The organism is Acidobacteriota bacterium, assembly GCA_016716435.1.
GTDB lineage: Bacteria > Acidobacteriota > Blastocatellia > Pyrinomonadales > Pyrinomonadaceae > OLB17.
Genome location: JADJWI010000001.1, coordinates 57,672 through 114,212, shown reverse-complemented (window position 1 = coordinate 114,212; position 56,541 = coordinate 57,672). Strand labels below are relative to the sequence as shown.

Annotated in this window: 52 protein-coding genes, 13 tRNA genes and 1 pseudogene (2 of these 66 running past the window's edge); 25 read left to right on the top strand and 41 right to left on the bottom strand. The window is 54.5% G+C overall.

Annotated features, from left to right (window positions below; translation table 11 throughout):
• On the top strand, window positions 1-20 hold the end of the coding sequence (locus tag IPM21_00660; protein ID MBK9162427.1) for a carboxypeptidase regulatory-like domain-containing protein. It extends 886 nt beyond the left edge of the window; the window shows 20 of its 906 coding nt (coding positions 887-906); the start codon falls outside the window, past its left edge; its stop codon occupies window positions 18-20.
• 77 nt (window positions 21-97) lie between these two features.
• Here the strand turns inward: IPM21_00660 and IPM21_00655 are convergent, their stop codons facing one another.
• From IPM21_00655 to IPM21_00645, 3 genes are all read right to left on the bottom strand, one after another.
• Window positions 98-574, bottom strand: a complete 477-nt coding sequence (locus IPM21_00655; GenBank protein ID MBK9162426.1) for a fasciclin domain-containing protein — start codon at window positions 572-574, stop codon at window positions 98-100.
• Between the two features lie 434 nt (window positions 575-1,008).
• Window positions 1,009-2,682, bottom strand: a complete 1,674-nt coding sequence (locus tag IPM21_00650) for a methylmalonyl-CoA mutase family protein (GenBank protein MBK9162425.1) — start codon at window positions 2,680-2,682, stop codon at window positions 1,009-1,011.
• 57 nt (window positions 2,683-2,739) lie between these two features.
• Complete coding sequence (locus IPM21_00645) at window positions 2,740-4,047, bottom strand: MFS transporter (protein MBK9162424.1); 1,308 nt, start codon at window positions 4,045-4,047, stop codon at window positions 2,740-2,742.
• 128 nt (window positions 4,048-4,175) lie between these two features.
• Between IPM21_00645 and IPM21_00640 the strand changes: the two genes are divergently transcribed.
• The gene (locus tag IPM21_00640; protein ID MBK9162423.1) at window positions 4,176-4,661 is read left to right on the top strand and encodes a hypothetical protein; all 486 of its coding nucleotides are present in this window, start codon (window positions 4,176-4,178) and stop codon (window positions 4,659-4,661) included.
• On the opposite strand, the gene IPM21_00635 is transcribed toward IPM21_00640, so the two are convergent.
• The gene (locus IPM21_00635) at window positions 4,658-6,013 is read right to left on the bottom strand and encodes a sigma-54-dependent Fis family transcriptional regulator (GenBank protein ID MBK9162422.1); all 1,356 of its coding nucleotides are present in this window, start codon (window positions 6,011-6,013) and stop codon (window positions 4,658-4,660) included. The two genes, IPM21_00640 and IPM21_00635, sit on opposite strands and share 4 nt — an antisense overlap.
• A 103-nt stretch (window positions 6,014-6,116) precedes the next feature.
• Here IPM21_00635 and IPM21_00630 point away from each other — a divergent pair.
• The 3 genes and pseudogenes from IPM21_00630 to IPM21_00620 all read left to right on the top strand — a co-directional run bounded on the left by IPM21_00630 (window position 6,117) and on the right by IPM21_00620 (window position 11,548).
• Window positions 6,117-7,535: pseudogene (locus tag IPM21_00630) on the top strand (putative DNA binding domain-containing protein).
• 514 nt (window positions 7,536-8,049) lie between these two features.
• Entirely contained in the window at window positions 8,050-8,730 is a 681-nt protein-coding gene (locus IPM21_00625) for a hypothetical protein (GenBank protein MBK9162421.1), read from the top strand.
• A gap of 322 nt (window positions 8,731-9,052) precedes the next feature.
• Window positions 9,053-11,548 carry an LPS-assembly protein LptD gene (locus IPM21_00620; GenBank protein MBK9162420.1) on the top strand — a complete coding sequence of 832 codons (2,496 nt, stop codon included), beginning with the start codon at window positions 9,053-9,055 and terminating at the stop codon, window positions 11,546-11,548.
• Window position 11,549: 1 nt separating this feature from the next.
• Here the strand turns inward: IPM21_00620 and IPM21_00615 are convergent, their stop codons facing one another.
• The 3 genes from IPM21_00615 to IPM21_00605 form a co-directional block, all read right to left on the bottom strand.
• Window positions 11,550-13,052 (bottom strand): fused MFS/spermidine synthase, encoded by a 1,503-nt coding sequence (locus IPM21_00615; protein ID MBK9162419.1) that lies wholly within the window; start codon window positions 13,050-13,052, stop codon window positions 11,550-11,552.
• A gap of 84 nt (window positions 13,053-13,136) precedes the next feature.
• The gene (locus tag IPM21_00610; protein ID MBK9162418.1) at window positions 13,137-14,105 is read right to left on the bottom strand and encodes a branched-chain amino acid transaminase; all 969 of its coding nucleotides are present in this window, start codon (window positions 14,103-14,105) and stop codon (window positions 13,137-13,139) included.
• Window positions 14,106-14,375: 270 nt separating this feature from the next.
• On the bottom strand, window positions 14,376-17,039 hold the full coding sequence (locus tag IPM21_00605; GenBank protein MBK9162417.1) for a PD40 domain-containing protein: 2,664 nt from the start codon (window positions 17,037-17,039) through the stop codon (window positions 14,376-14,378).
• Window positions 17,040-17,279: 240 nt separating this feature from the next.
• Between IPM21_00605 and lpxB the strand changes: the two genes are divergently transcribed.
• A complete protein-coding gene (lpxB, locus tag IPM21_00600) occupies window positions 17,280-18,446 on the top strand; it encodes a lipid-A-disaccharide synthase (protein MBK9162416.1) in 1,167 nt (388 codons plus the stop codon).
• Here the strand turns inward: lpxB and IPM21_00595 are convergent, their stop codons facing one another.
• The 10 genes from IPM21_00595 to pdhA form a co-directional block, all read right to left on the bottom strand.
• The gene (locus IPM21_00595; GenBank protein ID MBK9162415.1) at window positions 18,447-19,346 is read right to left on the bottom strand and encodes a tetratricopeptide repeat protein; all 900 of its coding nucleotides are present in this window, start codon (window positions 19,344-19,346) and stop codon (window positions 18,447-18,449) included.
• Window positions 19,343-20,374, bottom strand: a complete 1,032-nt coding sequence (gene lpxD / locus IPM21_00590; GenBank protein MBK9162414.1) for a UDP-3-O-(3-hydroxymyristoyl)glucosamine N-acyltransferase — start codon at window positions 20,372-20,374, stop codon at window positions 19,343-19,345. The genes IPM21_00595 and lpxD overlap by 4 nt, the downstream gene beginning before the upstream one ends.
• A gap of 32 nt (window positions 20,375-20,406) precedes the next feature.
• On the bottom strand, window positions 20,407-20,685 hold the full coding sequence (locus IPM21_00585) for a hypothetical protein (protein MBK9162413.1): 279 nt from the start codon (window positions 20,683-20,685) through the stop codon (window positions 20,407-20,409).
• A 74-nt stretch (window positions 20,686-20,759) separates the two neighbouring features.
• Window positions 20,760-21,680, bottom strand: coding sequence for a DMT family transporter (locus IPM21_00580; GenBank protein MBK9162412.1), 921 nt, complete (start codon window positions 21,678-21,680; stop codon window positions 20,760-20,762).
• 106 nt (window positions 21,681-21,786) lie between these two features.
• The gene (locus tag IPM21_00575; GenBank protein ID MBK9162411.1) at window positions 21,787-23,094 is read right to left on the bottom strand and encodes a pyruvate dehydrogenase complex dihydrolipoamide acetyltransferase; all 1,308 of its coding nucleotides are present in this window, start codon (window positions 23,092-23,094) and stop codon (window positions 21,787-21,789) included.
• A gap of 16 nt (window positions 23,095-23,110) precedes the next feature.
• A complete protein-coding gene (locus IPM21_00570) occupies window positions 23,111-23,494 on the bottom strand; it encodes a hypothetical protein (GenBank protein ID MBK9162410.1) in 384 nt (127 codons plus the stop codon).
• 32 nt (window positions 23,495-23,526) lie between these two features.
• Window positions 23,527-24,510: a pyruvate dehydrogenase complex E1 component subunit beta gene (locus tag IPM21_00565; GenBank protein ID MBK9162409.1), complete on the bottom strand. Its 984-nt coding sequence runs from the start codon at window positions 24,508-24,510 to the stop codon at window positions 23,527-23,529.
• An 86-nt stretch (window positions 24,511-24,596) separates the two neighbouring features.
• Complete coding sequence (locus tag IPM21_00560; GenBank protein ID MBK9162408.1) at window positions 24,597-24,803, bottom strand: type II toxin-antitoxin system Phd/YefM family antitoxin; 207 nt, start codon at window positions 24,801-24,803, stop codon at window positions 24,597-24,599.
• A 4-nt stretch (window positions 24,804-24,807) separates the two neighbouring features.
• A complete protein-coding gene (locus IPM21_00555) occupies window positions 24,808-25,053 on the bottom strand; it encodes a type II toxin-antitoxin system RelE/ParE family toxin (GenBank protein ID MBK9162407.1) in 246 nt (81 codons plus the stop codon).
• A gap of 9 nt (window positions 25,054-25,062) precedes the next feature.
• Window positions 25,063-25,992: a pyruvate dehydrogenase (acetyl-transferring) E1 component subunit alpha gene (gene pdhA / locus IPM21_00550; protein ID MBK9162406.1), complete on the bottom strand. Its 930-nt coding sequence runs from the start codon at window positions 25,990-25,992 to the stop codon at window positions 25,063-25,065.
• 335 nt (window positions 25,993-26,327) lie between these two features.
• Here pdhA and IPM21_00545 point away from each other — a divergent pair, with 335 nt between their 5' ends.
• Window positions 26,328-28,247 carry a thioredoxin family protein gene (locus IPM21_00545; protein ID MBK9162405.1) on the top strand — a complete coding sequence of 640 codons (1,920 nt, stop codon included), beginning with the start codon at window positions 26,328-26,330 and terminating at the stop codon, window positions 28,245-28,247.
• 27 nt (window positions 28,248-28,274) lie between these two features.
• Complete coding sequence (locus tag IPM21_00540) at window positions 28,275-28,850, top strand: cysteine dioxygenase family protein (GenBank protein ID MBK9162404.1); 576 nt, start codon at window positions 28,275-28,277, stop codon at window positions 28,848-28,850.
• A 1,102-nt stretch (window positions 28,851-29,952) separates the two neighbouring features.
• Here the strand turns inward: IPM21_00540 and IPM21_00535 are convergent.
• From IPM21_00535 to IPM21_00525, 3 genes are all read right to left on the bottom strand, one after another.
• Window positions 29,953-31,353, bottom strand: a complete 1,401-nt coding sequence (locus IPM21_00535) for a cysteine--tRNA ligase (protein ID MBK9162403.1) — start codon at window positions 31,351-31,353, stop codon at window positions 29,953-29,955.
• Between the two features lie 64 nt (window positions 31,354-31,417).
• Entirely contained in the window at window positions 31,418-32,563 is a 1,146-nt protein-coding gene (locus IPM21_00530) for a PD40 domain-containing protein (GenBank protein MBK9162402.1), read from the bottom strand.
• The gene (locus IPM21_00525) at window positions 32,469-34,277 is read right to left on the bottom strand and encodes a serine/threonine-protein kinase (protein ID MBK9162401.1); all 1,809 of its coding nucleotides are present in this window, start codon (window positions 34,275-34,277) and stop codon (window positions 32,469-32,471) included. The genes IPM21_00530 and IPM21_00525 overlap by 95 nt, the downstream gene beginning before the upstream one ends.
• 162 nt (window positions 34,278-34,439) lie before the next feature.
• Here IPM21_00525 and IPM21_00520 point away from each other — a divergent pair, with 162 nt between their 5' ends.
• On the top strand, window positions 34,440-34,778 hold the full coding sequence (locus IPM21_00520) for a hypothetical protein (protein ID MBK9162400.1): 339 nt from the start codon (window positions 34,440-34,442) through the stop codon (window positions 34,776-34,778).
• Window positions 34,779-34,789: 11 nt separating this feature from the next.
• Here IPM21_00520 and IPM21_00515 read toward each other — a convergent pair whose 3' ends face one another.
• A complete protein-coding gene (locus tag IPM21_00515) occupies window positions 34,790-35,356 on the bottom strand; it encodes a sigma-70 family RNA polymerase sigma factor (GenBank protein ID MBK9162399.1) in 567 nt (188 codons plus the stop codon).
• Between the two features lie 199 nt (window positions 35,357-35,555).
• Between IPM21_00515 and IPM21_00510 the strand changes: the two genes are divergently transcribed.
• Complete coding sequence (locus IPM21_00510) at window positions 35,556-36,038, top strand: hypothetical protein (GenBank protein ID MBK9162398.1); 483 nt, start codon at window positions 35,556-35,558, stop codon at window positions 36,036-36,038.
• 21 nt (window positions 36,039-36,059) lie between these two features.
• Entirely contained in the window at window positions 36,060-36,482 is a 423-nt protein-coding gene (locus IPM21_00505) for a hemin receptor (protein MBK9162397.1), read from the top strand.
• A gap of 14 nt (window positions 36,483-36,496) precedes the next feature.
• Here IPM21_00505 and IPM21_00500 read toward each other — a convergent pair whose 3' ends face one another.
• The 3 genes from IPM21_00500 to IPM21_00490 form a co-directional block, all read right to left on the bottom strand.
• On the bottom strand, window positions 36,497-36,973 hold the full coding sequence (locus IPM21_00500) for a hypothetical protein (GenBank protein ID MBK9162396.1): 477 nt from the start codon (window positions 36,971-36,973) through the stop codon (window positions 36,497-36,499).
• Window positions 36,974-37,104: 131 nt separating this feature from the next.
• A tRNA-Met gene (locus IPM21_00495) sits at window positions 37,105-37,181 on the bottom strand.
• Between the two features lie 63 nt (window positions 37,182-37,244).
• Window positions 37,245-37,802, bottom strand: coding sequence for an HNH endonuclease (locus tag IPM21_00490; GenBank protein ID MBK9162395.1), 558 nt, complete (start codon window positions 37,800-37,802; stop codon window positions 37,245-37,247).
• A gap of 473 nt (window positions 37,803-38,275) precedes the next feature.
• Here IPM21_00490 and IPM21_00485 point away from each other — a divergent pair, with 473 nt between their 5' ends.
• From IPM21_00485 to IPM21_00470, 4 genes are all read left to right on the top strand, one after another.
• Window positions 38,276-39,919, top strand: coding sequence for a hypothetical protein (locus IPM21_00485; protein ID MBK9162394.1), 1,644 nt, complete (start codon window positions 38,276-38,278; stop codon window positions 39,917-39,919).
• A 98-nt stretch (window positions 39,920-40,017) separates the two neighbouring features.
• Entirely contained in the window at window positions 40,018-40,428 is a 411-nt protein-coding gene (locus tag IPM21_00480; GenBank protein MBK9162393.1) for a hypothetical protein, read from the top strand.
• A 130-nt stretch (window positions 40,429-40,558) separates the two neighbouring features.
• Window positions 40,559-40,918, top strand: coding sequence for a hypothetical protein (locus IPM21_00475; protein MBK9162392.1), 360 nt, complete (start codon window positions 40,559-40,561; stop codon window positions 40,916-40,918).
• Between the two features lie 25 nt (window positions 40,919-40,943).
• A complete protein-coding gene (locus IPM21_00470; protein MBK9162391.1) occupies window positions 40,944-41,498 on the top strand; it encodes a hypothetical protein in 555 nt (184 codons plus the stop codon).
• Between the two features lie 677 nt (window positions 41,499-42,175).
• Here IPM21_00470 and IPM21_00465 read toward each other — a convergent pair.
• A complete protein-coding gene (locus tag IPM21_00465) occupies window positions 42,176-43,429 on the bottom strand; it encodes an RtcB family protein (protein ID MBK9162390.1) in 1,254 nt (417 codons plus the stop codon).
• A 122-nt stretch (window positions 43,430-43,551) separates the two neighbouring features.
• On the opposite strand from IPM21_00465, the gene IPM21_00460 reads away from it, so the two are divergent.
• A complete protein-coding gene (locus tag IPM21_00460; GenBank protein MBK9162389.1) occupies window positions 43,552-44,199 on the top strand; it encodes a hypothetical protein in 648 nt (215 codons plus the stop codon).
• Window positions 44,200-44,243: 44 nt separating this feature from the next.
• On the opposite strand, the gene IPM21_00455 is transcribed toward IPM21_00460, so the two are convergent.
• The 6 genes from IPM21_00455 to IPM21_00430 all read right to left on the bottom strand — a co-directional run bounded on the left by IPM21_00455 (window position 44,244) and on the right by IPM21_00430 (window position 45,457).
• Window positions 44,244-44,320, bottom strand: a tRNA-Asn gene (locus IPM21_00455).
• A 7-nt stretch (window positions 44,321-44,327) separates the two neighbouring features.
• Window positions 44,328-44,402: transfer RNA gene (locus tag IPM21_00450), tRNA-Ile, on the bottom strand.
• 4 nt (window positions 44,403-44,406) lie between these two features.
• A tRNA-Lys gene (locus tag IPM21_00445) sits at window positions 44,407-44,483 on the bottom strand.
• Window positions 44,484-44,716: 233 nt separating this feature from the next.
• Window positions 44,717-45,061 (bottom strand): hypothetical protein, encoded by a 345-nt coding sequence (locus IPM21_00440; protein MBK9162388.1) that lies wholly within the window; start codon window positions 45,059-45,061, stop codon window positions 44,717-44,719.
• A gap of 235 nt (window positions 45,062-45,296) precedes the next feature.
• Window positions 45,297-45,372 (bottom strand) — tRNA-Asp (locus IPM21_00435).
• A gap of 9 nt (window positions 45,373-45,381) precedes the next feature.
• Window positions 45,382-45,457: transfer RNA gene (locus IPM21_00430), tRNA-His, on the bottom strand.
• 366 nt (window positions 45,458-45,823) lie between these two features.
• Between IPM21_00430 and IPM21_00425 the strand changes: the two genes are divergently transcribed.
• Window positions 45,824-46,075: a hypothetical protein gene (locus IPM21_00425; protein ID MBK9162387.1), complete on the top strand. Its 252-nt coding sequence runs from the start codon at window positions 45,824-45,826 to the stop codon at window positions 46,073-46,075.
• A 4-nt stretch (window positions 46,076-46,079) separates the two neighbouring features.
• On the opposite strand, the gene IPM21_00420 is transcribed toward IPM21_00425, so the two are convergent.
• The 7 genes from IPM21_00420 to thiL all read right to left on the bottom strand — a co-directional run bounded on the left by IPM21_00420 (window position 46,080) and on the right by thiL (window position 48,331).
• A tRNA-Cys gene (locus IPM21_00420) sits at window positions 46,080-46,156 on the bottom strand.
• Window positions 46,157-46,364: 208 nt separating this feature from the next.
• Window positions 46,365-46,441: transfer RNA gene (locus tag IPM21_00415), tRNA-Leu, on the bottom strand.
• A gap of 8 nt (window positions 46,442-46,449) precedes the next feature.
• Window positions 46,450-46,527 (bottom strand) — tRNA-Pro (locus IPM21_00410).
• An 80-nt stretch (window positions 46,528-46,607) separates the two neighbouring features.
• A tRNA-Gln gene (locus IPM21_00405) sits at window positions 46,608-46,682 on the bottom strand.
• A gap of 9 nt (window positions 46,683-46,691) precedes the next feature.
• A tRNA-Tyr gene (locus tag IPM21_00400) sits at window positions 46,692-46,779 on the bottom strand.
• 9 nt (window positions 46,780-46,788) lie between these two features.
• Window positions 46,789-46,866: transfer RNA gene (locus IPM21_00395), tRNA-Arg, on the bottom strand.
• A gap of 514 nt (window positions 46,867-47,380) precedes the next feature.
• Window positions 47,381-48,331 (bottom strand): thiamine-phosphate kinase, encoded by a 951-nt coding sequence (thiL, locus tag IPM21_00390; protein ID MBK9162386.1) that lies wholly within the window; start codon window positions 48,329-48,331, stop codon window positions 47,381-47,383.
• 86 nt (window positions 48,332-48,417) lie between these two features.
• On the opposite strand from thiL, the gene IPM21_00385 reads away from it, so the two are divergent.
• The 8 genes from IPM21_00385 to IPM21_00350 all read left to right on the top strand — a co-directional run bounded on the left by IPM21_00385 (window position 48,418) and on the right by IPM21_00350 (window position 53,258).
• On the top strand, window positions 48,418-48,933 hold the full coding sequence (locus IPM21_00385; protein MBK9162385.1) for a MerR family transcriptional regulator: 516 nt from the start codon (window positions 48,418-48,420) through the stop codon (window positions 48,931-48,933).
• Between the two features lie 65 nt (window positions 48,934-48,998).
• Window positions 48,999-49,075, top strand: a tRNA-Pro gene (locus IPM21_00380).
• A gap of 372 nt (window positions 49,076-49,447) precedes the next feature.
• Complete coding sequence (locus tag IPM21_00375; GenBank protein ID MBK9162384.1) at window positions 49,448-50,515, top strand: site-specific integrase; 1,068 nt, start codon at window positions 49,448-49,450, stop codon at window positions 50,513-50,515.
• A 374-nt stretch (window positions 50,516-50,889) separates the two neighbouring features.
• The gene (locus IPM21_00370) at window positions 50,890-51,408 is read left to right on the top strand and encodes a sigma-70 family RNA polymerase sigma factor (protein ID MBK9162383.1); all 519 of its coding nucleotides are present in this window, start codon (window positions 50,890-50,892) and stop codon (window positions 51,406-51,408) included.
• Complete coding sequence (locus IPM21_00365) at window positions 51,405-51,626, top strand: hypothetical protein (GenBank protein MBK9162382.1); 222 nt, start codon at window positions 51,405-51,407, stop codon at window positions 51,624-51,626. The genes IPM21_00370 and IPM21_00365 overlap by 4 nt, the downstream gene beginning before the upstream one ends.
• 14 nt (window positions 51,627-51,640) lie before the next feature.
• Window positions 51,641-52,054 (top strand): hypothetical protein, encoded by a 414-nt coding sequence (locus tag IPM21_00360; protein ID MBK9162381.1) that lies wholly within the window; start codon window positions 51,641-51,643, stop codon window positions 52,052-52,054.
• Window positions 52,055-52,072: 18 nt separating this feature from the next.
• A complete protein-coding gene (locus IPM21_00355; protein MBK9162380.1) occupies window positions 52,073-52,723 on the top strand; it encodes a methyltransferase domain-containing protein in 651 nt (216 codons plus the stop codon).
• A gap of 145 nt (window positions 52,724-52,868) precedes the next feature.
• Complete coding sequence (locus IPM21_00350) at window positions 52,869-53,258, top strand: VOC family protein (protein ID MBK9162379.1); 390 nt, start codon at window positions 52,869-52,871, stop codon at window positions 53,256-53,258.
• A gap of 107 nt (window positions 53,259-53,365) precedes the next feature.
• Here the strand turns inward: IPM21_00350 and IPM21_00345 are convergent, their stop codons facing one another.
• The 3 genes from IPM21_00345 to IPM21_00335 form a co-directional block, all read right to left on the bottom strand.
• Window positions 53,366-54,007 carry a molybdenum cofactor guanylyltransferase gene (locus IPM21_00345; protein ID MBK9162378.1) on the bottom strand — a complete coding sequence of 214 codons (642 nt, stop codon included), beginning with the start codon at window positions 54,005-54,007 and terminating at the stop codon, window positions 53,366-53,368.
• A 102-nt stretch (window positions 54,008-54,109) separates the two neighbouring features.
• Window positions 54,110-55,453, bottom strand: a complete 1,344-nt coding sequence (locus IPM21_00340; protein MBK9162377.1) for a NarK/NasA family nitrate transporter — start codon at window positions 55,451-55,453, stop codon at window positions 54,110-54,112.
• Between the two features lie 11 nt (window positions 55,454-55,464).
• Window positions 55,465-56,541: the 3' portion of an MFS transporter gene (locus IPM21_00335; GenBank protein MBK9162376.1), read on the bottom strand. 411 nt of this gene lie beyond the right edge of the window; the window shows 1,077 of its 1,488 coding nt (coding positions 412-1,488); its start codon lies off the right edge, out of view; the stop codon is at window positions 55,465-55,467.

Genomic DNA, 56,541 nt, shown 5'->3' with positions numbered 1-56,541 from the left:
TTGTTTCGAGCACGCCCTAGCGAATCGTCGTGCAAATAAAAAAAGCCGCGGAGGAAGACAGCTCTCTGCGGCTTTTCTTTTTGGCTCAAATCGTGAGTTACGACTTGGGCATCAGGACTGTATCAACAACGTGGATCACGCCATTCGACTGCATTACGTCGGCGATCGTCACGGTCGATTTGCCGCCATTTTCGTCGGTCAAGATCACCTTCGCTCCGTCAAGCGATGCAGTCAATGTGCCGCCTGCGACGGTCTTGAACGTCGCCTTACCATTGCCTGCCTCGATCGCCTTTGCAATTGACGCTGCATCCTGCTTGCCTGCCACAACGTGATAGGTCAGGATCCCGGCAAGTGCTTTCTTGCTTTCCGGCTTGAGCAATCCGTCAAGGGTCGCCTTCGGAACCTTGTCGAAAGCAGCGTTGGTCGGCGCAAAAACGGTGAACGGGCCGGTGCCCTTCAGCGTTGTTACCAGGTCGGCCGCTTTGACCGCGGCAACCAAGGTCGTGTGGTCCTTCGATTCGACCGCGTTATCAACGATGTCTCGCGTGGCCAGCATAGGTGCTCCGCCAACCATCGGATTTGAGCTGGTCGCGGTGTTAGTGTTCGACGGGGCAGCCGAGTTCGTCGTATTTGCTGCCACGGCGGTGTTGGTACGGTTCGCTGCCGTGTTTGATGTGGTGTTCGTCGCCCCACCTCCGCAACCCGAAAGAACCGCCGCGGTGGCGACAAAAGCTGTCAATGATAATGTAAGTTTCATAAGCGTCTCCAGAAATAAATTGCTCCTTTCGGCTACATACTTTTCGAGCGTTGAGAGAAACTCAACGTTCGCATGCGGTCAAAAGGTGGTCTGAGGACGCTTTCGGCTCAATTCGGGTTTCGGATTCAAATATGCCTAGACGGTGAGGTTCTTGAATTCTTGTATTTGTTTTTGATCAGCTATTAGCTGTTAGCGATTAGCTGTAAGCTTTTGGTCTTGCTGACAGCTAATCGCTAACGGCTGAAAAAAAACTAAAACGCAGGTTCTTCATAAATGCCATACACGTCTCTCAGTGCGACGCATATCTCTTCGACGGTTGCGTAGGCGGCGACGGCTTCGATGATAGCGGGCATTGTGTTTTCGTTTTCACGGGCGGCGAGTTTTAGGCGGTCGAGCGACGTTGCAACGGCTCCGTTGTCGCGGGTCGATTTTACGTGGGCGAGACGTTCGAGCTGGTGGTCGCGGACGGCTTCGTCGATCTGGAGGATGTTGTACCTGCCGGCCTCTTCCTCCATCGTGTATTTATTCACACCGACGATCACCTGCTCTTTTCGCTCGACCGCTTTCTGATATTGATACGCCGATTCCTGGATCTCACGCTGCGGGAAACCGGCCTCGACCGCCTCGACCATGCCGCCGAAGCCATCGATCTTCTCGAAATAATCGAAGCAGCCTTCGATCATTTTTTCGGTCAGCGATTCGACGTAATAGCTCCCAGCAAGCGGATCGACCGTGTTCACAACGCCGGTCTCTTCGGCGATGATCTGCTGGGTGCGAAGTGCGATCAGGGCTGCCTCGTCCGAGGGCAGAGCAAGAGCCTCGTCAAATGAATCCGTGTGGAGCGACTGCGTACCGCCGAGAACGCCGGCTAGCGCCTGTATCGCGACGCGGGCGATGTTGTTGAGCGGCTGCTGGACGGTGAGCGAAACGCCTGCCGTTTGCGTGTGGAAACGCATCTGCATCGTCCTCGGGTTTTTAGCGCCGAAGCGTTCCTTCATCGTCCGTGCCCAAACGACACGGGCGGCACGGTACTTGGCGATCTCCTCAAAAAAGTCGTTGTGAGCATTAAAGAAAAAGGACAGACGCGGGACGAAATCGTCGACATCCATGCCGCGATCCACGCCGTACTGCACATACTCGACGCCATCACGGAGCGTGAAGGCAAGTTCCTGCAACGCCGTCGCCCCGGCCTCGCGGATGTGGTAGCCGGAGATGGAGATCGGGTTGTATTTCGGGACGTGTTTTACCGTGTATTCAAACGTGTCGATGACGAGCTTCATCGCCGGTTTGATCGGGTAGATCCATTCTTTCTGGGCGATGTATTCTTTGAGAATGTCGTTCTGCAGCGTGCCGGAGATCTTGTTGAAATCGGCCTTTTGCTTTTCGGCGACCACCAGATACATCGCGAGAAAGATCGGAGCCGGGGCGTTGATCGTCTGCGAGACGGTGACCTCGTCGAGCGGAATGCCGTCAAAAAGCACCTCGAAATCCGCGAGGCTCGAGACAGCGACTCCGCACTTGCCGACCTCGCCTTCTGAGAGGGGCGAATCTGCGTCGAGGCCCATCAATGCGGGCAGGTCGTAGGCGACCGAAAGGCCGGTCTGGCCATGTTCCATCAGGTACTTGAACCGGGCGTTGGTGTTCTCCGGCGACGAGAAGCCAGCGAACTGGCGCATCGTCCAGAGCCGGCCGCGATAGCCGGTCGGGTGAATGCCGCGTTTGTACGGATACTCGCCGGGAAAGCCGACGTCGATGCCGTCGCTCTCGGCCTCGGTGTAGAGCCGCTCGACCGGTTCGAGCGAAACGCCCTCAAACGACGCCTTACGCTCCGGCGACTTATCTAGCACCTTCGCGAGTGTTTCCTCTTCCCAACGCTGCTTCTCCGCCTCGGCGGCCGTCTTCGCTTCCTTTATCTCAGTTGCCATAGCTTATAGATGTATAAAGGGAGATTTTAGCATAGGGAAGTGGGGAGTGATGAGTGGTCACTGACTGATCCGGGTTCTTGCTCGGGCGGCGAGAAACATTATTACGGCGAGGGCGATGCAGAGGACGGGGATGATCATCATTGCGGATTGGAGGCCGGCTCCGCGGAATGGCTCGAGTGTTGCCGCCGTGAGGTCGGTTGCGCCGGCGGCGAGGGCTGCGTTTCGGGTAAAGTGGTCGCTCATCGCCCCGACCACGTAAGGGCCGAGGGCACCGCCGAGCAGGTACATCGCCATGAAATAAACCGCCATCGCCGTTCCGCGAAGTTCACGCGGAGTGATGTCCGCGATGGTCGCGTAGGTGACCGAATAGTAGAAATACATCAGGGCAAAAGCCGAGCCCATCGCGAGGAGAAATAGCGTCGTATTGCCGGCCTCGGCCATAATCGCCGTGTAGAAAAGAGGGACCGAGAGCAGCGTCGCGGCGGCGACGACGATCAGCCCGCCATTTAAGCGCCAGCGTTTTGCGAGGTCGCCGGCGATGCCTCCGAGGATCAAGCCGGGAAGCGTGAAAATGCCGTTGACGAGCATCGCGATGATGTTCGCGTCGCGGATGTCGAGATCGTGGAAACGCATCAGGTACGGCGTCATGAAGGAGCTCAAGGCGTAGAGGCTGAAGTTGTGGACCGCGCCGGAAAGTATCAGCCAGAACATAGTCTGCGACGAGATTACGCGGCGGAATGGCTCCCACGAAAGACCGGTCGTCGAGGCGACGGTCGGTGCGTCGCTGCGGAGCGGTTCGCGAATGAAGAGGGCAGCGACGGCCAGCAGAAGTCCCGGAAATCCGGCGACGAAAAATGCCGTCCGCCAGCCGTATTCCTGCGCGACCCAGCCGCTAACGGCAAAGCTCAGTGCGATGCCGATAGGCAGCCCAAGCATAAAAATGCTCATTGCACGGGCTCGCTTGTCCTCGGGGAAAAGATCGCTGATCAATGACGTCGCCGCCGGTGCACACGAGGCCTCACCGACGCCGACTCCGAGCCTGAGAAGGAAAATCTGGGTGAAGTTTCGTGCAAAGCCGGAGGCGAACGTAAGCAGGCTCCAAACAAACACGCCCGCCGCCAAGATGCGTTTCCGCGGGACGCGGTCGGCGAGCCGGCCGAAAGGAATGCCGACAAATGCATAGAGCAGCGTAAACGCCGTGCTCAGCAGGCCGAGCGATGTGTCGCTAAGTTCAAATTCCCTGCGGATCGGTTCGCCGACGGCGCCGATGATCAGCCGGTCAAAGAAATTGACCGTGTTGATAAGAAAAAGGATCAGCAATGCGTACCACGCACCGCGGACGGGAAATCGCTTTTCGTTATTCATTCGAACGCTTGCCGAGCCGCCTGGCAATTCTCACTCCGTTGCAAACCGCAGCCGGCGGGAATAGAATCTTTTGCGTGTTAAGGACTTTTTCAAATCAGATTGTAGCACTCGCGATTATTTTTTCTATTGTGCCGCTGGCCGGATGCGTGGGCGGCGAAGAGGCGGCAAACAACTCGGCACCGGTCTCGCCGCGAGAGGTCAATGAAAAGAACACGCCGCAGGTCAATGAAAAGGCCGAAGAGCTCGGCATGCTGATAAAGCTTCCGTTCGTGCCGGTCGAGGTTGCGTGGGTCGAGCAGCCCGTGGTCGCCGAGCCCGGCCGCTCGCCGGGGCCGAACGACAAGAAGCTTCGTGCAGTCATCCTTTATGAAAAGGAAGATGCCGACACGCTCGTTGCCGAAGCCGCAAAGCTCGGCGAGCCGACGGCCGTTGAGATCGATGCCGATACGTGGTTTCCCGCGGAGCTTGTCTCGCAGAGCGAATTGAACGAGGGCCAGAAAATAATGGGGAAAGCGTACCCGGCCGATATGCTCTTTCAGGCTCCGTATCTTGCCGGAACGCTGGTACGGATCGATGAGACGAATTACTTCGTCGTCGAGATGTTCACGCGTTAGGTTTCGTAGCGTTTGAGTTTTCTGTAAAGCGTCGAGAGGTCTATCCCGAGTGCCGCAGCCGCGGCCGTTTTATCCTGCCCGAGAGAGTCCAGAGTTTGGAGAATGTATTCTCGCTCGACATCTTCGAGCGACCTGATGCCGCCGCTTCCCGATCCGCTGAAATTCTTCGAGACGGCGGGCGGGAGATCGGCGAGCGTGATCTCCGCGTCGCTGAGAATGAACGCCCGCTCGATCACATTCTCGAGCTCGCGGATGTTTCCCGGCCAGGCGTATTCCGTGAGTGCGTTGATCGCTTCGTCGGTTACGGCCTTTCGCGGGCTGTTCTGTTTGGCGGCGGCCTTTGCGGCGAGATGTTTTGCGAGTGCGGGTATATCCTCGCGGCGTTCGCGGAGCGGCGGGACGACGATCTCGATGACGTTGAGCCGATAGAACAGGTCCTCGCGGAAGCGGCCTTCGCGGACCTCGGACTCGAGGTCCTTGTGCGTGGCGGCGATGATGCGGGCATCGAAGCCGACGGCCTCCGCGGCGCCGACCGGCGTCACCTCGTGTTCCTGCACCGCACGCAGCAGTTTTACCTGCAGAGCGGCGGTCGTCTCGCCGATCTCATCGAGAAAAACGGTGCCGCCCTCGGCCGAGCGAAAGAAGCCCTTCTTATCGCCGACCGCACCGGTGAACGCCCCGCGGACGTGGCCGAAGAGTTCGCTTTCGAGCAGGGAATCGGGCAATGCGCCGCAGTTGACGGCGAGGAACGGCCGGTCGGAGCGGCGGCTGTTGAAATGCAACGCCCGGGCGATGAGTTCCTTTCCGGTGCCGCTTTCGCCGCGGATGAGCACGGTCGAATTGGTATCGGCGACCTTCTGCACCATCTCAAGCACGCCGGCGAACGCCGGCCCGCTGCCGATCATTTCCGAGAAATTGTACTCGCGGTAAAGCTCGCGGCGGAGCGCCCGGTTTTGGCGAAAGAGCTCGTCCTGGGCGAGGGCGTTGCGGATGGTCTTGAGGATGTCGTCGTTGAGAAAGGGCTTGGTGATGTAGTCGTAAGCGCCTTTGCGGAGTGCGGCGATGGCCGAATCGACCGACGAGAAAGCCGTCATCACAACGACGAGCGCGTGCTCGTCGATGGCCTTGATGTGGTCGAGCATCGTCAGGCCGTCCATCCCGGCCATCTTGATGTCCGTCACCGTCACGGCGATCTCGTTCTCGGCAAAAACACGCAGCCCCGCCTCGGCCGAATCCGCCGTAAAGACGCTGTAACCCTCCGCCTCCAGCAAACGGCGAAGGATATTCCGCATCAGCTCCTCATCCTCAACAACCAGTATCGCCCGCTTCCCCATCACCCCTAGATTCTGCAACCATTCCCCCAAATAAACAAAGCCCGCCATGCTTAGCCACGGAAAAATGTCCAAAGCCCGCTTGGTTGTTATGTTAAAGGGCTAATCGGTGTAAAATTTGGGAATGGCAATCGATGTGATCAAAATTACAGGAGAGCAACGTGACAGGATCGTCAACATGCAGGAGGATCACTACGTTGATTTAAAGGCAATTGAAATCGCGCCTGGGAAATTAACCCGCTCATTATCTGCATTTGCGAACGCAGACGGCGGCGAGCTCTTCATCGGAATTGACGAGGATCGTAAATCGGGGTATCGGGCTTGGCGTGGATTTGCCGCCGTCGAGGACGCAAATAGCCATCTTCAAGTTTTCGATTCAATTTTCCCTCTCACGACTTACGCGCAATTATCTTTTCTCGAAGCTGTGGACGAATCCGGTTTGGTTCTTCATGTACAGCTCGACAAAACGCCAGACATCAAAAAGAGTTCCGATGGGACTATCTACGTTCGGCGCGGTGCTTCGAACCTGCCTAAAACGACGTCAGAAGAAATTCGCCAGCTTGAATATACAAAAGGAATATCATCGTTTGAAGATGAGTTGCTCAAAATCGAGGCGAGCGAGATCACAAATTCACTTCCAATGATTGAGTTTATGTTGGAAGTAATTCCGACTGCCGAACCGGAAATGTGGGCAAAAAAGAACGCCTAATTCGCGACGATGGCGTGATTGTTGCTGGGGTATTATTGTTCGCGGAAGAGCCCCAAGCAATCCTTGCGAAACGCTGTGGGATAAAAATTTACCGATACGCAACATCTGACCCCGTGGGAAGCAGAGAAAGCCTAGTTTTTGACCCGATCACTGTCGAGGGATATCTCTATAAACAAATCAGGGATGCGGTAGCAATAACAATTGAGGAAATTGAAAAAATTGATAGGCTGGGCGAAAAAGGTCTAGAAAAGATAACATACCCGCGAAACACTGCACGAAATCGTGACTAACGCTGTACTGCACCGGGATTATAGTATCGCTGATGATGTACATATTCGGATTTTCGACAATCGCATCGAGGTCCAAAGTCCTGGTCGCTTAGCCGCACATGTGACGGTTGAGAACATATTGAACGAACGCTTCGCTCGAAATGCCCGAATCGTTCGACTTATTAATAAATTTAAAGACCCCCCGAACAAAGACGTGGGCGAAGGGCTTAATACCGCATTTTCAGCCATGCGCAATCTTGGTTTAAAGCCGCCAGTGGTAGAGCAAAATGAAAATGCGGTCCTGGTAGTAATCCGGCACGAGCAGTTGGCCTCGCCCGAAAAGCTTGTTCTGGAATATCTCGAAAAAAATGAGACGATACGGAATAAAGCGGCCCGTGACGTCTGTAATATACCCGCGGACTATGTAGTTAAAGATCTTTTTAAGCGTCTGTCGGAACGTGGACTGACAGAGAAGGTGCCGGGAACGGACCGACGCACCACCGCCTATCGTAAAGGGCCCCGCTACGACGATTGGCGGGCGACCGATGGGGCATCAGAAGAATGACTACATTACCCCAAAATCGCCCTTATTCCCTGAGAAAGCCGTTCGGATGGGTCAATCGAGCGCTGGGATGGTTCGGTGGCGTCGGAGAATGGTTTGTTGGGGGCGAATTGGCGGGAAAGGACGTAAATAAGGGGTTTTGGGGCGGTTTGGGATGGTTTTGGGAGGTCTGAGAATGGTTTTAGGGCTTCCAAAAATGGTTTTGAGACGTCTTGGAATGGTTTTTGGAGGTCCTGGGTTTGAGACTTCCAAAAATGGTTTTTGGACGTCCAAGAATGGTTTTTGGAGGTCCTAGAATGGTTTTTAGGCTCCAAAAATGATTTTGAGACGTCCTAGAATGGTTTTGAGACGTCAAAAAATCGTTTTGAGACGCGAGAAGAGTTGCAAAAGAAAACCTTGTTTGATTATAATTTGCGGCGAACTTGATGGAGCCCACATAGGTCAGGTCCGATCCTCACTCCCGATCTCCTTACGCTCTTCGGTTCAACAAAAAAACAACTAAAGGAGAACTTTGATTATGTCGAAGAGGACGTATTGGCTTCCGGGAACTCGTGCGGGGCGGGTTACGCTTACTAATTTTCAGGGGAAGATCAGTGGGTATGCGGCGGCTTTGGGGCTTTTGCCGGCGGAGACTGGGCGGTTTTTGTTGATCTGCGAGATATTTTTGACGATGGACGCTCATGTGGAGAGCTGCAAGGCGACGATGGAGGCCTTGATCGAATGGCGGGACCGCGTGCTTGAGGACGAGACGGACAACGGCACGCCGGTGGACGCTCCGGCCTTTACGAATTTTGCGTTGCCGGGCGGCTCGTTTTACGGCGTGCTGGACGAGTTTCGGCGGATGGTCGATCAGCTCAAAACGAAGGACGGTTACACGTTTGAGATCGGCGAGGACCTGATGATCGTCGGCAACGAGGTCGGGCCGACGCCGGAGAACATCAGCCCGCAATTGACGCTCGAGGCACGGCCGAACTACGGCGTGCGGGTCGCGGGGCTGATGAAGGGAATGAGCGCCGTCCGCATCGAATATCGCCGAAAGGGCGGGCCGAGCTGGACGATGGCCGGCGTGCTGACCAATCTGCCGAGCGAAATAACCATCGCCCCGCAAACGCCCGGCGAACCGGAATCCGGCCACATCCGCGCCATCTACCTAATAAAAAACACCCCGAAGGCGACTACTCACCCGACTATCCGATAACCATCGACGAATAGGTCTCCGGTTTCTGTGTCCGTGTCTGTGTCTTCTGTGTCTTCCTTCTGTGTTTTCTGTGGTCCGACTCTTGAGTGTTCAGGGCGATACCACAGAACACACAAAAAACGGACACAGAAGACACAGATAGAATCCGGATTCATCATTCCGCATTCCGAATTCCGAATTCCGCATTGGATGTTAAGCCCTTGCTAACGCGCGGGCTTCTGCATTGGAGCCCTTGCTAACGCGCGGGCTTCTGCACCGTGCCGATTCACGATTTACGATTCACGATTCACGCGCCATCGACGAAACTGCTATATTTTTGGATATGGTGAAACGCCTTTGTTTTGGTGTGGTGGTGCTTGTGCTTGCGGCGGCGGGGTTTGGGCAGCAGACCAATCCGGTCGAGCGGCAGGTCGCGAATCCGATCACGGACACGCCGAACATCAATCCCGTTTCAGAAGAGCGGAGCGTCGTTGCTCCGAAAAAGAAGCCGAGCTTTGAGCCCGAGGGCGGCGACGGCGAGGTGGTCGTTTATTCGAACCGGCAGACGGTCGAGGGCGCGGAAGGCAAGCGTGTTATCGTGCACGAAGGGAATGTGGACGTCCGCTACGGCATCTACCGGATGCAGGCGGACAAGATCACGATCTACGAGGCCGACAACCGGATGGAGGCGACGGGCAGCGTCGTTTTTGACCAGGGCGACGACCAGCGGATAACGGGCTCACGCGGCGTTTGGAACTATCGGACGAAGCTCGGTGTTTTTGAGGAATCGACCGGGTTTACGAATCAGACAAACGACGGCAGCGTGATCTTTTTTACGGCCGACCGCGTCGAGCGCGTCTCGCTCAACGAGGTGGTCGTCACCAAAGGCAAGTTCACCGCCTGCGACGAGGCGGTGCCGACGTGGTCCTTTACCGCCGACGAGGCACGCATCCGGCCGAACGACCGGATCAAGCTCAAGAATGCGAAGTTTCGGCTGAGCGATGTGCCGGTGCTTCCGGTGCCTTTCGCTTCGATCCCGATAAAACAACGCGACCGGGCGAGCGGCTTTCTGACGCCGACCATCGGCTACTCGCGGAACAAGGGAGCGAGGCTTTCGGGTGCCTATTATCAAACGCTCGGGCGAAGCGCGGATGCGACGCTGCGGGCAGATGTTTACACCGGACGCGGCGTCGGCTACGGGCTCGATGTAAGGACGCGGGCGAACTCGCGGTCATACTTCAACTTTGGTTTCTACGCCGTCAAGGATCGCATCTTCGGCCCGGCGGAAAGCGCGGAAAATCCGGACCAGGGCGGCACGCTGCTTTATGCCGAGGGCGTGCAGTATTTCCCGAATGGCTTTACGGCCGCAGCGGACGTGCGGCTCACCTCGAACCTCGATTTTCGGCAGGTCTTCTCGGATGGCATCCAGCAGATAATCTCGCCGATCGAGGTCTCGCAGGTGTTCGTCAATAAGAGCTGGAACAACTATACGCTCAATCTGCTCGCCCGCTCGCAGGAGATCTCGATCCCGAACGTGCAGATAAAAACGCGAAACCTGCCGAGCGTAAACTTTGAAAAGCGGCCCTCGCAGGTCTCATTCCTCAAGCCGCTTTACTTCTCTTTCAAGACGAGCGTCGAGGGCGTTTCGCGGCGAGAGGAGGCTGAGAATCTCGCGCTTTACCAGCAAACGACGGGCAGCAATCCGGTCAACTCACCGGCCATCGGCCAGCGGCTTGATATCTATCCGCAGGTGACGCTCCCGATCAGCACAAAATACATTAACTTCACCGCGACGGCGGCGACGCGGGTCACGTATTACTCGAACTCATTCAACGATATGCGGCGGGTCGTCGGCCGCGACGTTATCCGCAAGCTCGGGGAATTCGAATTCGACATCCGGCCGGTCGCTCTCGCCCGGAACTTTTATGGCAAGTCGGGCACGTTCCGCTTTCGCCACGTCATCGAACCCTTCGCGACCTATCGCTATATAAAGGGCGTCGATAATTTCAAGCGGATAATCCGCTTTGACGCGATGGACACGATCACGGATACGAACGAGGTCGAGTTTGGTGTGACGAACCGGTTCTATACGCGAAAATATTCCGAGGCCGTAACCGGCGACGCCCAGCGTCTGCTCCGCGATGCGGGAGTGGGTGCGCAGGATGCCGAAAGTTCGCAGCCCTATGAGATCGCGAGCCTGACGATCCGCGGAAAGTATTTTTTCGATAAGACCTTTGGCGGTGCGCTCGACACAGGCCGTCGGAACCAGATCGCCCCGATCACATCGCTGACATTTTACACGTTCGGCGGCGTGCCGCGGCGATTTTCGCCGATCAATATCGACTTCACCTACCGGCCGCAGCGGACGATCTTTGTCGCAACGCGTGCGGACATCGGCACATATGGCGACGGGCTCCGGGCGGTCTCGGCGACCGTCGGGTACGACACTCCGCTCGTCAAATTCTTTCAGACTTTCTATTACACTCGGGCGGTGACGCTCGTCCCGTCGCTCTCGCAATACGCGAATGAGGCGGGCAAGGAGCCGGGCACACGACGAGGTTCGCAATGGAGCCCTTCGGTCTTTCTCGGCGACCGCAACAAGGGGCTCTACGGCGGAGCGTCGGTCTTTTTTGATTTTGAGAACCGCCGGGCGACGAAATTGAGCCCGCTGATCAGTTCGCTTTACACGCTCGGCTACTCTGGCAACTGCTGCGGCGTTGCCATCCAGTATTTCAACTTCAACGTCGGAGCACGCAACGAGAACCGGATCGTCTTCAGCTTTCGGCTGAACGGCATCGGGGCATTTGGCACGGAGCAGTTCGGGCAGGGCCTTCGTTAGCCTAACGGTAACGGGCCGCCCGCGAGGCGAAGAGCTCGACCGGAGCGAGTTCATCTGTCAACACCTGGCCTGCACGAACGCGGGCGGGATCGATCTTGTTTGTAAGCAGCGGCGTGACCTGCGGGTGCGGCTCGGCGGGAAAAGCGGGCTCGCTCTTGCGGGCGACGAGAATGAAGTTCTGCACCTTACTACCCTCGATGTCACCATCCACTTTGAATACGTCAACAAACGGAAACACCGAGCGATAGGTCGCGAGCGTTGAGGCAAGGAAGCCATCTGCCGGGCCTTCGAGAGCCGAGCCGATGTTGACGATCACCGCGCCGTCATCAGAAAGCACTCGTTCGATCTCGCGAACGGCCTCGATGGTAGTCAGGTGAAACGGTACAGAGAACAGCGTTCCGAAAGCATCGATAAAGACCGCGTCATAGCTTTTCGCTGCAGCACGGTTGATGAAAATGCGGCCGTCTTCGTGAAAGATGCGAAGCCGCGGATCGGGCTTCAAGCCGAAATGCGTTTCGGCGGCTTCGGTCATCGCGGGATCGATCTCGACCACATCAACGGCGGCTTCCGGGAATTCATGGAGCAGTTCCTGCGGAAAGGAATATCCCGCACCGCCGATCATCAGCGCCGTCCGGTGCTCCGGCCGATAGTGGCGGATGAGCCGAAAGAACTTTGTGTATTCAAGGACAAGTTCGTCGCTTTCGAGAAACTTTGCGGATTGGATCGCGAAGGGGTCGATGACCATCGCGGTCATCCGCATTCCGGTTCGGCTGTCGGTCGTTTCAAAGACGCGGATCCGGTTGTATTCGCTGTCGATCTCGGCGACGCCCTGCGAGCGGAGATAAGCGGCTTCAAGTTCTGACCCGCCGATGGCAACGACGAACAAAACGATAGCGCCGATGTTCTTTCGCTCGGCGATCACCGGCGAGATCAGAAAGGCGAGTGCGAAGAGGGCACCGGCCACGAGATAAAGAGTCCGCGTCGAACCGACGAAAGGAGTAAGAAAAAAACCGGCGGCAAAGGTGCCGAGGATACTGCCGAGCGTTGAAAGAGCGTACAGCCGTCCGACGGTCCGGCCCGTGTCATCGAGCGAGCCGAGACGCAGCTTTGTGGCGTAAGGGATGACAAAGCCGAGAGCGACGCTCGCCGGTGCGAAAAGCGTGAGCGACGTGATAACGGCGAGAATCTCTAGCGGAAGCGGCGACTGGGCGATAGAGCCGAGGAAAACACTTTTGACCAAAATCGTTAGCGAAACAAGCCCGCCCGCGGCAAAGACGGCGGCCGATAGAACGCCGAGTTGCGGACGTTTATCCGCCATCCGCCCGCCGAGCCAATAGCCCAGGCTCAACGCCCCGAGAATAACGCCGATCAGGCTCGTCCAGATGTAGGTCGATGAACCGAGATAGGGAGCGACGATGCGGGCACCGACTATCTCGTACGTCATCACCAGAGCTCCGCTGAGAAATACCACCGTCTCGAGCAAAACGGGCCGAACACTTGGCATATTTGTATTTTCAGGCATAAGAAAAGCCCCGCTTCGGAGAGTTTCGCACACTCCGGGGCGGGGCTGAAAACGTGTTACTGGAGATCAGTTAGCCGATGCTGTTTTTTTTTCACCGGTGTCGTGAACGAATGTGAGCCACTCGGCATTATTAGGAGCCGGGCGTTCGGCCATGATCACCTTGAAAAACTCTTCCTGAAGCTTGGCCGTGATCTCGCCGCGTTTGCCGGCGCCGACGGTGATGCGGTCGACCGAACGGATCGGCGTGATCTCTGCCGCGGTGCCGGTAAAGAAAAGTTCATCGGCGAGATAAAGTGCGGCACGTTGGATGGTCGTTTCGACGACCTCGATACCGAGTTCGCGGGCAATCTGAATGACCGAATCACGGGTGATTCCGGGAAGGATCGAGGCCCCGAGCGGAGGCGTGATCAGCTTGCCACCGTTAACGATGAATAGATTCTCGCCCGAACCTTCAGATACGTAGCCGCGGTCATCGAGGGCAATCCCTTCAGCGAAGCCGCCAAGCAAGGCCTCCATCTTGATGAGCTGCGAATTCATGTAATTCGCACCGGCCTTTGCCATAGAGGGCATCGAGTTAGAGGTGATGCGGGTCCAGCTCGATACGCAAACGTCAATGCCGTTCTCAAGAGCCTCTTCACCGAGATACTTGCCCCACTCCCACGCCGCAATATAAGCGTCGACAGGATTCGGGAAGGGGTTTACGCCAAATGCCGGCTTTTCCTCATCAAGGCCCCGGATGATGACAGGACGGATGTAGCATTCTTCGAGTCCGCTGGTCCGGATGAGCTCGGTCGTCGCGTCGCAAAGTTCTTGGCGGCCGAACTTCTGTTCCATACGATAGATCTTTGCGGAGTTTAGCAGACGTTGCATGTGCTCTGTAAGACGAAACACCGCCGAGCCCTTGGTGGTGTTGTAACAGCGAATGCCCTCGAACACACTCGAACCGTAATTGACCACATGGGACATCACATGGATGCGGGCGTCGTCCCAATCGATGAGCTCACCATTCTTCCAAACCTTTCCTGCGATCTTCATTGTTGCTACGTCTTTTCCTGCCATGTATTAAAAAATGCTCCTATATTGGTGTGAAGTTTGGGCGGCACGGGCCGCGGGGCGAATGATCTGTGAGGTTAGTAAACGAACATTCGCAAAAGAAAAGGTTAATATAAAGGGCCGCGAATGGCAAACATTACAAAAAGTTATCGGATGATAACTGGCCTTTATTGTGCCTTGTTCGGATCGATCTCAAGAAAAAAGGCGAACCCGCGAGTGGTCCGCCTTTCTTATGGCTTAAATGCTTTAGGATCAATAGAAGCTGATCCGCGGAGCCGTATCCGCAAGCCGGGAGGTGAAGATGTTCCCATTCAGATCAACGACGCTGACAGTAACGACTTGGTCTGCTCTGCCGGCAAGTTCCGGCGGAACCGTAAAGTCGATCTGCTGAACCCCGGGTTCTGCCGGGACGGCGTTGGTTAGGATCGTTGCGGCCGTTTGCGGATTAAACCCGATACGGATGTTCAGCAGCGACTGCGAAGCACCCGATGTTCCGGTCAAATAGATCCTGAGCCTGGATGCGACCAGTTTTCCACCGCGGATCTGCACCGTCCGCACTCCGAACGGTTCAAATGTGTGAACTCGGTTCGTTACGTTCCGAACATTCGCCCGCCCTCCGGGGCCAATATTGTCGAATGAGAATATGTCCGGCTGCGCGGTGACCAGAACTACGGTACCACGGTAAATGACACCGTTATTGTTTACTACGAGCGGGTGCTCGGTGCCGGAGGTCGAGGACTGGAGTCCTTCCGGTACAACGATCAAGAGTTGCCGTTGACTCACGGACTTGATCCCCGCCGCCGCACCTCCAATGGATACTGTTACACCGCTCAACTCGATCGGTAACTGCGGCATCCGGTTTAGAGAACCTACGGCTGTGCGTGCCACCACTGGGCGATCCACCGCCCCGGTATAATTAACGTATGCGAGGATCCCCGGGGACAGTCCCACGACCGCACTGGGTGTAACCGGTGTTGGACTCGGAGTCGGCGTCGGGCTTCCCGTTGGGCTCGGACTCGGCGACGGTGTTGGCGTCGGGGTTGGTGTTGGCGTCGGAGTCGGAGTCGGGCTCGGCGTTGCCGTTGGACTCGGCGAAGGAACCGGTTCGGGTATAACCGGGCGTCGGGTCGCCCCGGTCGCAAAGTTGAAGGTCACCGCGCTTTCCCCAACCTTTTCAGGAAGATAAAGGTAATAGACCTCGGAATTTCCGTCAACGTTGCCGCCCCCCAATTCTGTAAGCGCAAGATTGAACGCTATCCGATCCGAAGTATTGCTCGGTATCGGCTGCGTCGAGGCAAGGAATGAAACGGAAATCGGGAACTTGCTCATCCGGGTGAAAATGGCGTCAGTTGCCGGAATATTGATCGGGTAGCGATAGATCTGAACTGGGCGGTCGTCTACGGGATTTAGCCCCTCATCCGCATTGGTAGGAATCGTCCCATCCGGTTTGATGTTCATTCTGGTCTGCAAGACAAGCGTTTGAGCTGTCCCATCAGTTCCATAATCCGAGAATCCGCCGTACCGCTGCACATCGCCCCCGAAGGCTTCGCTGTCTGCCGAGCTCCGAGGAAGGATACGACGGAATTCATCCTCCGCAACACCGTAAAGAAATGACGCAAAAGCGGTTTGGTTCGTCCCGCTGTGTTCATTCGCAAGATCCGCGTACGAATCAAAAACGACGAAATTGCCGTCCCGGCTCATTCGCCGTCCGAGGTCGAGAATATTTACAACGTCACCCGGATTCGTCGGCGTCGTTGTAGTGACTTGCCGTTTAAGCGTTCCCGGGCCACCCGCAGGAGCCAGGTCAGAGACAAAGATCTCCTCATTACGGCTAGTTGAAGGATTGGTCCCGCCGGTCATCCCAATGATCGGATTGTCACCGGTGCTGGCGAAAACTAAGCGCGCGCCATCGCCGGAGATGGTCACATTCTTGTTGTATATCGGATCGAATATCGGCCCTCTTGGCGTTTCGGTTATCTGACAAATTGTGCCGCCAACGCCCGCTACGCATACCGGGCTCCCACCCTCCTTGGTCTTTATCCCACTAACGTTCGAGCTCCCTCCGCCCGACCGAGAGTAGGTGAATATTTCGTCATTGTCGTCGTCCGGAAAGCTGTTTCTGCCGGCGACAAGATCACGGGTGGAAACAAACGCAACGATCGAGCCGTTGTCGCTGATACTTGGATCGTGATTATCGTCAGCGACGAATGGCCCGGTCGTGTTCGTGCCAGCGATAGGTAATCTGCTCGGATCGGTATTTGTGACTGGCGTAAACGTTCCGGTGGAAAGGTCGACAAACGGTATCTCTTCGCCGGTGCGTAGATTCGCCGGCAAGTAGGCCGGTATCTCGTAAAGCCATATCTCGAGATTGCCGTCCTCCTGAAGTGGATTGAACGCTGGCGTTGGTGTCGGCGAAGGTGAAGCGGTCGGCGTAGGTGTTGGGGACGGCGTAGCCGTCGGGGTTGTGAACGAATTGCCATCAAAGCTACCGGGATTTGTCGCATTCGGCTCGGCCGGGGTCGATGTCGTCGCATTTGAGCTGAATGCGATCCATCGTCCGTCGTTGCTGATAACCGGACGCGTGTTGACAATCTCAACCCTGGTATTGTTGAAAGACGGTATCAGATCCGGATTGAAAAGAACGCTCTTTGTGTCTGTGATCTGAAATATCTGCCTTTGGGCATAATCGTAAAGAAAGATCTCGCGGTTACCATCAGCATTCCGCGGATCTACCGTCGCAAGATTGCCTCGTGATTCGAACACGATGAACCGTCCATTGCCACTGATCCCTCCCGCAAAGGATTCGGCAAACGAGTTCGTGAACTGGCCAATGACCGAATCTACCTGCCCCGAGACCGCAGAGTAAAAGGCAAAAAATGAGAGGCTTAAAATGCCAAGAATGACGCGAAGTTTCACTAACTCCTCCACTTAGGCTACGAACGGCCTAACCAATTAAATAAATGCAATCTGAAAACTAGTAAACAAACTTCACATTTTAAGGTTTGGAGGGCCATTCTGCAAGCAGATGAACCCGCCGGACCAGTATATGAATACCGTAAATCGCGTTTTCGATGCTTAAAGTGCTGCTTTAGGTTGTAATTCCAAATCTACTCAACTTGAATTAGTATCTAAGTGCTGCCCGCGGGCTGACCTTCTATGCACAAAGGAACACGAAAGTTCTTGATCGTCGCCGGCGAGGCCTCGGGCGACAAGCACGCGGCCCGTGTAGTTCAAGAGCTGAAGGTCTTCTTTCCCACAGCGGATTTCTTTGGTGCGGCGGGGCCAAAAATGAGGGAAGTCGGGGTTCTAGATGTTGTTCGATCGGATGATTTCGGAATAATTGGGCTTCCGGAGGTCGCGAAGGCACTGCCCATGTTTCTACGGGCACGCCGCGATCTGTTGAATTCTGCAAAGGCCGAGCGGCCCGACGTCGCAATTCTCGTTGACTTTCCCGAGTTCAACCTCAAGCTTGCAAGGTCGCTCAAGAAGCAAGGTATCCAGGTTGTCTACTACATCTCGCCGCAGATCTGGGCATGGCGTGCTTATCGGATCCGGTCGATCCGCCGTTACGTTGATCTCCTCCTGACGATATTGCCATTTGAGAAAGATTGGTACGCCGAGCGCAGGATCCATCATGTTGAATATGTGGGAAATCCGCTTGCCCGCGAGGTCAATGCAACCGAAGAAAAAGCTGAGTTTTGTCGGCGCCACGGGTTTGAGGCCTCGCGGCCGATCATCGCTCTTTTGCCCGGTAGCCGGCACAAGGAGATAGTCCGCATTTTGCCCGAGCTTCTCCGAACGGCCGCTCGGTTGCGGGTGGAAGATGCGAGCCTTCAGTTCGTTATCGCGTTCGCTTACGCGAAACACCGCGGCGAATTGGACGCAGCACTTGCGACGCTCGACGAGGATGAACGAGCTCGCCTGCGGGAAATACGAGCGGTTTTCGGTGAGACGTACAACGCATTGAATGCGGCGGATGCGGCGGCGGTGACGAGCGGTACCGCAACGCTTGAGACCGGCATCATCGGCACGCCGTTGGTCATCGTATACAAATCAACGTCCTTGAACTACAGGCTTCTCCGCCCGCTTATACGGGTCGAGCACTTTGGGCTGATAAATCTGATAGCCGAGCGAAGGATCGCCACGGAGCTTATTCAGAACGACCTTACGCCTGCGAAACTCTCCGCAGAATTGTTTCGTTTGCTCGAGCCCGAGACTAATAAAAGAACACGGGAAGAACTCAAAACTGCCACAGATAAACTTGGCCACGGCGGAGCTTCAAAGCGGGCCGCCGTGGCCATTCAGAAACTGCTTGCACGGTAACTAGGGCTTACCCTGAAGTTCAGCGACCTTTTTTTCATCCGCCTCGGCAAGTTGGATCTTATTCTGGTCTCGGTAGATGCGCGAGCGGGCGACATATGCGTTCACCAGTTTCGGGTTCGCGTCGAGTGCCTTTGTTAGGTCTGCAACCGCACCGGCATCATCGTTCAGCATGTAATTCGTGATCGCCCGGTTCAAAAGGCAATCCGCGAGCATCATTTTATTGGCCGGGTTCGAGTCAATATACTTCGAAAAATCCTCCTTCGCCATTTTATAATCCTGCTTCTGCGAATAATACACACCGCGATTGTAGAAAGTAGTGACGTCAGTCGGATCGAGTTCGATTACCTTGGTGAGGTCATCGATCGCCCTTGCGAATTCCTCCTTTGATCCATAGACGATCGCCCGTCCTGCATAGGCCGATACGTATGCTTGATCGAAGGTTATGGCTTTCGAATAGTCGGCGACCGCTTCATCGAACCGCTTTAGGTCAGTGTAGAGATTGCCGCGATTTGTGAAGAACCGAGCACTCGACGGATTCAGTTCGATCGCCTTTGCATAATCGGCCAGCGATGCCTCGTTTTTCCCGAGCTTATGGTTCGCGATCGCTCGATTGTTGTAGCCATCGGCGAGGTTCGCCTGACCGGTCATCTTTGCACCAAGATAGTTGTCATATGCAGCAACGGCCTCTTTGAACTGGCCCTTGAGCTGATGAGCAAGACCAAGGTTATAGTGGTTTTCGGCGTCTTTTGGTTTGTCTTTGACCGCTTTGGCGTAAAGCTTGATCAGGCAGTCGTAATCCGTATCGGCACAGGGCTGAGCCTTTTTCGGAGCCTGAGGTGTTTGGCCAATTGCCGCTGCGGCTAGCAAAGCTGCGGCCGCAATAATCAAAATTGATCTCATTGATCTTCGTTTCCTTCCTTTATTTTCTCGAGTTTCTTCTTTAGGTCTCGTATCTCTTTCTTTAATCGTTCAAGCCCTTTTACATGGGCGTTTTGGCGCTTGTATTCGTCGAGCGGCTGGATAGGTGTTCCCCACCAAACGCCGGGCCGGACGATCTTACCCGGCAGCACGCCGGCCTGCGATCCGATGACCGCCCCGCTCTGCACGCGGGCATGGTCGCCAAAGCCGACCTGGCCGCCGATGACGCAATCGTCCTCGATCGTGACGCTGCCTGAAATGCCGGTTTGGGCGGCGATGACGCAGCGTTTACCGATCTGCACATTGTGCCCAACCTGGACGAGGTTATCGATCTTTGTACCCGCGCCGATTCGGGTTTCGCCAAGGGCTCCCCGATCAATACACGTATTCGCTCCGATCTCGACGTCGTCCTCAATCACCACGGTGCCGATCTGCGGGAATTTTTCGTAGTCACCGCCTTCGCCACGGACATAACCGAAACCATCTGCTCCAACGACGACGCCGGCGTGGAGAATGACGCGATCACCCAGGGTTGAGCCGTCTTCGATGAAGACGTTCGGGTGAATGACGCATTCTTCACCAAGGGTAACGCCATCTCCGATCTTTGCTCCCGCACGGAGCTGTGTTCCGCTTCCGAGCGAACTTCGCTCGCCGACGGTGCAAAATGCTCCGATAAAAACGCTTTCGCCGATTTCGGCGTTATCGGCGATGACCGCCGTCGGATGAATTTCGGGCGGACGCACTTTCGGCGGATGGAGCAACGCCGCGATCCGGGCAAATGCGAGTTTCGGGTCGCGGACGGCGATCACGCATTCGACGCCCAAAATCGTCTCGGTGCCTTCGGGTGCGATCACGCAGCTCGCCGTTGTTTCAATACCGGCCGAATCGCTTTTTACAAAAGCAATTCGACCAGGCCCGGCCGCCGAAATGTCAGCAGCAACCGTGATCTCCGTCTCGTCGTTGCCAAAAAGCTTTCCGCCGATGATCTCCGCGATCTCACGTGTTTTCATCGGTTCAAAGTTAAACGTTTTTGCAGGATTTGTCAGGCAGCCCGTTCCGCAACGTCGATTGCGGACTGGAGGAAGAACTCTATGCCCTCAATTTCAACAACGCCTTCAGATTCCATTCGCCGCAGGATCGAAGCCGATTCGCTATCCAAGAACGAAAGGTCGGCAAGGTCGATCGTGACCAGATCATTGCCCGCGGAACGCGTGTCGCGGACAAGCCGTTCGAGCAACAAGGCGTCCTCGGCATACATATCACCCTCGACGCGAAAATAGACGCGGCCGTCGGTTTCGATCTGGTTTATCTGAGTTGGCATCGCAAAGCCTTAGATGCACATATTACGCTAAAGTTCGCAGAATGTTGCACCGGGAGGGCTGCGTTTAAAAGAGCCTATCGTTTGTCGGGATCGAACGCGACTGGCTTATGCCGGCGGGTCGCAAAATAAACGCCCGCAAAAACAAGTGCGGCGGCCGCCACGAACTTCAGATCGATCACCTCGCTCAAAAAGAGAACAGCGAGAATGAAGCCGATCAGCGGCTGCAGATAGATGTAAACGGCAACGACCGAAGAATCGACCTTTGAGATCGCAAAAGCATTTAGCAGATAAGGCCCGGCGGTCGCGACGATGGCGATGTAAAGAACCAGCCACCAGATCATCGGCTGGATCTCTAAAATATTGACGGACGCGATCGACCAAGCCCCGAGGGGAACGCAGACCGCAGCGGCGAAGATGAACACCCACATCATCGAACGAAACGCGCCGTTGCGGGTGATCACTTCTTTCGACGTTGCTACATATATCCCGTACGAGAACGAATTGAGTATGATGAGGAAATCACCCAGCGTCGTCTCGGAGGAAAACGAAGCATTTCGCGGGTCGATGAGAATTACCACACCCGCCGCTGCAAGGATCACGCCAATTGCCTTTGGCCAGCGAAGCTTTTCGCTGCCGATCGCCGCACCGATAATAATGGTGAAGATCGGAATAGTAACGGCGAGGAGGGAAGTATTCGAGGCCTTCGTAAGCGAAAGCCCGCCGATGAAAAGAAGTTGATTAAATGTTACCCCAAATAGACTTAGTACCGCGAGCCGAACGTAATCCGACCGTTCCTGCAGCCATATCCGCCGCCGATAGAACTGAACCGCGAATAGGATCAGAGCCGTGATCCCGACCCGAAACCCAACAAGTGCTATAGCCGGAACAACCGCCAAAACGACCTTCCCGATCACCGGAAGCGAACCGAAAAAAGCTTGAACGGCAAGAAGAGCTGCGTGCGGGGTAAGGTCTGGTTTTTCGCTCTCGGTTCCCACGTTTGATCGGTTTCGCTCAATTTCACATTTCGGCTCAAACAAGAAAACCCGTACGCGTACTCGGCGTGTTGCCGGCCGCGTACGGGCTTCTCAGACTCTGAGAGAACTACAACAGCATCATTGCAGGCGATTCGAGCATTTGCTTGAAGGTCTGGAGGAACTTCGCTCCGGTTGCTCCGTCAACTACACGATGGTCGCAGGACATCGTGACGTGCATAATGTTACGGACGGTGACCTCGCCATCGCGAACGACCGGCGTCGACGTCGAAGCTCCCACGGCAATGATCGCGGCCTCGGGCGGATTGATGATCGCCGTGAACTCCTTGATTCCCATCATTCCAAGGTTGCTTATCGAGAAGGTTGCACCCGTGTATTCCTCGGGCTGCAGCTTTTTCGCCTTCGCCTTGGCGGCAAGGTCTCGGATCTCCGCCGAGATCTCGGCAAGGCCCTTGAGATTTGCTCCGCGGACGACCGGCGTTATCAGTCCTTCGTCGATGGCGACGGCAATGCCGATATCGGCTTGTTCATAAAATCGGATCGACTTGTCCTGATATGACGCGTTGACGAAAGGATGCCGCAGCAACGCCATCGCCGCGGCTTTGACGATGATGTCGTTGACGCTGATCTTCGCGTCGTCCTCGAGCGTGGCGTTCATCTGCTTGCGGGTCGCGAGGACGCTGTCCATCTCGATCTCGACCGTGAGATAAAACGTCGGGATCGGGCCGATCGACTCGGCGAGCCGCGTGGCGATGACCTGACGCATTTTCGAGGTGGGTTCGTCGCTGAAGGCCGAAGCTCCGACAATGGTCGAAGGCGTGAATACCTTCGTTGCTGAAGCGTCTTTTTTCGCTCCGCCGCCGGCCAAGGCCTCTTCGATGTCGCGCTTGATGATGCGTCCGTTTGGACCGGAGCCGGCGATCGTCCGCAGATCAATGCCATTGTCCGCGGCCATTCGAGCGGCGATCGGCGAAACGATCATCCGGCCATTTCCGGAATCCGTCGCGGCCTTTGACTGCGAAGCCTGAGCCGGAGCTTCTTTGCGAACTTCCTCGGCGGGTTCAGCCGCTTTGCCGCCGGTCGCGGCCTCGGGCTCTGAAACTGCCTCGGGTTTTTCTGCGGTTGTTTTGCTCGATCCGTTCTTTGAAACTTCATCGAGCAGGGCAGAGATGTCCTCGCCCTTCTGGCCGATGATCGCGATCGCCTCGCCGAGTGCGGCGGTGTCGCCCGCGGGCTTGAGGATCTTCAAAAGAGTTCCGCCCGAGAGAGCGGTCATCTCCATTGTTGCCTTGTCTGTATCGACCTCGGCAAGCGTGTCATTCGCCGCAAAAGCATCGCCCTCATTGATGACCCAGCGGGCGATCTGGCCCTCTTCCATCGTGGGCGAAAGCTTCGGCATTAAAAATTTTTCAGCCATACAATTTACTAAGAAACTAGTTTCCTAACTGTGCCCGCGAGAGTCGTTTTGGAACGTCTGATACATCGATCTTTGCCTGCATTGCCGCATTCACCCACTTGCCTTTCTTCTGGAAAAAGACATATGCAAGGTCAACGCCTTTGCCGTTTACGCGGATCTCCCAATAATTCTGCCCCTCAACGCGAAAGATGCCGATGTTATCAACCGATTCGTCTCTAATTGTCTGATCGTCGCACGGGGCACAATGATGCTTTATTGCGGTCGCCTCCGCCAAAACTTTCATTGCCCGTGCCGCCTCAGCACGGCTGATCCATGCAGCTTGATCTGCAAACACCGGAGTCGCCGCGAAGATGATGGCGAAAGCTGCGGCGGATATCACAAATGAACTTAGTCGTTTCATAAAATAATTTGGTTCCTGAATTACTTTCAACGTCACAAATAACAAACTTCCTTAACCGCCGCGACGATCTTATCAACGCTCGGCAGTGCGGCTGCTTCGAGGTTTTTTGCATACGGCATTGGGGCCTCGACCGTCGAGACGCGCTTAATTGGAGCGTCAAGATGGTCGAAGGCCTGGTCCATAACCTGATAGGCGATCTCCGCACCAACGGACGCGAACGAGTGCGACTCTTCGGCGATGACGAGCCGGTTCGTCTTCTTGATCGACGCAATAATGCTGTCAATATCGAGCGGCTTAATGGTCCGCGGATCGATCACCTCCACGGAAACGTCAAATTCCTGTTGAACCTTCTCGGCAGCTTCAAGAGCCATCGGGACGGTCATCGAGCGGGCGACGATGGTGCAGTCCGTGCCCTCGCGTTTAACGTCGGCCACGCCGAGCGGGATCGTGAAATCCTCGTCCTCGGGCACTTCGCTTTTCATCCCGTACATCCGCTCCTGTTCCATGAAGATAACGGGGTTATCGTCGCGGATAGAGGACTTCAGCAAGCCCTTTGCATCCGCTGCGGTCGAAGGCATTACGACCTTAAGGCCGGGGAAATTGGCGTACATCGCCTCGAGAGCCTGCGAGTGCTGCGACGAGACCTGATAGGCCGAGCCGTTCGGGCCGCGGAAGACGATCGGCACCTTGAATTCGCCGCCGGACATATAAAGCATCTTCGCGGCGTGGTTGATGATCTGGTCCGAGGCGAGGATCGAAAAGTTGAACGTCATGAACTCGATCACCGGCCGCAGGCCAGCCATCGCCGCACCTACTCCGAGGCCGGCAAAGCCAAGCTCAGTGATTGGCGTATCAACGACACGCTTATCGCCAAACTCTTTCCAGAGCCCGCGGGTAACCTTATAGGCGCCGTCATACTCGGCGACCTCTTCGCCTATTATGAAGACATTCTCGTCTCTAGTGAGTTCTTCACGCAATGCTTGGTTTAGTGCATCGCGAATAGTCAAAACTGCCATAATCTTTGTAAAGACCCGTTGGTATTAATTTCGGGCCAACTGCAAAAAATGTATATAACTGCTATTGAAGCGAGTCGACCCGATTGCTAGTCAATTCCCAGCTCCTTTTTTACTTCCTCGATCGTGAATGACGGTTGGTCTTTATTCTCTTCTCTCGCGATCCGCAGGGCGATCAAGTCCTGAGCATCTTCGATCCATTCCTGCAGAGCAACGAATTCCTCATAAGGGATAACCGCGAACTGCCGCTTACCTTTTGCGGTCAAAAATTCGGGATGTAGTTCGATCGTTGTCATAGCTTTAATAAGATTCGCGCCTGTTCATAACTCGTTGAATACATATCGTATTCTCGTCAAGGTCAAACAGCACTCTGAAATCACCAACCCTCAGCCGGTATTGAGGGGAATGATCAGTCAATTTCTTTACATCTCCACTTAGGTCATTTGTTAACGCCTCGATCTTGTCGATGATGCGTTTGCTCGATCGCTTGTCGAGTTTACGCAAATCTTTCAACGCCCGATTTCCAAAAAGAAGACCGTATTCCATTGATCTGAACTATGCGTAAACATCTGACAGAAGCTCGCTCTCGCTCGGATACGGGCTTTCCTCCGCAAATTCGATCGCCTTTTTCGTAGCCTCTATCGCTTCTTGCTTGATCGCCTCGAAGTCCTTATCGGTAAACACTTTCGCGGTCTTCAGGCTGTCCTGGAAGAGTGCGATCGGGTCGCGTTCCTGATATTTTGCGATCTCCTCGCGGGTCCGATAGTTTCCCGGGTCGGACATTGAGTGGCCCATGTAGCGATATGACCGGACCTCAAGCAGCGTCGGCAGCGATTCCTCGCGGGCACGCTTGATCGCACGCAATGCCGCATCGCGGACGGCCATCACGTCCATACCATCGACGAACTCATTCGCCATCTCGTAGCTTTCCGCCTTTTTGGCGATGTTGCGCGAACTCATAGCCCGCTCCTGCGAGGTTCCCATTCCGTACTGGTTGTTCTCGCAAATGTAAATTATCGGCAGCCTCCAGAGTTGAGCCATGTTTAGCGATTCGTGAAAAATGCCCTGGTTCACGGCTGCTTCGCCGAAGAAGCAAAGTGTAACCTGGCCGCTTTCCTTATATTTAGCCGCGTAAGCCATCCCGGTTCCCACACCGATCTGCCCGCCGACAATGCCATGCCCGCCGTAGAACTCATGCTCCTTAGAGAACATATGCATCGAGCCGCCTTTGCCGCCGACGCAGCCGCCTTCTTTGCCGTAAAGCTCGGCCATAACGGCCTCGGGCGTAATGCCCTTGACCATCGCCTGGACGTGGTCGCGATAAGACGTGATGACCTTGTCGCTCGGCTCAAGGGCCATCATCGAACCGATCGCGATCGCTTCCTGGCCGATGTAAAGGTGACAAAAGCCGCCGATCTTACCCATTCGATAAACCTCGGCTGCCTTTTCCTCAAAGATCCGGCCAAGAACCATCTGGTAGAGCATGTCGCGGAGAAGCTTTTTATCGGTCTTCTTGATCGCCTCGATCTGCGATTTTCGCCGCTTCACATACTCGGCCTGCATCATTTCTGCGGCGGCCAAACGGCCGTTGCCGTTCGACTCGGCCTTAGCCGGCTTTTTTGCCGATGGCTTCGAAGTAGATCGTTTTGAACCTGTGGTTGCTGCAGTGCGTGCCAATTGAGCCTCCAATCTAATGCTTGAACGGTTATGAAATCGCTAAAATGCGTAAACCAAAAGTATAAGCGAGAGCGAATAACAAAGGCAATGCAGGCAGCCTGTTGGTTTCAGGAATAACGATGCAAGTATTAAGATTATCTTTAATGATGCTGAGAGCACCATTCATTGCAATTCTCGTCCTTATTCTGCTGGCCGGCGGCGTGGCTGCCCAGAACCCTACGAAATGGATCCTCGATTCGCCCGTTAAAGGCAAGGCGATCAAAGCCGGCGAGGAGTTCGAAGTAAAGGTAACGGCCGCGATCGAGCCCGGATGGTATCTTTACGGGCTTGATCAGCCGGAAGGCGGGCCGATAGCGACTAGCGTTACCTTGCCCGAATCGGACCCGTATGAACTCATCGGCACGGTCGGCTTTCCGCCGCCAAAGACGAAAGAGGACCAGAACTTTATCGTTGACGGCAAGCCGCTGCTGACAAAGTATTACGAAAACTCGGTCGAATTTACCGCCAGGCTGAAAGCAACACAGGACTTATCGGCCGACGCGATCGCTATCGACGTGCGATTTCAGCTCTGCGATGATCGCGTTTGTCTGCCTCCGAGAACGAAGCGAGTTAGCTTTGCCGGCGAGGCGGATGTTCGCGGCGGTGTTGTCGTCTCGGCAACCCCCGACGTTGTTGCAGAAACCACAACAGCTGAAAACCAGTCCGGCGAAATCGACTCGACCCAGCAAACTCCAACCGATCTCTGGCCATTCGTTTGGCTTGCGATGACGCTCGGGGCACTCTCGCTGCTGACGCCATGCGTTTTCCCGATGATCCCGATCACGGTCTCGTATTTTACGAACCACGCATCAGGCAGCCGTGCGAAAGCGGTCAGGTTGGCAACGATCTACTCGCTGGGGATAATTGCGACGTTTACCTTGCTCGGGATGCTGCTGGCGATATTCGTCGGTGCTGCGGGTATAAACCTTTTCGCCGCCAATCCCTGGATAAATATCCTCATAGCCGGCATTTTCCTCTTCTTTGCCTTCAACCTTTTCGGTGCATACGAGATCACAATTCCGAGCGGCATTTTGACGCGGCTCGATGGCCTAACTCGATCGTCCGAGGGCGAGGGAAGCGGTGTGATCGGTGCCTTGTTAATGGGCTTAACGTTTACGCTGACCTCTTTCACTTGCACTTCGCCATTCGTCGGCACGATACTCGTCGCAGCGTCTCAGGGCGATTGGCAAATGCCGCTGCTCGGCATGCTTGCTTTCTCGACCGTCTTCGCGTTGCCGTTCTTCATTCTTGCCCTCGTGCCGCAGTGGGCATCGAGCCTTCCGCGGGCCGGCGGTTGGATGAATTCGGTCAAGGTCTCGATGGGATTCCTCGAGGTCGCGGCGGCGATGAAATTCATCTCCAACGTCGACGTCGTTTGGAAATGGGGCTTTTTTACCCGCGAGGTCGTATTGGCGGTCTGGGTCGCTATTGGCGTGACGCTCACGATCTATCTCCTTGGCAAATTCCAGCTTTCGCACGATTCCAAACCTGAGCGGATCGGCGCATTCCGTCTCGCTTCGGCGGTCATCAGCCTCGCTATCAGCTTCTATTTATTGACCGGATTATTCGGTGCGAGGCTCGGCGAGCTCGAAGCATTTCTCCCGCCGGACATCAGCGGAAACCCGACTCGGTCGCTGCTCGGCGGAACTAGCGGCGATGAACGGCTGCAATGGATAAAGAACGATTACGAAGGAGCCCTCGCTAAAGCCAAGGCTGAAAATAAGCGGCTTTTTGTTGATTTCACCGGTTATACCTGCACCAACTGCCGATGGATGGAGGCGAACGTTTTCCCGAAGGCCGAGGTCGAGGCCGAGTTCAGGAACATGGTGCTCGCCTCGCTCTATACCGACGGCTCGGGCGAAATTTACGAAAAGCAGCAGATGTTTCAGGAAAGCAGGTTCAAGACTGTCGCTTTGCCCTTTTACGCGATACTCGACGGCGACGGCAAAGTGCTGGCGACATATGCGGGGCTGACGAGAAACGTTCCCGAGTTCGTTGACTTTTTGAAGAAAGGTCAACAATAATAACGGTTCTGCCTCTGCAAACGAGCGATGAATCGAGTATCTATCAGCAACCTCATTTCCGGTCTTCGCGAGATCCCTGACGAGGAGTTCGTCTGCGAGACCGTTTACGACTACCTTTCCGCGAATCCGATCGACACGGATACCATCGACAGATACATTTTCTGGAGCGAGAGGTTCTACACCCGCAACCTGATCTATAAGGACGACCGGTTCGAGATGATGGCCATCTGCTGGGAACGCGGGCAGGTCTCGCAGGTGCATAACCACTCAGAGCAGCGATGCTGGATGACGGTCCCGATCGGCCGGCTTAAAGGGCAAAACTTTGCGGTCGAGGCGATGGACGAAGCCGCCGGGATCTGCAAACTTCGCGAGACGGATACATTCGAGCTTGCCGAATGTCTCACGGCCAAAGTCGAGCTCGAAGAGCCGATCCACCAGATACTAAACCTTGCCGAATTCGACGAACGTGCCGTCAGCGTACACATCTACTCAAAGCCCTTCGAGACCTGCCTCTCATATTGTCGCGACACCGACACATTTAAGACCGTAAAGCTCGCCTATTCGAGTATCGACGGCGAGCTCTGCAGCGGGGTAAGTTTATAAGCGATCCTCAATAAATCTCCACTGCGTGAAACCTTGTTCCGGAACCGTTAATGTGCGATTTAACTCCGGATGCGTGTTATTTTCTTCGAGGCTTGTACCACCTCTCAAAATCGAGTGCTGCCTGCAAAAAATCAGACTCGATGAAATAGAGGTGAGTGCCTTCGTTCCCAACGATCGTGTACTGGGTTTTATCAGAATCTTCTCTGTTTGTCTTTAATAGTGCACGCTCACCGACCTGCTGGCCGTGCTCATCAAATCTCGGTCCTTGTTGAATGACCTCGACCGCCGCGCTAATGCTCCTTGCAAAGCCACTCTCGGCACTTGCTGGCGAACTATGAGTTTCGAACCTTGTCGAGACTGAAAGACCCTCAGATGACTCATACAAATGGAACGAGAACGGCGTCCCGTCCGCTGTTTCAGCTCGCCCACTCATTTTAGCCCTAAACTGCGGGACCTGAACTTCCGTGGGTTGCGGGTTTGGGATCGGAATCTCGGTTTCTGACCTTCCTCCGATAACAGCTGTTTACCGCTAGAACAACAAACAAACCCCCCCCCCCCCCCCCCCCCCCCCCCCCCCCCCCCCCCCGCGCCGGCGCCCCCCCCCCCCCCCCCCCCCCCCGTGGGGGGCCCCCCCGGGGCGCGGGGCGGGCCCCGGGCCCCGGGCCCCCCCCCCCCCCCCTCCCCGCCCCGCCGGGGGGGCGGGGGCCCGGGGGCCCCGCCCCCCCCCGGGGGCGGGGCCCGGCGGGGGTCGCCCCCCCCGGGGCGGGGGGGGGGGGGGGGGGGGGGTTTTGGTGTCCTGGCGCCGCGGGCCCCGCCCCGCCCCCGCGGGGGGGGGGGGGGGGGGGGGGGGGGGGGGGCCCCCCCCCCGGGGGGGGGGGTGTTTTTTTTTTCCCCCCCCCGGGGGCGGGGGGGGCGCCGGCGGGCCCCCCCCCCCCCACCCCCCCCCGACAAAACCACCCCCCCCGGGGTTAAAATTTTACCCCTCAAAAGCGATAACGGCGGGTCTCCTCTAGAACAACAAATGAACGTCAGTGCAATTAAACAAAGTATGTACCGCATTTTCAGTTTCCAGGGCTATCCGTACGTAATGGAGATACAAACTTCATTTCCGTTTCCACCGAACCCCGTCTTTTGTATCTTCAAGAATGATCCCTTTCGCGGCGAGTTCGTCGCGGATCTCGTCAGAGCGGGCGAAGTCGCGGTCCCTGCGGGCGCACTGGCGTTCTTCTATTAAGGCTTCGATGTCGGCATCGAGCAATTCGGTCGTTTCTTCGCCAAAAATTCCAAAGACCGAATCGAATTTCTTGATCGCTTCGAGGACCGAGATTCGGTCGTCGCAAAGAAGCTGTTCGGCGGCAAGAGCCGTGTTCACCTCTCGGACGAGATTATGGATCGCTGCGAGAGCGACGGCGGTGTTTAGGTCGTCGTCCATCGCGGCCTCAAACTCGGCGAGTTGAGCTTTGATCTGTTCTGCGATCGCCGGATTGGAGCCATCGCGGACCTTTGCATCGTGGACAAGCGAGCGGAAATTTCGAAGCCGCTCGACCGTTGCCTCTGCTCCCTGCAGGCCTTCAAATGTGAAGTTCAACTGCTTGCGATAGGGAACCGATAGCAGCATGTACCGGATTCCGAGCGGCGAATAACCCTGTTCTTTCAGATCTCGAAAGGTGAAGAAATTGCCCTTCGATTTGGACATCGTAACGTCGTCGATCTTCAGGAACTCGCTGTGTATCCAGTAATGCGAGAAGGGCTTGCCGGTCGCACCTTCGCTTTGGGCGATCTCGTTCTCGTGGTGCGGGAACTGAAGGTCCTGGCCGCCGGCGTGAAGGTCGAACGTTTCGCCGAGATATTTCATCGACATCGCCGAGCACTCGATGTGCCAGCCCGGCCGCCCGCGTCCAAAGGGAGCTGCCCAACCCGGCTCTTCGTCCTCGCCGACCAGCTTCCAGAGTGCAAAATCGCGAGCGTCCTCTTTGTCGTATTTGTCGGTGTCTATCCGTTCGCTCGCTCCGTGGATGTTCCCAGAAAAATTGATCTTTGAGAGCTTTCCATATTCCGGAAAGGCCGAGATCCGGTAATAGATCGAGCCGTCGGATTCGTATGCTTTGCCGTTCTCGATCAGCCGGGCGATGATGTCGATCATCTCCGCAATGTGATGCGTCGCACGCGGCGTAACCTCCGGGCGTTCCATCCCGAGGGCGTCGAAGTCTTCCCAAAAGTACTGAATGTACGGCGCAGTAAATTCGTCGATCGAAATGTTGCGGGCCTTCGCCTCTTTGATGATGCGGTCGTCGATGTCCGTTAGGTTAAAAACGTGCGTCACCTCGTAGCCCTTGAACTTAAGGTAACGCCGCAGGACATCCCCGAAAATGAACGTTCGGAAGTTGCCGATATGTGCGAAATTCCAGACGGTCGGGCCGCAGATATACATCCTGACCTTACCGTCCTCGATCGGGTGAAACTCCTCGACCTGCCGCGTTAATGTGTTGAAAAATCTAAGCATACGTGTCCGTTAAGAACGAAAACTTCAGTATATTAGTTCCGGTCAAGGTGCTCAATGCGGAGGGTCATTCATCAGCGAGGTCCAGCATCCAAATGTCGGATTCGTTCTCGTGGGTCGAGTAAAAAACGGTCCGTCCATCGCTGCTCACTTTGATGTTACGTATGTCCTCGGCGATCTCGGGAAATACTTCACGAACCTCACCAGTCGTAATGTCGGCCATGACGGGTTTCCGGTCGCGGATGAAGATCATTCTCCGAGAATCGCTGAGCCAACTCGGAAAGGCGGGGAAGTCAATAACCCGGTGATATTTTCGTGCCGCGATATCGTAGTAGCCCATGCCGGGCCCGTGGGCGGAATCGAAATTTCCGCCAAGGTATTTTCCATCCGGCGACCACGACCAAACGCGGAACCATCCGCCGTTCTCGGTTAGCGGAAGCGGCGTCACGTTGACCATCTCAAACGAATCGTTGAGTTCTGCTAGGAACGTGGTGCGTTCGTTATCGTAGGTGATCCTTTTTCCGTCCGGTGACCAGGAAGGGATCGACGCGGTCCCATCGGAATCGGGCGTCAACTGCCGCAGCCCGGTGCCGTCCGAACTCATGATCCAAAGCTGATAGGTGCCGGACCTGTCGGAAACAAAGATCACGCGGGAGCCATCGGGAGAGACACGCGGGTAGCGATCGAAAGGCAGGTCGTTTGTAAGGTCCTGAATGTTTCCGGTATCGGCCGCGACAGCCACAATATCGTCTTGCGATTTTCTGATGAGCCGGGCGTATATGCGTTTACCGTCAGGCGAGATATCGATATTGGAGAATTCAAAGTCACCCCGCGTCACCCATGAAGGGCCGGCGATCGCCTTGCCGGTTTCCGGATTAAGGTCAAGCCGCTTGATGTTAGACCGATTGGAGGTCTGAACATACGCCATCCGCCTGCCATCCGCCGAGAATGCGATATGGCGGTTGTATCGGCCCGGTGTCGGGACAAGTTGGGCCTCGGTCAGCGGAAGACCCGTGATCAAATTGATCTCGGCCCGGTAAAAGGCCATATTCCCGCGGCGATCGCTTGCGAAATAGAGATGTGTGCCGTCCGGCGACCAAACCGGGTTCCAATTGGTGTTACCTTCGCCGGCGAAGACCACGGGGGTTCCGCCTGCCGCGGGTATCGTTTCGATGACCCGTTCGCCCGGAATCTCCGGTCCGCCAGTAAGCAATGCGGTCGCCCCGCGGTGACCAGCTTGGCTGTAGGGCACTTCCGTCCAGCAATTGCCTCTTGTTTCCGGTTGAGACCTCGATTATCCATATCGAACTACGGGCCTTTACCGCCGGGATCGGCTGGTGTCCGGTGGCGACGGCGATGTATCTACCGTCGGGCGACCAGGTCGGTGAAAAGCCGATGTCCGAGATCCGCCGCGGGTTTTCGCCCGTCGCACCCATCAGATAAATACCCGCAGGTTCCCGGTCCGAACGAAACGCGATGGTGTTGCCGTCAGGCGAGAAGGCGGGCATCGTGTCCCGATTGGGTGAATCTGCCGTCAGGTTGATCGCATTTGAACCGCCGATCCTCAGCAGATAAATGTCGTCGCCTTTCCCGGTATCGGCCGTATAAACGAGCGAACGTCCGTCCGGCGAAAGTGAAGGATACGCCTCGGTGCCGGCCTCGAAAGTTATCGGAACGTTTTCGGCGGCGGCCCATTTGGAAAAGCCGGAACGCGGCTCGGTGAAGAAAAGATAAAAGATCGCAAAGCCTGTCAGCAAGGCCGCAAAAACGACCGCGGCATAAAGCGACCATTCGATGCCTTGGCCCGACTGGCCGAGGTGATTGCCGGAGCCGCTTGCCGTAAGTGTTTCCGAGGTCTCGATCTGCCGCAGCAGCGTTCTGAGGTCGCCCCGAAGTTCGGCGGCCGTTTGATATCCGCGGTCGGGGTCTTTTTCAAGAAGTTTGAGAAGTATGCGGTCGAGTTCTTCCGGGATATCCGGATTAAGTCTGCTCGGCAGCTCGGGTGGGCGATTCAGGATCGCGGCAAAGGTTGTTCGCCGGTCCTTTTCTTTGAAGGGATGCTTGCCGGTCAGGAATTCGCACAGCACGACACCGGCACTCCAGAGGTCGGTCCTGCGGTCGATCTTATCGCCCGTTATCTGCACCGGCGACATATAGGCAGGCGTGCCGATTATGCTGCCATTCTGGGTCGCGGAAAAGCCCTGCAGCGATTCCGGCCCTACCTCGGTAAGCTTCGCCAGGCCGAAATCTAGCACCTTTGCATAGCCGTCGCGACGGATCATTATGTTCTCGGGCTTGATGTCGCGATGGACGATGCCGCTTTCATGTGCAGCGGAAAGGGCGTCGCAGATCTGGATGGAATTTGCAATGATATTGCGCAGCCTGAACTCGCCCCTCATCAGCTCACGCAAGGTACGGCCCTCAACGAACTCGGTCGCGATGAAGTTAACACCCTGAAAAACGCCAATGTCGTAGAGTGTGACGATACCGGGATGGTTTAGCTTCGAAACGGCTCGAGCCTCAAGTTCGAAGCGGATGACGCGATCGTCATTTGAGCTGAATTCGGGAGGCAGGATCTTGAGCGCGACGTTACGTTTCAGCTTTTCGTCAAAGGCGAGATAAACATCGCCCATTCCACCGGCACCGATCATTCGCTCGATACGGTAATTGGCAATTACGGCACCGACCAGACCGATCTTCGTTCGTTCGGTCTCGGCGTTGGCAAGCGATTCGGCGGCAAGGCTGATGGCCGGCCGCTCCATGAAACGATCAGACTTTGCGGCTGCCCTGAGGAGTTCGGCGACGGCGGTCCCGAGTTCGGCATCATGGGACGTACGGCTTGCGATGAACGCCTCCCGCTCCGCCGCCGGCAGTTCGAGTGCGGCGTCGAGTATCGCGTCGATCTCTTTCCAGCGTTCCGCGTCCATAAAAAGGGTTGTCCGTGCTACCGACGGACAAAATCAGGATCGCCACAAAGTTAGCATAATTAGAAGGGCAAATGGAAAATTCCCGATCCGGTGATAGGTTTTCGGGCTCTGAACCGCATTCCCGATTGCACGAACTTATGTTCGCAGCTAATTGGAGGAAATATGGCACAGATCACGACGGTACTTGTTTCATACGGCCGGCTTCAGGCGATGTTGGAGGTCAGCTACAAATGGTATTCCGGGGATTTTGATACCTGGACGCGAACGGAGGGAATGCACATAATCCCGAGCGGCGGCACTTGGTATCAACACAAGGCTACAGGCCGCGGCTTGGGAACGTTCAGCCTAAGTAACGGCAAAGGCGACAGCTCAATGTGGCTTTACGATTTCGACCGAAAGGATGTCGGCCGGAGAGGAAAAGGGACGTTTCACGGATTTGACGCTCTCTACAATATACCGAAATATGCCGACATCAACTGGGAGATAGTACTCTTCGACTAAGTCTTGTTTTATCAGGTCTTTTGGAGTTGAAGGTACAACCACGCCTTGGCCTTCTGCCATTCGCGCATAATGGTTATCGGGGCAACGCCGATCGCTGTGGCGGTTTCCTCTACGGATAGTCCGCCGAAGAATCGGAGTTCGACGATGCGGGCTTTCCGCTCGTCGAATTCGGCGAGTGCGGTGAGGGCTTCGTCGAGTGACAGGATCTCAGGATCGGGCGAGCCGTCCATTTCCGCGGCGGCTTCGATCGAAAGCTTGAGCAGAACGGTCCCGTCCTGCTTCGGGCGCTTTCGGGCGAAATCGACCAATATCCGCCGCATCAGTTGAGCCGCGACGCCGTAAAAATGCGAGCGGTTATCAAACTTCGCATTGTCCCAACCGATCAGACGAATGAAAGCCTCATTGACCAAGGCCGTCGGCTGTAGCGTGTGGTCGCCGCGTTCGCGGGCCATATACCGCCGGGCGATCCGCCGAAGTTCGTCGTGGACGACCGGCGTCAGCTCCGCCAAAGCTGCCTCATCGCCGTCGCTCCAGCGTCGCAAAAGCTCTGTTACATTCGTTGAATCTACTCCCGCCATCCGATAAACAACCCGCAAATCCTTAGGTTGACAAATTTACCACACGAAGTCGGGAAAAATAATTCTCGCCGATGATAGTTCTTTCATTGCGCGAACGCATTCTTCTTCAGATGGAGGAAGATGAGGTCGGCAAGGAACGAACAATAAGGACCGCCTCCTATGCCGCAGATTCTGGATTTTATTCCTCGGAGAGAAAAAGATGGACAGATACGAACATGTTAGATACGAGGCGGCCGTGGTCGCCTTGCGGGAAGAGGCGAAGGGCGTGAAAGAGGTAGGGGCTCAGAATCGCGGGCCCCAGATCGACATCTATAAAGCCCGGGCGCATTCGCCAAAATCGGCGAATCACGAATGGTGCGGCTTTTTCGTTTACTACTGCCTGAGCGAGGCTGCAAATAAGTTTGCTGTGCCGCTGCCGTTCATCCCGGAAAAGCTTTGGAGCGGGTACAAGCTGACTAAGTGGGCAAATGAAAACCGGGACTGTATCTTGCGGACAAGTCCGTGCTACCCCGGTGACATTTATGTGATGAAGAACGGGCATATCGGCATCGTCGTCAGCCAAGGGCCTGGCACGATAGTACACACGGTTGACGGCAACCAGTCACAGATGAATCGCGGTTACAGCCTAAAGCAAAGGACACGGAATATTGTCGATATGCGGGTGATCATACGCATCGTTTAGCCAGATCAGGAGGACACAACAATGACGAATGAACAGATCCAATTGGTAACGGAAAGCTTCGACAAGATCGCCCCGCGGGCCGACGAAGCCGCGGCACTTTTCTACGGCCGATTGTTCGAGATCGACCCTGCATTGCGAGGCCTCTTCAAAGGCGATCTCGGCGAACAGGGAAAGAAGTTGATGCAGATGATCGGCGTCGCCGTTAAGGGCCTCGATCGGCTTAATGAAATTGTCCCGGCGGTTCGGTCGCTCGGGGCAAGGCATGCCGGCTACGGCGTCGAGGATTCGCACTACGAAACCGTGGGTTCGGCACTGCTCTGGACACTCGCACAGGGCCTCGGGTCCGATTTCACGAGCGAGACCGAAGAGGCTTGGGCGGCTGCCTATACGATCCTGGCCGAGACCATGAAAGACGCGAGCCGCTCTGCCGTCGCCGTCGCCTAGGCGGACGACACAGATCACGCGAACGCTTCGGCATGCATCAGCGAACGATGTATCTCTTCCTCCAACGACCCCTCCTGAAAAAGGTCCGGGCTGATATATTCGGCCCGGGCCTCTTCCGAAAATAGCCGCTCGCGGCTGTAGAACCGGAGCGGGAAGTCCTTATCGAACGCGGCGATCAGGGCGTTCGTCCTTTCGACCGTTGTGGCTCCGCGGGTCATCAGCAGAAACGCGTAGGCCGTTCGCATCCAAAAGACCGTAATGGTCTCGTGGTAGGGCATTTCTTTCGACAGATCTACGCCAAAGCCCTTCTCCAGAAGCCGAAGTATGCCCGTACGCATCCTGGCCGTGCCGACCTCCAAGCCGTATCTCTCGGCATAGAAAAGCCCAACGACAAGGTGCTCTGCGTGCCGCCAATCCTCGCGAGCGATGGTTGCCGATTCAAAGCTCGCCACAAGGTCGAGTATCTCTTTCTCGTTTCTAAAATATCGCATAGCCAATATTCTCCAATGCAAAAAAGCGAAAGCGTCCGGAATGTTTCGGACGCCCTCGCTTACTTTGAAAGACGCAGTTTACACCCGGATGCGGACAAATGTCACGCAACCGAATAGCCGTCTCAAAAAAATGGTCGCGGAGGCAGGACTCGAACCTACAGTCTTCGGCTTATGAGGCCGGGATTTTGTCCAATTAAACTACTCCGCCGAGAAAAAAGAAAACGGCCGATCGACGTGACCGGCCGCGTTGATTTATCTATAGCAAAAAAGGTCAGGCCGCGGCCCGAACCTGCTCATCGCCCAGATCATCCATGAACAAGTACTTCTTCCACTCCGGCCGCGATTCGGCGTAGTGGCAGAGCAGAACATGGTCGAGCCCGAGCCTCAGCAGTTTTTGCGAGGTCAGGAGCGGCATTCGCGCCTGCTCCGGCGTGCGGTTGCCTTTCCGCTGGTTGCAGGCAACGCAGGCCGTGACCAGGTTCGCCGGAGTGCTTTCGCCGCCCTGTGCCCGCGGGAGAATGTGGTCGAGCGTCAGGTCTTTGGCGAGCCGATGGTCGCCGCAATACTGGCAGCGATAACGGTCGCGGATGTAGATCCGGGCACGCTTCATCGTCGTTTCACGACGCGTGCGGCGGACGTTTACATAATGCCGAAGCCGAATAACAGATGGGACACGGAAAATCGTCGAGGGAGAGCGGAGAACGTTGTCGCCGTCGTGCTCTTCGATGAAGACCGCGCCGCGAAACCACAGACACACCGCCCGGGCAACACCAATGGTGCCAAGCGGCTCGTAAGAAAAGTTCAAAAGCAATACTCTTCCGGTAAGCAAACTTAACCTCCTCCCTTATTCAGGTTTTACTTTAATATCAAAAGGCAATATCTGGCAAGCACAATATATTGTGTGTAACCAAAAATTCAGACGCGTGATTTAGGGCATGCAGCCCCAAGATGTTGATGGACCGATGCATTCTCGCGGTACGGTCATTGGGATCGGCACCGCGACGTTTGGCCCAATGGCCGTCCCGAGGCACACCGATCGGATGTGGAAAGTTCATAAACCTCGATGCAGCAAAAGCTATCTTCGAGTCCCGCTGATAGTTGGACATCTCACTCGTTATCGGCGTATCATACGCCGCATAGCAACGACAGACCGACGACGGATCTGTTTGGATCGGTTCTCCGTCCGAGCGAAAGCCATTTATTTCATTGAGGCGTCGATCTCATTGATCGAGCATATAAGCACTAACTTTCAGTCGACGCCTTCCACTCGACCGGCGATCTAACCCCAAGGAGGAAGAGATAGTGAAAATACACCTCGCACTCGTCGCAATTCTGCTGCTCTGCAGTTCCGCATTTACGCAACATGCCGCCCATGCTGCGCCGGTCGCCGAGAAGCCGATCGCATTACTCCATAGCAGGGGATTCGTCAATCACAAGGTATCGACATCGGATCAGGAGGCCCAGCGGTACTTTGACCAAGGCCTCTCGCTTTACTACGCCTTCAACGAGGTCGATGCCGCTCGTTCTTTCGTCCGGGCAACGGAACTCGATCCGAACCTCGCGATAGCATGGTGGGGCGTCGCTCTTGCAAAGAGCGGGCTCGGCAACGCGAAGTCCGGGGCCGTCCGCGATATGAAAGCTGCGAACGAGGCTATCCGCAAGGCCCTTTCGCTTAGTTCGCCGGCGAATGAAAGATCATATATAGAAGCACTTGCGAAACTCCTCCCCGGTGACGCCGGAGCTAAACAGAGCGATCTGTATATCGCGTATCGCGACGCGATGGCCGAAGTTCATAAGCGACAACCAGATGACCCGGACGCCGCCACGCTATATGCGATGAGCATTGGGAATACGGGCCCATTTTGGGGAAAATGGCGAAACGACGGCACCGCGATCGGTGGCGCTCAGAAGATGGTCGAGGTTCTTGAAGCCGGGCTCAAAAAGCATCCGAGGCATCTTGGCCTGACGCATATCTACATCCACGCTGTAGAAGATTCACCGACTCCGGAACGTGCTCTGGCAGCTGCCAACAATATTCAATCACTGAAACTCGATCAACCCGAGCTTGGCCACATCATTCACATGCCGTCGCACATCTACTTGCGAATGGGCGACTACAAGACCGCAGCAGAGGCCAACGAATTGACGGCGAGCACTCCAATGAGTGGCCTGACGGAAGATTTCAAGCAGTGGCACTATGGGCACGTGTATTCATTCCTGATCTATTCGTACAGCATGCAAGGGAATTATGAAAAGGTCCGGAACGCCCTCGAGCGTGTCTTTGATCTTAATTTTCCAAACGCACCAACAGAGCAGCGAATTTATCGCGGAAACGACGTAATGCAGCTGGTTCGATTCCGGAAATGGGATGAGATATTGAAACTTCCGGTCGATCCTGTGCGGCCGGGCGCATGGCATTGGGCCCGGACGCTGGCATACGCGGCGAAGAAAGATATTCCCGCTGCCGAAGCGGAGCGAAAGGCCTTAGTGGAGGCCGTTGCCGTAGAGAACGAGATGATGTCGAAGACGATGCCGCCGGAACAATTTGCCAAGATCTCTACGATGTTACAGCGGATGGACATCATTTCTTACGCGAAGCTCGATGCGGCGATCGCAGTCGCCAAAGGAGACCGCGAGACTGCGGTCGAATTACTGAAAAAGGCCATCGTCGAGGAAGATCAGGTTGACTATAATGAACCCCCCCTGATCCAGGATCCGTCGCGGGAAACCCTCGGCGGTGTGCTTTTGCAGATGGGCAAATTCGCCGAGGCCGAGGAGGTCTTTCATGAAGACCTGAAATACACGCGAAACAACGGCAGGTCCTTGTTCGGACTATGGAAATCGCTGGAAGCACAGAAAAAAGCGAAGGAAGCCGCAGAAGCCGAAAAGCAGTTTCGCGAAGCCTGGAAATATGCAGACACCGAGCTAAGGATCGAGGACCTTTAGAAGCGAAGAGCTCGAATAGACATAAGCGACGATTAGACATTTAACAAATTTGCTACAACAATTCTGATCAAAAGACTATTTAGGAGCGATCGAACGCAATGGTACGAAATATCTTCGCGGTTATCGTCGGCATCGTTGCCGGAGCGTTGGTGAATACGGGCATCGTCATGTTTGGCCCGATGGTTATTCCTCCACCGCCCGGAGCCGACATGACGACGGCCGAAGGAATTGCCGCTGCGATGCCGTTAATGGAGGCCCGGCACTTCGTCGTTCCGTTTGCGGCTCATGCGCTTGGTTCATTCGTTGGAGCATTCGCCGCGGCCTCGCTTGCGGTGAGCCACAAAATGAACATCGCACTCGGCATTGGTGCGTTTACGATGCTCGGCGGGATACTTGCCGCGTGGTTCATCCCGGCGCCGTTTTGGTTTGTGGCGGTTGACCTCATATTCGCCTACATTCCGACCGCGTGGATCGCCGGAAAGCTGGCGACTTCGGGCAAGATGTCCTAACGCGACAGCTTAATTTTCTTTGCCGTCTGAGCGGTCAAGGAAGTCGTTCCGCGCTCGACAAACCGATGCTTGTCGTTTTAATTTATTGTTTTCCCACGAATTTATCTGGAACTCAACATTTATTAAGACGATGAATTCACGAACGATTCGCGATTTTTCCGTCCCGACAGACATCTGGCCCTCGGTCGAACGATGGGCTGGTGAAGAGGGCTTCGAACTGATCGAAAGCTCCGGCAATAAGCGTGTTTACCGACACGGATCGGGCCTCATCGTACTGCCGACGATGCTCGAGATCTCGGCCGATGAAGGCGACGTCCACCTCGAAGCGTGGATAAAGAGCAACCCTGTCAACCGACTTCTCACGCTCTTTATGACGCCGAACGAGATCGCTCTCGAATCAGGCGGAATAACCTTTGCGGCCGTGCGTTCGCTTGCGAGAAAATCGGTGAACGGCCTGCTCGTCCATCTCGGCCAACCGCTGATCGCATAGCCTCGCTCGTGCTACATTACTCGCGATGACATCGATTGACGACTTCATTCCGGAGTTCGACGTCCGCGAGAGATTTGAGCGGCGGGTGAAGGCTCCGCCCGAGGTCGTGATGCAGACGGCATACGACTTTGATATGCAATCGATCTGGCTGATTCGCACGATCATCAATACACGCAAATTTCTTCTTGGCGGCACACAGGACAAACGCAACTCGATGGGGCTCGTCGAGGAGACCCGTAAACTCGGGTGGGGAACGCTTGTCGAAGAATCGGGCCGGCTTTTGATCTGCGGTGCCGTCTGCCAGCCGTGGTTCGGCGATGTGAAATTTACTGCGATCCCGCCCGAAGATTTTGCTGCCTGTAACGAACCCGATCAGGTCAAGATCGCATGGACGCTCGAAACCATCGAGGCCGAACCGAACGTTACCCTCTTCGCCCACGAGGTCCGCGCCGTCGCCACCGACGACGAAGCGCGTCGCAAGTTCAAACGCTACTGGCGATGGGCCCGCTTCGGCATAATAGCCATCCGCCTGCTCCTTCTCCCGGCGATTCAAAGAAAAGCCGAAAGCATCGCAAAATAAAGTCGGAGGCCAGAGCTTGGAGTTCTAGCTTTAGCTGGCCAACCTCGGCAGACAAGCGTTGCAGATTGCGACAGAACTTGGAGCACCGCGCCGGAGTCGAACCGGCGACATCTGCTTGGAAGGCAGGAGGCCTGGCCCTTGAACGAACGTCGCTTGCAGTTTGGAGTTCCAGCTTTAGCTGGCCAACCTTGCCAACGAGGTGTCGCCGTTGGAAACGAGCAGATGTAGTACCCGCCGGCCGCGGAACAGACATGTTGTGGCATCAAAAATCTATTGAACCGATTTTGAGAACGATGCTAAGCTGTAATCAATGCTATGACAAATCTCCAGGCAAAATACCGACGTTGGCAATCAAAGAAAGCCGCCAGACGCGTCAACGAGTGGCCAACGAAGCGGTCAAAGGGAAAGCGGTACTTCGTGATTGCATCAGCATTAAAGGTTTGCCTCACGAGCACCAGTCTTCTGATACTGGTAGATGTCGCTTACGGCGGCCCGCTAACTCTCCCTGGTATCACAAGTAAAATCATTATCACGTTGCTTGCCGGGTATTGGGTTGGGCATGTTGCGTGGAATGCTCGCGAGAAGGAGTACTTGGAAGATACTGGATCCCCATCTCAAGTTGCCCTTGGCCAAAAGAAGCCCGCTTAAGCGGGAACTCCAAACGGCGGAGTTCCCACTTACCCCTTGACGCAGATGACCTGCTTTAGCTCGGCGACTACCTCGACGAGGTCGTGCTGCGCGCGCATGACTTCCTCGATGTCTTTATAGGCACCGGGGATCTCGTCGACGACGCCCTTGTCCTTACGGCACTCGACGCCCATCGTCTGCTTTTTCAGATCATCGATCGTGTACTTCGCCTTCGCCTTGGTACGGGACATTTTACGGCCCGCACCGTGCGAGCAAGAGTTGAACGACTCCGGATTTCCACGGCCTTTGATGATGAACGATTTCGCTCCCATCGAGCCCGGGATAATACCGTAGCGTCCGTCTTCGGCATTTATCGCACCCTTGCGGGTAACGTAAACCTTCTCGCCGAAGTGCTCCTCTTGAGCGACGTAGTTGTGATGGCAGTTGACCGTGAACGGAGCGCGGACACTCTTGTCCGCATCGCCGATTCCTCCGGCGAGACCATCCGTTCGCGACGAAGTGCCGCTCATGCGGACAGGAGTGTCCGCGCTCCAACCGAACATTCGGTTGAATGATTTCAGCAGGCGGTTCATCATGATCTCGCGGTTCTTCATCGCGTATTTCTGGGCCCAGTCGAGGTCGTGCCAATAGGCTTTGAACTCGTCAGTTCCCTGGATGAAGTAAGCCAGGTCAGGCGACGGCAGTTCGTTCAGCCGATGCAGCGATTTCGCGGTCGCGATGTGACGCTCGGCAAGTTCTTTACCGATGTTTCGCGAACCCGAATGCAGCATCAGCCAGACGTTGTCCTCCGTATCGAGACAGACCTCGATGAAGTGGTTACCTCCGCCGAGAGTCCCGAGCTGGACCATCGCCTTACGCTTGCGGTCCTGCACGCCTTTGTGCAGATCGTCAAATGTTTCCCACGCATCCCAGCGCGAGGCCTCGTCGACCGATTCCTTGTAAGCGTTGAAACCAGTTGGGATAGCACGCTCGATCTCGTGGCGAAACTCCGCCATCTTTCGGTCGAGAATGCCGCTCTTGAAAGGCGTTTTCACCGCCATCATCCCGCAGCCGATGTCCACACCGACCGTCGCCGGGATCACGGCGTCCTTCGTCGCGATGACCGATCCGACCATCGAACCCTTGCCCAGATGGGCGTCCGGCATTAGCGCCACGTGCTTATAAAGGCACGGCAGACGCGAAACGTTGCGGAGCATGTTCTCCTCTTCGAACGTCATCCCGTGGGTTACCCACGACAGAACATCCGACTTCGCCCCGCTGATATTTAGTTTGTTATATGGCATAAGTCCTCCTTTTTTGGTTATAGATCAGGAAAAAAGACTAAATGATGTCATTCGATCACATCGAGGAATCGAAAGAGTTGGTGTACGATGTCTTGACGACATTCTTAACTAGGTGAAAATTTATGAAATGCATGATGATGCTTGTGCTTGCTTTTGCGCTCTTGATCTCTTTTGCGTGTGGACAGAAATCGCCCAGTGCTGGCCCCGAAGCTAAGAAAGCCACTGAAATTTCTCAATGGCAAGCGGTTGAGCTTAAGAAATGGGGAATCGACGGCATTTCGTTGCCGGCTTACCTAGCCAGTGAGGGCGATGATTCGTCTCTGCAGGAAAACGGCGAAGTCACATGGACCGTTTATTCGAAGACTTGGAGTTCGGCTCCGTCAAAAAAAGGACCAAAGATCGCCAGCGTTGAGCTTACCGTCACAGATTGGAACGTGCCTTTTTCGAAGGTAGTACCCGATATGGACGCAGAATCCGCTACACCTGAAAATTTACTTGCGGTTGACCTGATTGGCGATCAGACAAGACAGCAGGCGGAAAACTCACTGGTGGAATATGCGGACTATCATACTATCGGTGATCAAAGAGGAGCTTTGGTACAGATCCGAGATTTCGATAACAAGGACCAGATAATTTTGATCTGGCAAACTTTACGCTACTTCAATGGTAAATCACAACGAATTGTCCTGCAGGTCACCGCCGCACGGGTTGAATTACCAGACGCGAAAAAGATCGTGAACTCTCTGAAGATCGAAAAGGAAAAGATCTAAGTGGGTCTGGTCGTCGGTTCCTTTTCTTTTCCCATCAAGTGAATTGGCTGACAGGGCGGGACTCGAACCCGCGGCTTCCGATTTAACAGAACGGCACTCTGACCATCTGAGTTACCTGTCAACAAAAGTGGTTGCGGCGGAAGGATTCGAACCTTCGGCCACGGGATTATGAGCCCCGAGCTCTACCGCTGAGCTACACCGCAAAAATGGTCCGCCGGGTGAGATTCGAACTCACGCTCCCTCGCTTAAAAGGCGAGTGCCTTAACCAGCTTGGCCACCGGCGGGCGGCCGAAAAAAATTGGTTGGCAAACGCGGTGAGGATGATGCATCAGCAGGCTGCCGACGAACAGGCCCATTGCGGGCCAAGGTAAGCAATTGCATTCGGCAGCCCTCGCATCGTCCATCACTCCGCGTTTGTGGTGGTGAGACTTGATGGCGGAAAGTTCCGCCGAAATATTTTTGATTCTCAACCCGGCCGATTCCGAGGGTGAATCGGCCGGGGACGCCGCGGGAGAATTTAGTGGACAGCCGAAGCTGCCCGAGTGTGTCGGTGAACAGAGTCGCGAGCGTTGATGACCTCGATCTCTCGTTCGATAGCCGAACGAAATTCGTTGATCACCTCAGCCAGCAGTCGGACCTTGTGGAGGCTGTTCTGCCGGTCCTCAAAAGTCTCGAGGTCGAAGTAAAGCTCTATCTCTTGGCTGCAATCAGCGATTCGAAGAGCGATCTCGTTGTAATCATCGGAACCTTTGCAACAGACGTGTTTCTCGCGGGCGTCTTCGACTACCGCGATGATGTACGCCCGCATGTCGGTCCTCAAGTTCAGAAACTCGCGTCGCTGAATGTGGTACTTCTTGTGCATTGTCTTTTCCTCAAATGTTCTAGTGCTGAAAAACGGGTGCTTCGGTGGCGACGCGAATTCAGCGAACTAGGAAAAGCTTCGCATTCACGTCACCGGCGTAATTCGGCTGATAAGTGTAAACATAGGTCTTGTCTCCTTTTGGCTAATGAAATGGTGGACGCTCTTGGTATCGCGCCAAGCTCTTCGGCTCTTCACGCCGACGCTGATCTGTCTCAGCTAAACGTCCTCGAAATTTTGGCGGGACCGAACGGACTCGAACCGTCATCGTCTTCCTCGACAGGGAAGTGCATACGCCTTTCTGCCACGGTCCCTTGGTGTATTGGGTGGAACGGCGGGATTTGAACCCGCATCTGCCTCAGTCACAGTGAGGTGCTTTGTCGGTTAAGCTAAGTTCCACATATAGGCGTGTAAAAAATTGTTGTTTAATGGCGTCCGAATGCTTAAAATGAAATTCGAGACGTTCTCACCTTTCACCCAGTCGTAATGCCACATTTCAATAATCACGATGAATCTCTCAGTTCTACGAACGTCCGGTACTCGTTTGGTAACGACGATCCAGTCGTCCTATGCATCAAGTGTCAGACGTCCGAACAGGTTTCCGACCGGGTGTTAGTTTTTAGCAAGATCTCACCAGTCGCATATCTTTCATTCCTTCTCGGCCCTCTGGTCGCTCTGGTAGTCCTTGCAATCACGTCAAAGAATCACACTCTCGGCCTGCCGTTGTGCCGACAATGCTGGAACCGATACAGGTTCGCGTCATGGATGAGCGGGTTCTCGATCTTGCTGTTTTGCGGCTCGCTCGCGGCCGGTGTAGCAATGATGCTCCAGTTCGAAACCGGCTATTTGTTTTGGCCGGCTCCGATCATTGCTACTGCGGTAATGGCCTTCCTCTTCTACTCGAAGCAATCGGCTCTACCGACGGTACTTTACATCGATAAGGCCAAGATTGTTCTCGACGGGGGAGTTCATGGGGAGATCACGTTCCAGTATCACGGCGTTGCAACACGTAGCTAACATGTGGAGCGGGTGATCGGATTTGAACCGATGATGAACGGATCTGCAGTCCGCCGCCTTGGGTCGCTTGGCTACACCCGCGAATTTTTCGGGGAGCCAATTGCATCCGGCTCCCCGTCCGGCGTATGAAGCGTGCAACGAGAGATGCCCGGAACCGGGATGGCCGCGGACATGGTCCTTTGTTCGACATACGCGAGATCGAAATGGAAGGGACGACGGGTCTCGAACCCGCTAGGAACAGCTTGAAGGGCTGCTTGCTCGACGTTTTGCATTCGTCCCCGGAAAAAGTTGGTACACGCGGAAGGATTCGAACCTTCAATATCCGGTTTCTAAGACCGGCGCCTTTGCCGATTTGGCCACGCGTGCAGAAAAATTGGTCAGAGCGGCAGGATTTGAACCTGCGAACACTTGTTTCCAAAACAAGCCCGTATAGCCATCTGCGGAACGCTCTGTCTAAGTGGTCGGTGGTCAGTTGGGAGTCATCGAATGGTGTTCGTCTAACGACCGACGCCTGACCGCTGACAACTGCTTCTGGCTTCGGGGGAAGGATTCGAACCTCCATTAACTGGTTCAGAGCCAGCCGTCCTGCCGATTAGACGACCCCGAAAAAAGTTGATGGTGCACCGGGAAGGATTCGAACCTTCGCAGCTCGAATGAGCGACAGTTTTACAGACTGCCTGCCTTTGCCGATAGGCGGCCGATGCGTGAAGAATTGGAGGAAACGGTAGGATTTGAACCTACAACCTGCTGATTCGTATTCAGCTGCTCTGATTCCGTTGAGCTACGTCTCCTAAAAGCAGTGACGAGGGAATAGTGACGAGTGACAAGCCTCAATAAGCTCGTCACTCGCCACTCGTCCCTTGTCACTGGTTAACGGCTATTCAGTTGTCAAACATCGAAAAGAAAAGGAGCGGCTTACTCCTGGGTCTCCGTGACCCGGGCGTAACCGCTCCTAAAAACTTCGCGACGAGAACTTCTCGTCCGCTTTTCGATGTTTCGGGAGCGGGAACGCCGCTCCCGCTGTGTCAATCTAGTTGTTCCGTGCGATCAAGATCGCGCCGTTTGGGTTGATAATTGCCTATTTCGAGGCTCGCACACGCGAACGTATTCCAACCCGTTCCGGGCAGCATCAAAATGGCCGCCGTGAGGGTCGGGAATGTTCTCGGTGTATGTATCGAACTTCGAGTCATATCGTTTCTTCCAAAAAAACTTGCCGCGAACTTTCCGCGACAGGTGAAGAGTTTTAGCACGACAAAAAATCGCTTGTCAAGCATTTTTCGAAAAAAAGTTTCAGTCGGTGGATTTTTAGCGGAAATGTTGGAAGCCTTTCGGCTTTAATTCTGAGGCCACGCCGTCGCGGATAAGTTCAATCTTTCCACTATTTGCAGTGATCTCGCCGATGCAGGTTATATTCGCAATTTCGGCCGGTAAAATTTTTTTCGAATCGGCAGTGAAAAGTAACTCAAAATCCTCACCGCCATCTAATGCAAGATGCAGTTTTTCGTCGAGAGAACTGAAAATCGAATCAAGCCGGACGTTGATCGGTATCTGTTCGGCATAGATCGCCGCTCCAACGCCGCTGGCTTCGCAGATATGGCCAAGGTCCGACGAAAGACCATCGCTTAGATCGATCATTGCCGAGGCGGGGAACTGATCTGCCAGATCCAGACGCGGCATCGGCCGAAGCTGCCTTTCGATCAACTCCCGTGCCGCTTGGCTCAAGTCCTGATCGTGCCTGGTTCCGGATTCTAGCAGCTTCAGGCCGCCCGCAGCTCCGCCGAGCGAGCCCGTGACGTAGATCTTGTCGCCGGGCTTTGCTCCGGAACGCAGTATGGCATTCCCTTTCGAAACCTCACCCAAAACGATCGAATCGATGACAAATTTCTCGGGAACACGCGAGACATCGCCGCCGACCAATTCAACGCTGAATCTTCTCGCCAATGCGTGCCACCCTTCATAAAATCCGTCAAGAAAATTGCCGCTCCAGTGGCTTTCTGGAACGCCGAGCGAGAGCATCGCGAAGGTCGGCCGGCCACCCATCGCGGCAATGTCCGAAAGCGATACGGCAAGAGCTTTGTGGCCAAGAAACTCAGGCGTTGTCCATTCGAGCCGAAAATCGACAGCCTCCACGAGCATGTCTGCGGTGATCAAAATGTCGGTCTCGGCGTCTTTTGGGAGAACAGCGCAATCATCACCGACGCGGCCGAGCCCGTGCAATTTCTTAATGTGATGGATGAAGTCGAATTCTGACCGCATTTAAATAGATTGACACAAGTGCCGTAAATACATACAATAACGGCGGTTTATTTACTTCTGACTTTAACACAATTCAGGCGAAAATCATGGGGCAAGCAGCCGTGGCCATACCGGAAAAACTCTATTTTAAGATCGGCGAAGTCTGCGAGATCGTTGGCGTCCAGGCACACGTGCTACGCTATTGGGAGACCGAGTTTTCTCAGCTCTCGCCGCAGAAAAACCGATCGGGCCAGCGCAGCTATCGACGTCGCGATGTCGAAACGGCCCTGCGGATAAAAGAGCTTCTTTACGAAGATCTTTACACAATCGCCGGTGCCCGAAAAAAGCTACAGCTTGAATCGCGGGCCGAGGCCCCGAAGCTGAAGGTCATCCGTCCCGAACCGCCCGAAGACGCAGTCTCAGCGAAGGCGGACAACGCTCCGGGACTTTTCGATGAGCCGATGGACGATGCCGATGAGATAACTCTCGATGATCGCATCGAAACGGCGGTCAAGACTGTCCGTGCGGTCGAAAAAGACCTTGGCGAAGATCAGCGCGAGGCGCTGAAGAATCTTGCCCAGCATCTGCTCGAGCTCCGGACAATGCTAAAGAACGGTAGATAGTCTAGATCGGCCCATCCGGGCGTCGGGTTTGACAATCCTTTCCTGTAAATCTAAATTTAACGTTTCGGGACGTAGCGCAGTCTGGTAGCGCGTTCGCTTGGGGTGCGAGAGGTCGTGAGTTCAAATCTCGCCGTCCCGACCAATAAACATGGGGCTTTCGGAGAAATCCGAAAGTCCCATTTTTCGTAGTTTCTCCACAGCCACGAGAGGGCGGGTTGCTAAGCCCCCTGATTGCCGCATTTACGGCCTACCACCCGTCAGAAAAAGCGCCTCCATTTTGCAACCAACCTTCTGCACCTCAAATTAGAGCCGTTTTGGTGAACAGACGCACCAACCACGGTGCGAGGAAAAACCAACTGTTGCATCGGCGTTCCAAATTTCACCTTTTCACTCCGATTCCGAGCAAATAAGCGGCTAACAGTCAGCGGAATAGAACTTGCGAAAGGCTACGCGAGAGGCACCGGTTTGTCACGTCCCTCGACTACTGACCAGAGCAAATCTACTAACGAAGAATATGTCTGTCTACAAAAGATACAACGGTAAGCGAGTCTCATCCTCCCATCCCGACTATTCGAAAGCCCGATGGTGGATCTATAAGCGGCTGAAAGGGAAGGTCATTCATCAGAGTATTCCCGAAGCGAAGACCAAACAGGAAGCTGAGCTGGCTGAGAGGCAGATCATTAAAGCGTCCTTTGATCATAGCTATAACGTTACCGATACCACCACGACTCTTGCCTCGTTCATCGACGAGAAATATCGGCCCTATGTCCAGCAGAACAACGTCAACAAAGGAGCTAAGGAACTTTATATAAGGCTTCTACTTGGTCACTTCAAGAAGCAAACTTTGTCCAGCATCAGTCCTCAGGACTGTCGAAACTGCCGGACCAAACTTCAGACTCGCCAAAACAAACGGAAGAAAGAAAGTGCACTCTCATCGGCGTCGATCAACCGGATCATGTCCACGTTGTCGAAGATCTTCAGCTTAGCGTGTGAAGAGGGAATTCTGGAACGCAACCCGATGCAATACGTGAAGGCTCTACCGGAACCGCCCCCTCGAAGACGGTTGCTAAATCCGAAACAAAAGGAAGCGCTTTGGACGGAGTTGGAGAAGGATACACTGCTTTATCGACTGATAGTCCTCGCAGTGAATCTTCCATTACGTCGCGGACAACTTGTCGCGATCACGGAAGATGTTATCGATTTTGAAAACGAACATGTATTCGTCATTGGATCGAAAGGAAGACCGCCGCGTTTAGTTCCGCTTAATGCAACTGCGACTAAGATATTGAAAGCGATGATCGATGAAAAACAGTTGCCGTTCCCGGTAAAAGACTTCCGTAAACGATGGCAAACTGCACTCCGTAACGCTGGGATAAACAAAAAAGGCGGAACGAGAGAAGAGAACTATCACTTCCACGATCTTCGCAGCTATTTCGCCAGCGAGCTAATCCGGCGAAATACGAACCCGCTTATAGTGCAGAATCTGTTTGCGCACTCTGACATGAGCATCACAACGGTCTACGCTCAAACTGATGACAAACTCTTGCTGGAAGCGGTAAAAAGGCTCGATACCGCAGACTAAGAGCCCGTCAAGAAACGGCGCTTCAAATTGCTTCTGATTGGAATTTATAACGAGCCCTGTCGGAAGTGGCGGTCGGGGGTCGTTATTTGACGTATCTCGTTCATAACAGATTGCTGGACAAGACTTGCCCACGATCGTTGCGCCCACTTTACGTCGTCTTGCTGAATTCGCTCAAGAAAAGACCGTAGAATAATCTAGGAGCGGTGAGTTCCGAAAACGTCTCTTCTTCTGTCTGCCGAAGGGGCAAGGACCCGTATATTTTTTCTTCAAATTTCAGGAAAACCTGACTGGACTCGGAAAAAATATTTTGTTTCAGAAATGTGGTCGGTAAAGTGAACCAAAATGCGACGTAGGCAGTAAGTTTAATAGAAGAAATGGAATTGCTAGAGAAGTTCACACATGGCGATCTCGATGCTTTTGAAATACTATTCCGGCAGTTCCAGAAAGAAGTATATGGCTGGATCGTCCGAATAGTTCGAGATCCGAGAGTTGCAGAGGAGCTCACAATGGAAACATTCTGGCGTCTTTATCGCTCTCACGCTAGATTCGATCCAACGCGAAGTTTCGGGGCTTGGGCGCGACGTATTGCAACAAATCTTGCTCTTGACCATTTGAAACATGTTCGACCGGAGGTTCAATTTCAGGAAAATCGGTCACTTGAAACGCCGCCCGATGCTGCGATTCAACGGGATACGCGGGAACGGATTCAACAAGCATTCAGCCAATTGCCACCGAAACTTCGAGTGGCTGCAACGTTGGCACTGATTGAAGAAAGACCGTATGAAGAGATTGCGGAGGCGCTGAGTATTCCTGTTGGAACGGTTAAGTCGCGTCTATTCCGGGCCACACGCCTTTTGCGCGAACACTTAAAACAACTAGGTATAGAATCATGAACCGTCTTGATGACGAACAATTTAGCAAATTTCTTAGGAACGCGATTGCTCCAATGGACGAGCAGGAACCACCGCAAGATCTGTGGCCTCGCGTACATCTAAAATTAAGTGATTCGGGCATTCGTGTGCGCTGGTTTGATTTCGTCCTCGTCGCCATTGTCGTGATTCTTTGCCTGTTTGTCCCGGAGGCGATTACCGGGCTGCTGTTCAACCTCTAGCGCAGGAGATCCATATGAAAACGTATCCTTATCTTCGAGCATATATGGCAGGAATCACTATCCCTACGATTCTTCTTGTTTTGTTCGTTACTGTTTTTACGTTTGCTCGTCACGAATACAGCGAACTTATCCCGATTGAGCGATTGATAGTTTTTCCTTTGGCGATAGTTCCAAATCTATGGGGCATTTGGAATATGGCTTACGTACGATTGCGAAGAAATCGGTATTTGTCTATCGGTCTTCATGGGGCACTTCTTACGTTTGTACAGGCAATGACAGCATTTGGAATAGCTAAGCTCACTGACGTTGAAATCCCGTCGGTCGTAGCGAGCGCGTTTCCTTTCGGCTTCCCAGTTTTGGTGATCGTTTTCTACCTCGTTTGGAGACATGTGGTCTCTTTCTTTAACGCAATTCTGGGGATTGACTGAACAAGAGAGGTCGTTTCGATGGAAAAACAAGACAAAGAACTAACGCCGCTTTATGGCCGCTTGCTGATTGAGTTGACGAAACCATTCCCGAACTTCGATTTCTCGTTCATTAAGCCTGTCCGTCGAAAGGCTGTCGAACTCCTGAATCTCAAAGAAGGGGACCGTGTTTTGGATGTTGGTTGCGGTCCGGGAGGCAGTTTTCCATTTCTTGTTGACGCGGTTGGGCCCTCCGGCCAAGTCGTCGGTGTCGATATCAGCCCCAAGCACAGCGAACTCGCACGGAGGCGTATTGCGGCAAACCACTGGGATAATGTAGAAGTGATCGTCGCTGCGGCGCAAGACGCAAATTTGACGGGTGAATTCGATGGTCTTGTTATGTTTGCGGCTCCTGATGTCTATGCATTAGAAGGGGCGTTGGAAAATATTTTGCTACACTTGAAGGTTGGCGCGCGGGTCGTAGCTTTCGGAGCTAAAGCTTCGAGTGCTCGCTCAGGAAACCTCCTCAATCCGATATTGAAGACGCTTCACAACCTCTCATTCAAAACAACGCCGAGACCGAACGCTGAGCCGTGGCAGATCTTGTCGAAGTATGTTGACGGGATTGAAATTAGAGAATTTTTCTTCGGTTTGATGTTTCTCGTTTCTGGAGCTTTCGTCAAGAAAAGGTAAGTAGGCTGTACAACTACTTTACTTAGGGGGCCACGAGTCCAAGCTATCAGATCCGGTTGCAAACGCGAGCGATGCCTCCCTTTACTCTGGCAAAACGCCGCCAGCAAGTTGTACTGAAATTAAGTTTCACGAGGTTTAGAGGAAAATGAAGGTGCATTTCATCTTATACGTATCCGACCAGAAGCATAGTGCAGCATTCTATTCGACGGTTCTTGGGAAAGATCCTATTCTTGATGTGCCTGGAATGACGGAGTTTTCGATTGGAGAACAAACGATTCTCGGCCTTATGCCGTCGGAAGGGATTATACGGCTGTTAGGTCGCATCGGCGATCCGTCTTCAATGCCCGACGTTCTGCGTGGCGAGATCTATTTAGTGGTGGATGATCCGGCCGCATTTCACGAGCGCTCTCTCCTTGCCGGAGCCCAGGAACTCAGCCCGCTGGCACCTAGAGACTGGGGTGAGTTGGTTGCATACAGTCTTGATGCTGACGGATACATTTTAGCGTTCGCGTCGCCCACGAAACCGGAGATGTGAGGTAAAGAATTTCTAATCATGCATAAGCAAATAGGGATTGTGTATGAAAAGGGAAAGGAACATGATCGCATACAACCTGGATTATGGGGCCTAGCGAATTGGCTGCCTTAAAACGGACTGGAGTCGCATCTCTTTTCAATTTCGACTGCTAATCGATATTCCTCGGGTGTGTTCATGTTAAAGAACAAGAATTCGGCGCCTTGAATATCCTTGATCTCGGAAAACCCAATTACCCGTGTCTTGAGTCGCACCCCCAATTGCTGCAATCGCCATTCACCATCTGACAACATTTTCTCAATCTCGGGCAGGCACCTATCTCGACGATACAGCCCACAAAGTGGCTGAATGCGTCCATCTGGCTGTTCGGCGAAGACGGCATCGACATCGTTCATTTGCAACTCCGCGCCGTGCCGCATAATGTCTACCATCCGAGTCATCAATTCGCCAGTGACAAATGGCAGGTCGCACGCGAGTACGGCTACCCACTCGGTCTTAGCGTTCACAAGCGCTGTATATAACCCCACGATCGCTCCGCGGGTATCTCCCGTAATGGGATGATCTTGAATTATCGGAAGCGAAGTAATTTGGTGGGTTAAATTACCGACCGCGTAAACTGTGTTTGCAACGGGAAACAATGCATCGGCCGCACGATCGATAAGCGTCTTGCCGCCGAGCAACAGTGCCGTCTTGTTTTGCCCCATCCGCCGGCTTTGTCCGCCTGCCAAAACAAATCCATCGATCAATCTCATTGCCTCAAAAGTATTCTAAAAGTGTCTCCTCGTCTTCTATTACTGCTAAGGAATGGGCGGGAGTACCAGCCTCAAGAGAGACTTCCGTAAAATTAGCAAAGCTTAGCTCGGCCTCTCGCAGTTTTTTCGGTTGTAAAACCACCAATTAATAAAGGTGGCAACTACAAAAAATACAGTTAGGCCTATAAAGAATAGATCGACGGTTCCGGTCGCCGAAAGTACTGTGCTGATCAACATCGAGAATAGGAATGGGCCGTAAGCAGCGACGGCTGCCGTCCAACCTATAACGCCCGCAGCCTGTCGCGGATTGTGTCCGAAAATGATCGGAAATTGGCGAAATGTTGCGGCATTGCCCATTCCCGTAAAGAAAAAGAGGGTCAGCATAAGCGTCACAAATAGTCCGAACTGATCAACCGATGTCGGTGCAAATAGACCCAACGCGATCATTGTGATCGTCCCTGTAATTAGTGCGAGTCCACAGATCGTCGTCAAGATCGCTCCGCCGACCTTGTCCGCTACAAACCCAAATAGGACGCGACTGGCAGATCCAATTAGAGGTCCCCAAAATGCATACTTGAGCGGATCCGGCGGGTTAGGAAAGCCTCCATATAGAATTTTGATGAGCAAGGGGAACGCTGCGGCGAGACCGGAGAAACCTCCGAAGGTCATGAGGTAAGTGACTGTGCAAAACCAGGTGTGTTTGTCTTTGAAGATATCTAGCTGTTCGGTGAACGACGCCTTAATGGGCACGCTCCGCAACAACAGCCAGGCCAAGATGCCCATGATGATCAGTAGGGGAACGTACCAGAATGCTGCATTCTGCAGCCATATCGAATTTGATCCCGTGACTGCCTTCGTATTTGGATCGATCGTTTGGATCGTCTGCGAACCACCGATCATCGCAAAAGTGATGATCATGGGTGTCGCGAATTGAGCGAGACTTACGCCGAAGTTGCCAATTCCAGCCTGAATGCCCAATGCCGTACCCTGCAATCGCTTTGGAAAGAACACGCTCGTGCTGGGCATGTAGGACGAAAAGTCGCCGCCTCCAAACCCGGCAGAAAATGCCAAAACCATAAATAACCAGAACGGAGTCTCCGGATTCATTATTGCCAAACCTAGTCCGATGCATGGGATCAGTTTGAGAAATGTGGCGATGGTTATGATCTTTCGCGTACCGAAGATAGGCAGTAAAAACGTATGGATCATTCGGAGCGTTCCGCCGGCAAGACCCGGCATCGCTGCAAGCCAGAAGAGCTGTGAGGTGGAAAATTTAAAGCCGATCCCGGGCAGTTTGACGACGATCGCACTCATCATAAACCACGTCGCGAATGAAAGCGTTAGCGTTGTCGTTGTGACGATCAGTGTACGCCAGGCGATCTTGCTTCCGGTTGTTTCCCAAAAATCAGCATCTTCGGGGGTCCATTTTTCTAACCAGGCTGACATAAAGTACTTCCTTAATCCTCAATCTTCTTCATCAGATCCGGCTGCTGCTCGTGCATCATTTTCTGAATCACGCGATGCATCCAGACCAAACAGATCGCTGAAAGGACGAGCATCATCATCCACGAACTAGTCCAAAGGCCGGTTTCATCAAGTAAATAGCCAAAGATGATTGGGCTTACGAAACCGCCAAGGCCGCCCAGAACTCCAACCATTCCGCCAACGACGCCAACTTCCTCGGGAAAATATTCAGGTATGTGTTTGTATACAGCAGCCTTGCCGACGCCCCAGACAATACCCAGAAACATCACGATCCCGGCGAATATCCACACATTGGCCTGAAAAAAGATCTTGGTGGTCCCTTTCGCCAGCAGTTCTTTTCGTTTTACTTCCTGTCCGATCTGTACAACGGGTTCCTGCCATATCTCTTTTGTAGGGAAGATAAGCATTTGGTCTTGTTCGACCGAGCCCGTTTCCTTTTTGGCATTGACCTGATATCTTTTGCCGTCCACAGTGACAGAATCAGCGTCGACACCTGTTACAACGCCATCACGTTCGGCTACGACCCCCTTGCCCGGTGACGATATTTCCATTTTGGGAATTATCAACAGAGCGGATAGTAGTAACGACAGGCCGAGGACGCCATACATCACTTTTCGACCGCCAAAACGATCGCTCAGCCAGCCGCCGAACGCCCTGATAACACCTGAGGGAAAGCTGAATAGTGCGGCCAGCAAACCGGCTGTAACCAACGGCAAATAATAGACGTTTACAAAATAGGGGACGAGCCATTGCGAAAAAGCGACAAAGCAGCCAAATACAAGAAAATAGTACAGTCCGAAACGCCACACGCGAATATTCTTGAGAGGGGCGAGTTGTTCGGCAAAAGTCTTCGCTACCCACAGCGGCTTCTTATTTGTCGTCGCCAGAAAGAATATTACGCCCGTAACCGCAAGGACCGCGGCATAGACTATTGGCAGTCTGCGCCAGGCATCGATGTCCGAACCGTTTGCCGTAAACGTGTTGAGTAATGTTGGAGCTACAAGAGTGGTGATGGCCGAACCGGCATTTCCGGCTCCGAAGATACCGAG

What these genes read in the sequence shown, in the direction of transcription:
- IPM21_00655 (MBK9162426.1), bottom strand. Translation starts at nt 574, where the DNA reads ATGGTTGGCGGAGCACCTATGCTGGCCACGCGAGACATCGTTGATAAC.
- IPM21_00650 (MBK9162425.1), bottom strand. Translation starts at nt 2,682, where the DNA reads ATGGCAACTGAGATAAAGGAAGCGAAGACGGCCGCCGAGGCGGAGAAG.
- IPM21_00645 (MBK9162424.1), bottom strand. Translation starts at nt 4,047, where the DNA reads ATGAATAACGAAAAGCGATTTCCCGTCCGCGGTGCGTGGTACGCATTG.
- IPM21_00625 (MBK9162421.1), top strand. Translation starts at nt 8,050, where the DNA reads ATGTCGAAGAGGACGTATTGGCTTCCGGGAACTCGTGCGGGGCGGGTT.
- IPM21_00620 (MBK9162420.1), top strand. Translation starts at nt 9,053, where the DNA reads ATGGTGAAACGCCTTTGTTTTGGTGTGGTGGTGCTTGTGCTTGCGGCG.
- IPM21_00615 (MBK9162419.1), bottom strand. Translation starts at nt 13,052, where the DNA reads ATGCCAAGTGTTCGGCCCGTTTTGCTCGAGACGGTGGTATTTCTCAGC.
- IPM21_00610 (MBK9162418.1), bottom strand. Translation starts at nt 14,105, where the DNA reads ATGAAGATCGCAGGAAAGGTTTGGAAGAATGGTGAGCTCATCGATTGG.
- lpxB (MBK9162416.1), top strand. Translation starts at nt 17,280, where the DNA reads ATGCACAAAGGAACACGAAAGTTCTTGATCGTCGCCGGCGAGGCCTCG.
- IPM21_00595 (MBK9162415.1), bottom strand. Translation starts at nt 19,346, where the DNA reads ATGAGATCAATTTTGATTATTGCGGCCGCAGCTTTGCTAGCCGCAGCG.
- lpxD (MBK9162414.1), bottom strand. Translation starts at nt 20,374, where the DNA reads ATGAAAACACGTGAGATCGCGGAGATCATCGGCGGAAAGCTTTTTGGC.
- IPM21_00585 (MBK9162413.1), bottom strand. Translation starts at nt 20,685, where the DNA reads ATGCCAACTCAGATAAACCAGATCGAAACCGACGGCCGCGTCTATTTT.
- IPM21_00575 (MBK9162411.1), bottom strand. Translation starts at nt 23,094, where the DNA reads ATGGCTGAAAAATTTTTAATGCCGAAGCTTTCGCCCACGATGGAAGAG.
- IPM21_00570 (MBK9162410.1), bottom strand. Translation starts at nt 23,494, where the DNA reads ATGAAACGACTAAGTTCATTTGTGATATCCGCCGCAGCTTTCGCCATC.
- IPM21_00565 (MBK9162409.1), bottom strand. Translation starts at nt 24,510, where the DNA reads ATGGCAGTTTTGACTATTCGCGATGCACTAAACCAAGCATTGCGTGAA.
- IPM21_00560 (MBK9162408.1), bottom strand. Translation starts at nt 24,803, where the DNA reads ATGACAACGATCGAACTACATCCCGAATTTTTGACCGCAAAAGGTAAG.
- IPM21_00555 (MBK9162407.1), bottom strand. Translation starts at nt 25,053, where the DNA reads ATGGAATACGGTCTTCTTTTTGGAAATCGGGCGTTGAAAGATTTGCGT.
- pdhA (MBK9162406.1), bottom strand. Translation starts at nt 25,992, where the DNA reads ATGCTCTACCAGATGGTTCTTGGCCGGATCTTTGAGGAAAAGGCAGCC.
- IPM21_00545 (MBK9162405.1), top strand. Translation starts at nt 26,328, where the DNA reads ATGATGCTGAGAGCACCATTCATTGCAATTCTCGTCCTTATTCTGCTG.
- IPM21_00540 (MBK9162404.1), top strand. Translation starts at nt 28,275, where the DNA reads ATGAATCGAGTATCTATCAGCAACCTCATTTCCGGTCTTCGCGAGATC.
- IPM21_00535 (MBK9162403.1), bottom strand. Translation starts at nt 31,353, where the DNA reads ATGCTTAGATTTTTCAACACATTAACGCGGCAGGTCGAGGAGTTTCAC.
- IPM21_00525 (MBK9162401.1), bottom strand. Translation starts at nt 34,277, where the DNA reads ATGGACGCGGAACGCTGGAAAGAGATCGACGCGATACTCGACGCCGCA.
- IPM21_00520 (MBK9162400.1), top strand. Translation starts at nt 34,440, where the DNA reads ATGGCACAGATCACGACGGTACTTGTTTCATACGGCCGGCTTCAGGCG.
- IPM21_00515 (MBK9162399.1), bottom strand. Translation starts at nt 35,356, where the DNA reads ATGGCGGGAGTAGATTCAACGAATGTAACAGAGCTTTTGCGACGCTGG.
- IPM21_00510 (MBK9162398.1), top strand. Translation starts at nt 35,556, where the DNA reads ATGGACAGATACGAACATGTTAGATACGAGGCGGCCGTGGTCGCCTTG.
- IPM21_00505 (MBK9162397.1), top strand. Translation starts at nt 36,060, where the DNA reads ATGACGAATGAACAGATCCAATTGGTAACGGAAAGCTTCGACAAGATC.
- IPM21_00500 (MBK9162396.1), bottom strand. Translation starts at nt 36,973, where the DNA reads ATGCGATATTTTAGAAACGAGAAAGAGATACTCGACCTTGTGGCGAGC.
- IPM21_00480 (MBK9162393.1), top strand. Translation starts at nt 40,018, where the DNA reads ATGGTACGAAATATCTTCGCGGTTATCGTCGGCATCGTTGCCGGAGCG.
- IPM21_00475 (MBK9162392.1), top strand. Translation starts at nt 40,559, where the DNA reads ATGAATTCACGAACGATTCGCGATTTTTCCGTCCCGACAGACATCTGG.
- IPM21_00470 (MBK9162391.1), top strand. Translation starts at nt 40,944, where the DNA reads ATGACATCGATTGACGACTTCATTCCGGAGTTCGACGTCCGCGAGAGA.
- IPM21_00465 (MBK9162390.1), bottom strand. Translation starts at nt 43,429, where the DNA reads ATGCCATATAACAAACTAAATATCAGCGGGGCGAAGTCGGATGTTCTG.
- IPM21_00460 (MBK9162389.1), top strand. Translation starts at nt 43,552, where the DNA reads ATGAAATGCATGATGATGCTTGTGCTTGCTTTTGCGCTCTTGATCTCT.
- IPM21_00440 (MBK9162388.1), bottom strand. Translation starts at nt 45,061, where the DNA reads ATGCACAAGAAGTACCACATTCAGCGACGCGAGTTTCTGAACTTGAGG.
- IPM21_00425 (MBK9162387.1), top strand. Translation starts at nt 45,824, where the DNA reads ATGAGCGGGTTCTCGATCTTGCTGTTTTGCGGCTCGCTCGCGGCCGGT.
- thiL (MBK9162386.1), bottom strand. Translation starts at nt 48,331, where the DNA reads ATGCGGTCAGAATTCGACTTCATCCATCACATTAAGAAATTGCACGGG.
- IPM21_00385 (MBK9162385.1), top strand. Translation starts at nt 48,418, where the DNA reads ATGGGGCAAGCAGCCGTGGCCATACCGGAAAAACTCTATTTTAAGATC.
- IPM21_00375 (MBK9162384.1), top strand. Translation starts at nt 49,448, where the DNA reads ATGTCTGTCTACAAAAGATACAACGGTAAGCGAGTCTCATCCTCCCAT.
- IPM21_00370 (MBK9162383.1), top strand. Translation starts at nt 50,890, where the DNA reads ATGGAATTGCTAGAGAAGTTCACACATGGCGATCTCGATGCTTTTGAA.
- IPM21_00365 (MBK9162382.1), top strand. Translation starts at nt 51,405, where the DNA reads ATGAACCGTCTTGATGACGAACAATTTAGCAAATTTCTTAGGAACGCG.
- IPM21_00360 (MBK9162381.1), top strand. Translation starts at nt 51,641, where the DNA reads ATGAAAACGTATCCTTATCTTCGAGCATATATGGCAGGAATCACTATC.
- IPM21_00355 (MBK9162380.1), top strand. Translation starts at nt 52,073, where the DNA reads ATGGAAAAACAAGACAAAGAACTAACGCCGCTTTATGGCCGCTTGCTG.
- IPM21_00350 (MBK9162379.1), top strand. Translation starts at nt 52,869, where the DNA reads ATGAAGGTGCATTTCATCTTATACGTATCCGACCAGAAGCATAGTGCA.
- IPM21_00345 (MBK9162378.1), bottom strand. Translation starts at nt 54,007, where the DNA reads ATGAGATTGATCGATGGATTTGTTTTGGCAGGCGGACAAAGCCGGCGG.
- IPM21_00340 (MBK9162377.1), bottom strand. Translation starts at nt 55,453, where the DNA reads ATGTCAGCCTGGTTAGAAAAATGGACCCCCGAAGATGCTGATTTTTGG.